Source organism: Roseateles albus (assembly GCF_028595345.1).
Classification (GTDB): Bacteria; Pseudomonadota; Gammaproteobacteria; order Burkholderiales; family Burkholderiaceae_C; genus Paucibacter_A; species Paucibacter_A albus.
Genome location: NZ_JAQQXT010000009.1, coordinates 114,720 through 171,426 on the forward strand (window position 1 = coordinate 114,720; position 56,707 = coordinate 171,426).

Here is a 56,707-nt window from a genome sequence, read left to right on the forward strand (position 1 = left end):
CACCGCCGACGCAGTCTCTCAAACCATGCAGCTGCGCTTGGACCTGCCGGCCAAACCGAGCGGCGTCGTGCCCGGCATGTTTGCCCGTGTCAGCCTGCCAGCCGCCTTAACCACGGTTGCAGGCGGCGTGCCAGCCGCGAACATCTGGGTGCCGCGCACGGCCTTGGTGAGACGCGCCGAGCTGGACGGGCTCTACGTCATTGCCGCCAGCGGCAAGCCGCTGTTGCGCCAGATTCGCCTGGGTGCGGTCAGAGGTGATCAGGTCGAGGTGCTGAGCGGCCTGAGTGCGGGTGAGCGCATCGCCTTGGAGCCGCAGGTCGCGGCGCAAGTCCGCTGAGCAGGGGGCAGGCTATGACGACATCCAACTCCTTGAGTGTTTCGGGGCGCATTGCGGCCTTCTTTCTGAGCGCGCAAATCACGCCCTTGCTGGCTTTGCTGGCTCTGTTGCTGGGCATCTTTGCCGTCCTGGTGACGCCGCGCGAGGAAGAGCCGCAGATCAATGTGACCATGGCCAATGTGCTGATCCCCTTTCCGGGCGCCAGCGCCCGCGATGTAGAGCAGATGGTCGCCACACCGGCCGAGCAGGTCTTGAGCCAGATCGCGGGCATCGAGCATGTGATGTCGGCCTCCAGCCCTGGGATGGCGGTGCTGACGGTGCAGTTCAAGGTCGGCGTTAGCCGCACCGAGGCCTTGGTGCGCCTGCATGACACTGTTCAATCCAACGCGGACTGGTTGCCGCAGCGCCTGGGTGTGCTGCCGCCCATCATCAAGCCCAAGGGCATTGACGATGTGCCCATCGTCACCTTGACGCTGTTCAGCAAGCAAGCGGACATTGGCGCCTTCGAGCTGGAGCGGGTCGCGCACAGCATGGAGATTGAACTCAAGCGAGTGCCCGGCACACGCGAGGTGACGACCAATGGCGGCCCCGGCCGCGGCGTGCGGATCGATATCGACCCGGCCCGCCTGGCGAGTTCAGGCGTGACCGTGGCGGAACTGCAGCAGACCCTGCAATCGGCCAATCTGGGTCTGCCGCTGGGTGAACTGCTGCAGGGCAACCGGGCGGTGACGCTGGAAGCCGGGCCGTTCTTGAGCAGCGCGCGCGATGTGGCCGAGCTGATCGTCGGCGTACATGCCGGCAAACCTGTGTTCCTGCGCGATGTGGCCGAGGTTCAAGACGGCGCGCTGCGACCACGTCACTATGTCTGGCATGGCGAGAAGGGCCAAGACTACCCGGCCGTGACGGTGGCCATCACCAAGAAGGCGGGCGAGAACGCCATCGACGTGGCCAACGCCGTGATGGCCCGCGTGGGCACGCTGCGCAATACCGTGATTCCGGCCGAGGTCGAGGTCAGCGAGACCCGCAACTACGGCGCCTCAGCGAATGACAAGGCCGCCAAGCTGATCCAGAAGCTGATGTTTGCCACCGCCTCGGTGGTGGCGCTGGTGTTCATTGCGCTGGGCCGGCGCGAGGCGGCCATCGTCGGCACAGCGGTCGTCTTGACCCTGACGGTGACGCTGTTCGCGTCCTGGGCTTGGGGCTTCACGCTGAACCGGGTCTCGCTGTTCGCCTTGATTTTCTCGATCGGCATCTTGGTTGATGACGCCATCGTGGTGGTCGAGAACATCCATAGGCATCAGCAGTTATTCCCCGGCAAGACTTTGCGCGAACTGATTCCCGGCGCCGTGGATGAGGTTGGCGGGCCGACCATTCTGGCCACGCTGACCGTCATCGCCGCGCTGCTGCCTATGGCTTTTGTGTCCGGCCTGATGGGCCCGTATATGAGCCCCATCCCCATCAATGCCAGCATGGGCATGTTGCTGTCGCTGGCGATTGCTTTTGTGGTGACGCCATGGTTGGCGCGTTTGTGGATGAAAGCCATTCCGTTTGATGCCACCGCCAACGCACAAATTGACCCGCATGCGCTGCACGGCCTGTCGGCCAAGCTGGCACCGTTGTTCGAACGCGTGTTCAAGCCGCTGCTGGACCCGCAGCGCGGCGGTCGCAATCGCGGCTTGCTGGGCGCAGGCATTGCTGTGCTGATCGCCATCTCGCTGGCCTTGCCGGCCACCGGCCTGGTGCTGTTGAAGATGCTGCCTTCCGACAATAAGAGCGAGTTCCAGTTGGTGCTGGACATGCCGGCCGGCACGCCGCTGGAGCAGACCGCCGCCGTGCTGCGTGAACTCGGCGCCTACCTGGCCACCGTGCCCGAAGTGACCCATTACCAAGCCTATGCCGGCGGCGCGGCGCCAATCAACTTCAATGGCCTGGTGCGCCAGTACTATCTGCGCGCGCAGCCCGAGCAGGGCGATATCCAGGTCAATCTGGTCGACAAGCACCAGCGCAGCGAGAAGAGCCATGCGATTGCTACCCGCCTGCGCCCCGAGCTGCAGCAGATTGCCAAGCGCTTCAACGCCAATCTCAAGGTCGTCGAGGTGCCGCCCGGGCCGCCGGTGTTGGCGCCCATCGTGGCCGAGATTTACGGACCGGAAGCGCAAGGGCGGGCAGCGGTTGCCAAGCAGGTACGCGCCTTGTTCGAAGCCACGCCCGGCGTGGTGGATGTCGATGACTCGGGTGCTAGCGCCGCGCCGCGCAAGCTGCTGCTGGTGGACAGGCGCAAGGCCGCGCTCTTGGGCGTGTCTCAACAAGCCATTGTCAGCACCTTGCACACGGCACAGGCCGGCGAGGACGTCACTTATCTGCATGACGGCAGCAAATACCCGGCGGCCACCCGCCTGCAGCTAGCGCCTCAAAGCCAAGGCGATCTGAATGCGCTGCTGGCACTGACCGTGCGCGCCGCTGGTGGTCAGCTGGTGCCGATCCGTGAGCTGGTGACGATCAGCGACGGCTTGCGCGAGCAGACCGTTTATCACAAGGATCTGGCGCCGGTGCACTTCGTCGTGGCCGAGATGGCCGGCAAGGTGGACAGCCCGCTGTACGGCATGTTCGCGATGCGAGGCAAGCTGGCCGATATCAAAACGCCCGATGGCCAAGGCCTGAGTGAATATTTCATCCGCCAGCCGCTCGACGCTTACCGTGGTTACGCGCTCAAATGGGACGGCGAATGGCAGATCACTTATGAGACCTTCCGCGATATGGGCCTGGCCTATGCGGTAGGCCTGGTGCTGATCTATTTGCTGGTGGTGGCGCAATTCGGCTCCTACCTGACTCCGCTGATCATCATGGCGCCGATTCCGCTCACCATCATCGGCGTGATGCCGGGTCACGCGCTGCTGGGCGCGCAATACACGGCCACCTCGATGATTGGCATGATTGCGTTGGCCGGCATCATTGTGCGCAACTCGATTTTGTTGGTGGACTTCATCAATTTACAGGTGCGCACCGGCATGCCTTTCGAGCGCGCCATCGTCAGCTCGGCGGTGACGCGCGCGCAACCCATCATCCTGACCGGCCTGGCGGCCATGATGGGGGCCTTCTTCATCCTCGATGACCCGATCTTCAATGGTCTGGCGATTTCGCTGATCTTCGGTATCGCGGTCTCGACCCTGCTGACCTTGATCGTTATCCCGACGCTCTATTACATGGCTTACCGCAAGCGCCTGCATTTGCTGACGGGGCCAGCTCCGATGGGGAGTCAAGCATGAAGCACCGCATCTTCAAGCCGCGTCTCTGGTTGGCGACGCTGGTTGTAGGGCTAGCCTCAGCGACCGCGGCCCAGGCTGCCGAGCTGATGGATGTCTGGCAGAGCGCGCAGACCAGCGACCGTGAGTACGCGGTCGCCCGCCCCAGTCACGCTGCAGCCCAGACGCAGCGCGAGCAAGCGAAATCCTTGTGGCGCCCCAGCGTGGGCCTGAGCGCCAGCGCCGGCTTGGCCACGGCGGCGCAAAGCATGCAGGGTGCGCAGTTCAGCGCGCCCGGCCTGGGTCAGCAAACCGGGGTTGATTTCAACACCTCGGTCAAGCAGGGCACGGTCGGCAATGTCGCGCTGCAGGCCAGCCAGCCGCTCTACAACCCGGAACGCAGCGCCCAGGCCCAGCAGCTCAATCTGGCCGCAGATATGGCCGACCTGGAACTGCTGGCCGCTCAGCAGGGCTTGGGTCTGCGCATGGCCGAGCGCTATTTCGATCTCGCCTTGGCGCAGCAGCAGTTGCGCTTGGTGGAGCAGCAGCAACTGGCCGTGGCGGCCGCGCATGAAGAAGCCGTGGCGCAGGCTCATGTGGCCTTGCTGATGGACCGCCTGCGTCTTGCCGCCTTGAGCGGCAATCTGGACGAAGCCGCGATGGCCGGCATCAATGCCGCACTCAGATAAATCACCCTAACCAATTTTTCAAACGGAGCATTTCATGAACACTTGGCAAATCGTCCGCGTCGTCGCCGGCATCTTCATTCTTTTGTCCTTGGCCCTGGGCAGCCCCGCCAGCCCCTTCTTCCATTCGAGCTGGTGGCTGGCCTTCACCGCCTTTGTCGGCGTCAACCTATTGCAAAGCGGCTTCACCCGCTGGTGTTTGATGGAGAGCATGCTGGCCAAGCTGGGCGTGCGTCGCAGCGCCTGATGTTTAGGCGACAACCTTGACACCAACACTCTTCCCGTAAGGACATCGCCACGGGGGAAGGCATCTTCACCGTCACCCTGCGTCAGCAGCAGGACGACCAATTCAATGTCGAGTTTGGTGCCGAGGTTCCGGCGCTGATATGCAACGAGCCGGCGCCGCTCACCAAGGCGGGTAGGGGCTGGCGGCGCTACTCAATAAGCAGCGATGAGATGGCTCGATCAAAGGCCGGCAGTAAAGTGTCCGTGTCGGCCTGTAGCGTAAGGGACAGTCCGGTGAAGTTCTCGTGTTGGTAGACCGTTAGCTTGAAGCCCGCGGGGACGCGGATGGAGCGGATGGCGTCGTTGCTGATGTCAGCCCAGAGCAAGTCTTTGAGGTCGTAGCGACCTTTTCCCAGTTTCACCTCGGGCCCCTGGTAGTTTTGCTCGGTATAGAAGGAAACACCGACGCTGGGCGCTGGCATATAGGGCTGGCCGCTGTAGGCCGACCACAACTCGGCCAAGGTCTTTCCCGTCAGCGTCACCCATACGCTCGAGTTGTAGTTCACGCCCTGCAAGGCATTGAGGTGCAGGGCTACGGCTACGGGGTCTCGGCCTTGTCGGTGGGTCTTGTCCACCCAATTGAAGAATTGCGCCGCCGTGCCGTAGCCGTCGATGTAGCGGGCGGTGGGCGCGACCGAGTCGGAGAGTGCCCAACCGATCTCCTGGTTGTAGCGCCCAAAGAGATTTCGCATCCAGTCTGCCGTGCCTTCGATGATCCAGCCGGGCATCGCCCCAGTCAGTTTGCCTTGGATGACGTGGGTCAGCTCATGTACCGCCACATCGACGTCCTTGGGGACCTGGGCCAAGTACCGGGTTGAGTAATAGACAGTGGCGCCCCCTGCTACCCAGGCCGGCGGTTGATTCGGCGCGTCGTCGAAGCTGTAGGTCACCTCCTTGGGGGCATCTGTCTTCAGCGTAGCGCTCATGGCCGGGTAGGTCTCGTAGAAGGTGCAGACCAACTTCTCGAGCTGTACTGGATCGACTCGCGCTGTGTTGATTACAAACAGCGTCAGCGGGCTGTTATTGCCGCAAGCAGGACGAGCCAGCCGCGGGCTCATGTCCACGACCGGCACGGGTGCTGGTCGCGGGGGTGCGTCTTCGCCGCCGCCGCAGGCGCTCAAGAGAAGGGCATTCGTCAGCCCGACAAGCCAATAATGAAGGCGTCTGATGCCGGCGCTGCGGCGCTTGTTGATGGGCCTATCCATGCCGTTCTCCCTCGAATTCGATGCGAGGGAGGATTCTGTTCGAACTACCTCGTGGCCTGTGTAAATTAGGGTAAGGCATCGACAAAGCCTCCTTAATCGCACCATCCGGGTGCTTTTAGGGAGACTTTGCCGATCACGAATAGAAACAAAATGGGGTCAGGTCCATTCAATAGCCTTGAGTCAGCTGAGTGACCGCAGCGCTTCTGGATGCCCGGTGTGGGCACTGAATTGCCAAGCAGGCAGTGCCGTAGAAACATCCCGGCCGGAGCCTGGCCAAGAGTTCGAACGTGCGCCGCATAGCTGACGTTCGGCTCACCAACCGTTTTTATAAACGGCGGCGTACTGGCGATATTGCAGCCACACGCTCCCGATCAGTTCCTATTGTTCGGATGAGCAGCGGGGGCGGCATGCGGGCTTGCCATTGTGGGTCGACCGTTTGGAGAGCGGCTCCGCTGCCCTTTGCGCCAGCTTGGCGCCCCACTCACGCCCTGGCCGGCCAGACCTCGGTGACCTTGGCGAGCCAGAAGGCTTGCTTGTCAGCCGAGAAATCCCACTGCTCGATCCGGCAGCACCCAGACGCCGAGTCTGCGCCCCAGCGCAGCAAGTTCACCGAGTTGGGCACGCCCATGCGAAGCCGAGACGAGACAGCCGTGCCCGCCTGCACGGCCCACATCGGACGCGCCAGGCCTTGCAGCGGCATCACGTAAGGCAGGTGGATGTGCCCACCCATGACAAGGTCGGCCCCGGCCCTTGCCCAGCGCTCGAGCGCGGCCGCATGCCCGCGGAGCACGTTGGACAGTTCCTCGTCACGCGTCACGGCCACGGGCTGATGCACAACCACCACCCGCAGTTGGCTAGCTTCAGCGCCTTCCAAAAGTTGCGCCACACGTTCGACCTGCCGCCCGGATATCTCCCCATGCTTGTGGCGCCAGGGCCGCGTGGTGTTGACGCACAGCAGCATCAGCTCGGGCGAGCGGTGCACGGGCTCGAGTTCCGCGCCGAAGGCCGCGCTGTAGCGGGCATAGGGGCGGCGCAGCCGAGCCCACAGGTCGAACAGCGCGATGTCGTGGTTGCCTGGAACAGCCAGCACCGGTGCTCCGAGGCGGTCCACAAACGCACGTGCGGCCCGGAACTGCGCCGGGCGAGCGCGCTGAGTGATGTCGCCCGACAGCACGATCAGCTCGGGCCGCAGCTGCCTGGCCAGCGCGGCCAATGCTTCGACAACCGGCGCCTGCTCGGTGCCGAAGTGCGTGTCGGAGATCTGCAGCAGGATGCTCATCCGCCTGCCTCCTCGGTAGGGGATGCGGCGCCAATGGCGGCAGCCTGAGCTTGCGCTTTTGGCTGCGGCCTCAGCAGGTACAAGGGTTTGGCGAGCACGCGGAAGTCTAGTGGTGCGCGCATCATCGTCACCTCACCGTCGAAGGCCACCTTCACCCCACGACGACCCTGCGGCAGCGTGGGCTTGACCAACAAATGCTCGAACTCGAAGCGCTCCACGCCGGCCGCCTCACCCAGCCGGCCCATCGCGCCATGCAGCATCAGCCCCATCATCGACAGCGTGCCAATGGGTCGCAACACCAGCGCGGCCATGCTGCCGTCGCCGGGCGTACCGGCCAAGGTATCTTCCGGTTCCGCGCCGAACTGCTGCAGTTGCAGCCGGTTATTGCCCACAAAAAGCGTCAAGGTTTGCACGTCGCGAACCGTACCACCTGTTTCGATATGCAGTCGCAGCCGACGCTGTGCGCGCAGCAGCGTCGAGCAGGCCGCCACGAAGGCCACCCAGCGGCTGCGGCCGAAGCGGGCCTTGTAGGCTTCGCGGTCTTCCAGCAGATCGGGATAGAGCCCCAGGCTGGCGTTGACCAGGAACACGCGCTCGTTGATGCCGGCCACCTGAACCGGCACCGGCCTTGCATGCAGCAGCAGGCGGACCGCTTCGGCCGGGTCGGCGGGAATGCCGTGGGTGCGGGCAAAGTAGTTGAACGTGCCCTGCGGCACCACCCCCATGGCGCAGCCCACCGCATGTGCGGCCTGCGCCACCGTGTTGAGCGTGCCGTCGCCCCCGACGGCGACTACGGCCGCGCGCGTCAACAAGGCCCGCTGCGCCGATTCACGCGCCAAGCCGGTCAATTGGACGGGCGTGCAGAAGTGCAAGTCACCGCACCTGCCTTGTGCCCGCAGCACAGACTCAATGACATCACGCTTCGTGTCCGCATCGCTGCTGCCCGCAGCCGCATTGATCACGAACTGGATAGTCGCGGCAGGATCGAGTTCGGCGGCACCTGCCATGACTGATTGGGGCAAAGCGAGGTGAAATGCCTTCAATCGTGGCGCAGCAGGTCGCCGAAGACGGCATGCTCCCCCTCCCTGCGATCGGCGCCCGGCGCGTCGTACAGGACGAGCCACTGGGGCTTGCCATCGGACAAGGCCGGCGGCAAATCGCAAATCGCTTCGGCCCGATTGCTGCCGCGACCGTGCGGCAGGGGCACCGACTCGGTCAATGCCGCCTCGAAACGCACGGGCTCGCGGTTGGCGGCCAGCAAAGGTCGTGCAGCAGGCCACTTGAACACGCGGATATCACCGTTCAGCACCATCGTCGGGCCGGCCAGAATGTAGAGGTCCTCGCCCGAAAAGTGCAGGTCGCGAACACCCAAGCCGTCGAGCTGTAGGAAATGCTTGCGGATCAGCGTGCCACGCTCGTCCAGCGGCAGCAGTCGAAGATCATCAGCGCGGGCCTCGACCTCGATCTCGAGCAGTGCCGACCAGCCGCGCAGCACCGGCCCGCGCAGCCCCAGCAGCAGGCGGCGGCCGTCGACGGCCAGGCCTTCGATGTCAAAGCCGTTGTCCTTGCCCGGGATCGCCATATAGGGACCAAAGTGGGGGTCATCCGCCAGCGCGCGAGTGAGCAGGTTCGACTGGGCATCGCCCTTCAGGCGCAGCGCCTTGCGGCCATCCTTGGCCTGGCGCACCAGGCAGGGTTCGCCCTGGGCATCGGCCTCGATCGGCAAACAGGCCAGCAAGCGCCGGTTGCCGTCAAGTGCGAGCTTGGCCAACCGCTTGGCGTTGTCGGCGTGGCTCCGCTCCGGCTTGGCGTTCTTGCGCTTCAGGCCATGCGAGCCGACCACCCAGAGGTAGCCATCGGCCACGGCCATGCCTTCCAGGTCGGCTTCTTCCTCGGCCGTGCCGGGCAGATCCAGCAGATCTGCGAGTGGGAAATCGCGCGCCTCGCCAAAGCGCAGGGCCTCGCGCCCCACGGGCTCGAGCCGGCGCAGGCGGTCCAGGCCACAGGCTTCGTCGCCCGCCACCCAAAGCCAGTCGCCAGTGAAGGCTGCCCCCGATAAGTTGGATTGAACCAGGGAGTCAGCAGCGAACTCCAGCCGGACGGCATTGCCAGTTCTCGTGTTGGGCATCGCTTGTTTCTCCAGAGGGTGAGGTGCCAAGAAGGTTTGGGTGCCGCAACGCCTGCTCGCTGCGTTCACCAAAAGCCGAAGTGTGAGGTCAAAGCCTCGCTTCGTGTTCAGGTTTATCCGATGTTCGCGTTCCCGAAAAGCTGCTTTTTCGGAAGCACCAGCGGCCCCACATTGCAGCTGTGACGCAAGCCCATCAACCATCAAGTAGGACTCATCATGCGCAACTATCTCGTCAACAGCCCGCAGGCCGCAGCCCGCATCATCGCGCTGACGGTGGTCGCCGACGGCGACATCGCAGACGCTGAAATCGAGTGCCTCGACCGTCTCGCCGTGCATGAACAACTCGGCCTGGAACGGCTTGAACTGCTTGCGCTGCTGGACACTTTCTGCGAAGACTTGCTTTCGAGCGGCCAGTTGAACTGGGCCGATGTCTGCCCGGTGGACGAGCGCACGCTGGCGGACCTGATGGGTGAAATCCAGGATCCCGAGCTGCGGCTGAAGGTGCTGCGCTTATGTGTTGAACTGGCAGAAGTCGATGCCCAGGTCGACGACGGCGAATCGGCTGTGATTGTCGCTGCCGTCGAGCACTGGGGCCTGCACCGTGAAATGTTTCGGTCGTCGGCTCGGAACTGATAGTCTCGATTCGCCCGGCCCTTCCGTGCTGCGGGTCGGTGGGGTGGCGGACCAGCAGGCGGGGTACAACTCCCAATGCGAACACATTGCTGTCGTGTAGCTGTGGCACCGGCTGTCCGCTGCGGAGACAAAGACGCTTTGATGCAATAGAGCCGGGAGCGTGAGGCTGCAACACTGCCAGTAAGCCGCCCTTGACCGAAATGGAATGTCGAGTCGGCGCCGGCGGCATCTTGCCGTTTTTTCTGCGGCCGCTACTGGCGTGAAGGTGCTGCGCACTGCTGGCATCATGAAGCCCGGCGCCTTGCCGCCGCTTTGATGATTTGATGATTTGATGATTTGACAAGCCTGATGCCCATATTCGAACGACTCGCCGCCTTGATTCCCGGACAGTGGGAAAAAGTCATCCTTACTGCCTTGCTGATCGGTGCGGCCTTGCTCGCATCGCACCTTTGGGCACGCTATCTCTCACGCGGCGCGATTTCGGCGGAGAAACGCCGCATCCACTTGGTCTGGGCACGCAACATCATCTGGTTTGCAGCATTGCTGATCATCGTGTCGGTCTGGGCCTCCACGATCGCTGGTTTTGCCTTGTCGGTTGCGGCGGTGGCGGGTGCCATTTTGATCGTCAGCAAAGAGCTGGTGATGTGTGTTCTCGGCTACTTGTATGTCACCGTGGTGCAGCCCTACAAGATTGGCGATGTGATCGAGTTCAAGGAGTTGCATGGCCGCGTGGTGGATATCGATATGTTCTCCACCACCCTGGTTGAGCTTGACAAGGCCGGTCAACGGACCGGCAAAGTGGCCGAATTCCCGAATGGGCTGCTGCTTACCCGCGCGCTCGTCAACTCTTCCCCCAACGGCGAATATGCGCTGCACGCCATACAGATCCCCATCCCGGAACGCCTCTCGCATGACTTGGATCACATCGAAGCAGCCGCCCTTGCCGCCGCTGACCGCGCGACCGCCGGCTGGCGTGAAGAAGCCATAGTCCACTTCCAGAGAGCTTCTGCCGAGAACTTCATCGCGCTCCCTTCTGGCAGAACCAAGGTTTCATGGGACTTTTCAAACCCCGAACACCTGGTGCTGATTGTTCGTGTGGCCTGCCCGGTCGATCAGCGCGCCAAAGTGGAGCAGGAGGTTTTCCGCCACACCTGGCGTGCGCTCTCACCGGCACCGCAGGCCTGAGCGCCTGGGCGCTAACTTGGAGTGAGCGCCATGTATTCCAACGCCAGTGGCACCGCAAAATTCCTGGCGCTGCTGTCGCATGAACTCTCGCCCTGCCACCCGCGATGGACAAGCACTCCGGCATCACGCGCCGCCCACAGCCCGGATCCGCTGGAGCCTAGGGGGGACGAGGCGCAAGCCGTAGAGCGTGCTGCCGCGCGAGGGTTTGTCGGATAGCATGGCCGCTCAGGCCGAACGGATGTCGGCGCGGACTAGCGGTTTGAGTGCGACCCCGACGGGCGAGGGCCGTGCGAATGTTTCACAGCGAGAAGACTTCAATGAGCGCGATCGGCAATGTGTTGTGGTTCCTGATGGGTGGGTTTTTCATGGGCTTGGGCTGGTGCTTGGCCGGGCTGATTGCTTTTGTCTCCATCGTTGGTATTCCCTGGGGCAAAGCCTGCTTTGTGATCGGTCAATTCGCGTTCCTACCTTTTGGCAAGGAGGCAATCAACCGTAAGGAGTTGACCAATCAGGACGACATCGGCACCGGCGGCCTGGGCCTGCTTGGCAATGTCGTCTGGTTCATCTTTGCGGGATTCTGGCTGGCGCTCGGCCATGTCGGATCTGCGGTGTTGTGCTTCATCACGGTCATCGGGATTCCATTCGGCATCCAGCATCTGAAGTTGGCCGGCCTTGCCCTGGCGCCGATCGGCCAGGTCATCGTGACAAAAGAAGTCGCGCAGGCCTCTCGGCAGCAATCGGCTAAGGCCGTGGTCGCCAATCTCCGATCTGGTGGGTAACACCGCACGGGATCATGCGCAGCTGCGCGAAGCGATCAATGATGTCGCGATCGAGGCCACCCGCGACATTTGACCGCGCGGCGCGGTATAGGACCGAACGCTACGAGTAGAGCTCGCCAACGAGAACACTCCGTGGCAGCACGGAAATTGCCATGTGCTCGGACACACCGTAGAGGCGCCGCAGTTTGTCGAGCATCTCGATCTGGATGCGATATTTCGTCAGGCGATTTGGGTCGTCTTGGGCCAGGCGCGCGGCCTGCTGTCTTTGCAGTTCCTCCGAGAGATCCAGTATCGCGGCGCGCTTCGCGACAACCGACTGCGCTGCTTGCTCGTCCCGCTCTACCAAGGCACGCAGCGCAGCTTGAGCGGTCTCCAGAACAATTTGCACTAAACGCTCCAGCAGTTCTTTCGTCTCCTTAGACGGCGCGATCTGCGCTGCCTCGAGGGCCTGGGCCAGCGGCACCAATTCGCGGCTGATCGCGGCGCTCATGCTCTCAATCTCGCCCGTGGCGGCAACCAAGCGCGCATGCTCCTCGGCTTCTACGTCGCTGAGCGCACTACGCCCGATGTGCTGCAGATAGTTCAGCACTGCTTCTCGCAACACGACGATCTGGTCGAACTGCTGCGCAAGTTCACCGAGATCCCTGGCGACGAAGGCCGATTGGACCTTTGCGAGCATGCTGTTGGTGAGCTGGCTCATGTGCCCAAGTTCCATCCGCGCCCGTTCCAGCGCCATCGATGGCACGGCGATCATTGCGTCATCGAGATACTTCGGACGAATGATCTCCTTCTGCACAAGGACGCGATCCGGAACGATCCTGGTGGCCAACTTCGCAAACAAGGCAGCGAAGGGCAGGAAGATCACCGTGTTGGCGACAGCCCAGATCGTTGCGGCGTTGGCGATCTGGCGCGGCACCTCCTCGGCAAGTCGCGCCACGCCCTCCAAATGAGCGGCGAGCGGCGAAACCGCCTGAGCAATCATCGCGAGCTGCGGGATGAACGGTAACCAGATCAAAGCGCCCAAAACATTGAACAGAACATGCACGACTGCCGCGCGCTTTGCATCCTGCGGCTTGCCAATTCCGGCAAGGATGGCTGTGATCCCAGTGCCGATCTTCGCGCCAAAAAGAATCGCGATCCCGGCGGGCAGAGAAAGCAAGCCTTGAGTGGCCATCACAACGGCAAGGCCAATGGTTGCCGAAGACGATTGCACCAGCGCAGTGAAGAGTGCGCCGGCAAGCATCCCAAGCACGGGGTTCTGCAAGGATTGCAGCAGCTCCGCGAAACTCTGGTTGGTGCGCAGCGGCGCCATCGCCGCGCCCATTGTTGCCATGCCGTAGAAGAGCAGGCCAAGGCCCATCAACATGGCGCCATAGTGGCGCGCGACACCCTGCTTCCAAACGAAGCTCATGACGAACCCGATCGCGATGAACGGGAACGCGAGCGCGGTCGTGTTGAACGCGACGATCTGCGCCGTCACCGTGGTGCCCACATTCGCGCCAAAGATCACGCCGACCGACTGCACCAATGTCAGAAGTCCGGCACTGACGAAGCCGACGACGAGCACCGTTGTCACCGACGAGGACTGGATGACCGCCGTCACGATGGCACCGGTGATGGCGCCCAGAATTCGGTTGCCCGTCAGCCTCGCCAACAGCATATTCATTTGATTGCCGGCAGCCGCCTTCAGGCCATCGGTCATCTTCTCCATGCCGTAGAGGAAGAGCGCCAGCCCGCCAAGCAGCTGGATGGTCATTGCCACGGGTTCAAGTTCATTCATTTTCTGACTCGTAATGGATGAGGTCGTTAAGCAAAGGGCGCATGCCGAGGCTCACGCGATTGGGAGCGGTATTCCGAAGATCGAGCTTCGACGCGCACCCATTGACCTCATCTTCTCACGCCAAGCCGCTTAAGCTCGATAATCACTTCCTGAGCGTAAGTGATTGATTTCATTGGGGTATAGCTTGAAACCGCAAACTACCAATCGGGCTTTGCGAGGTCGCAGGGGCTTGGCGGGCTTACATCCGGAGCTGCAAACAGCAACTCTTGGATCGCTGTAATTTCGCTCAATCCGGTCAGCGTTTTGCCGTAGCCGGTCTAAGCGCTTTGATGGTGCATGCGTTTGAATTGCTCCAGCAGCGTGGCGGGACTCTGCGCGCTTGGCAGCCTTCAGCGGCGCCGGCCAGGGGCGTGTTGCCCCCTGCGGCGGCGCTGTTCTCCCTTGGTCTTGAAATTCGGAATTAGGCATCTGCCGGCCGCCCCCCACTGCGAGTCCGAAAGACAGCGGCTGGCCGCGACTGCAGCGTCAGCAGTCATGCGTGGCCGAGAGCCGGACTAACGGAGTCGGCCATAGAGCGGTCACTGACGCGTACTAGCCTTGGTGGCGTCGATGTCGGGCACCGAGTATGCAGTGGCTATTGAGGCGAAGGGCTCGCGAAATCGCCGATTTGCCGGCAGTCGAAGGGCTGTTGCTTATACCGACGAATTGCCCCTGCCTCAGCATCAGAAATTGTCGGAAATCGTGCACAGCTTGTCATTCAAACGCCAACCGGCCAGGGCTGGCGGGCGATACTGCCCTGGCGCATTTTCCTGCCCTGCTATGGGGCAGGGGGACCTTGCGGAAAAGCTTTCAAATTTCTAAAAACGGGGTGGCATTGATGCATATCGGACTGGCCGAAGACGATCCCGAACAACTGGCGCTGCTGAGCTTGTGGCTGACGGATGCAAAGCATACGGTGCAGGGCTATGGCACTCGCGCTGATTTCATTACGGCTTTGGGCAAAGAGCGCTTTGACTTGCTGCTGGTCGACTGGATGCTGCCGGATGGCACCGGCGCCGATGTCTTGCAGTGGACGCGCAGCAATCTGGGCTGGGAGCTGCCCATCCTGGTGCTGACTATTCGGGATGACGAGCAAACCGTGGTCACCGCATTGCAAGCCGGCGCGGATGACTATGTGGTCAAGCCCGCCAAGCCGCTGGAGTTGTTGGCCCGTGTGGCTGCCCTTGGCCGCCGCATGCAGCGCGGCGCCTTGCCGGTGCTGCGCTTGGGCGCATTTGAGATCGACATTCAGCGCCAACGACTCGCCTTGGACGGCGAGGCGATGGCGATGACGCAAAAAGAGTTCGATCTGTCGGTTTATCTATTTCAAAACCCCGGCAAATTGCTCTCGCGTGACCATTTGCTGAACAAGATCTGGGGGCTCAACACCGAGGTCGATACCCGCACCGTCGACACCCATATCAGCCGCTTGCGCAAGAAGCTCGGCCTGGACGGCAGCAAGGGCTGGAAGCTGGTGCCGGTGTACGGGGTCGGCTATCGCTTCGAGCGGGTGGGCGATTGATCGCTTGATTGCTGGATTGATTGATTGAGGACAGCGTTCAACTTTGATCCGCCAGATCGAGCTGCGGCAGGCACATTTCGGCCTGTGTGGCGATCAGCCAGCGCCGCAATGAACGGATATGTTCTGGCTTGATGCCGATCAGCCGCGCGCCAATGGTGCTGTAGGGGGCTGCCGATGCAAGCAGCGGTCGCTCGTGCACGACTTGCAGCAAGGGCACCGGTAGCGCGTCTTGACCGAGCACAAGCGTGACCTGCTTGAGCTGCGAGGCTCCCTTCCATTCACGGGCCATAAGCACCAGGCCCGCTCCCTCTTCACTGAGATCTTGCAGCGCTAAAGGACGGGGTGATCCCGGCCAACTTATGCTCGCGTTCTGCAGCTGGCCGGCGCGGCCGCTGAGGCGGAAATGGCGGCGCGACTGCATCCGGATCAGCTCGGTCGGCAGTTGCGCCGCAACCAACCAATTGCCGAGCAGCCTGGCCCCGTGCAGCGAGAACATCAGCACACCGCTTTCACTGGCGGCGCTGATGTTGACCATGCCCCGGCCCGCCAAGGCGCAGGACAGCGGCGAGTCCCGTGTCTGGCCCGATGGTGACATCAGACAGTCTTCGTGAATGCGCACGGCCAGGCCCTGCTCGCCATAGGTTTGCAGGTCGCCGGTGGCCATCAGGCTGCCGTCGGGTGCCTGCAGCACGACGCCTCGCCGGGAGCGCGCCAGCCCGTTCAGCAGTTGCCGAATCTGCCCGCCGTCGCGCAGCAGCAACTCCTCCGCCGGGATCGGCGGGCTTGAGTCTTGCTGCGACTGCCAGAGTTGCCGTAAACAGCGGATGGTGTTGCTGAGTTTCATGCGGCCTCCTGCAGGGTGGGGTGACGATGTTTCTTGATGCGCGCCGGCACGCCGACGGCCAAGGCGCCTGCGGGGACATCGCAGAGCACCACGGCATTGGCGCCGATGACCGCGCCGGCGCCTATGCGCACCGGGCCGAGAATCTTGGCGCCGGCGCCGATATCGACCCGGTCGCCTATCACCGGCGCGCCCGCCACGCCGGTGCGGCGCAGCCCCAGCGTAACGCCGTGACGCAGCGTCACGTCATCGCCGATCACCGTGTCGCCGCTGATGACGATGCCGCCGAAATGCTCGATCCTCAAGCGCCTGCCGACCTGAGTTTCGCAAGGTAGGTCGATGCCGGCGGCGATCTGCACGCCAATCTTCAGAAATTTATAGAGCAGCGAGAGCGGCCGGCGCAAAAAGGCGGGCCGGATCTTGTAGCGCCACCGGCCGAAGCGATACACCGCCATCACCCAGACGCCCTGGCGCCAAGGGTCGCGTTGGTGGGTGTTGAAGTCTTCGCGCAGGTTCTCGAACATGATGTGGCCTCTGTCTCTAAGCGTTGGCCCTCACCAAGGGCGCGGCGGCGCCACCCGTCCGCCCAAGGTGTCGCGCCAGGCGCGCGCCAGCAGCCCGCCGTGGGCTTGTGACTCGGCCGCCTTGCCGGCTTGACCGCGTCGCTCGGCCCGCCAGGCACGCAGCGCATGCCAGCCGCGCTCGAGCCGATTGACACACCAGGCCGCCAGCCAACCATGGTTCTTGCGGTAGTACAGCAGGCCGCTGCGGGCCCGCCATAGCGTCAGTTGGGCGCCCGCCTTGGCGACGGTTTCACCCTGCACGGTGCGCGCCGAGGCGCCGCCGATATGGCGCACGCGGATCTGCGGCCAATACATCACGCCATAGCCGGCGGCCTGGATGCGGCGGCACAGATCGACCTCCTCGTAATAAAGAAAGAAGCGCTCATCGAAACCGCCGAGCTGGTCAAAAAGCTCGTGCCGCAGCAGCGCGAAGGCGCCCGGCACCCAGTCGACCTTGGCACTCTGCGCCGGGTCGGCCCAGCTGCGGTCGAGCCGGCCGAACCAGGGCGAGCGCGGGAATCGCGCCGCCAAGCCGCTCAACACAATCGCTTCCTGGGGCAGGCTGGGGAACATCCGGCCCGAGGGCTGGGCGCGCCCTTGCTCATCCAGCAGCAGGCCACCGGCCAGCCCGACCGAGGCCTGGCTGTCCATCAGCGCCAGGCCGCAGGCAATCGCGCCCGGCTCGGGGATGGCGTCGGGATTCAGCAGCAGCAGGGTGCGCCCGCATGCCGCGTGGGCCGCCCGGTTGTTGGCGGCGGCAAAGCCGAGGTTCTGATCGCTGCGCAACAAGCGCACCGCCGGAAACTGCTGCGCGACCAAGGCCGCGCTGCCGTCATGCGAGGCGTTGTCCAGCACCAGCACTTCGGCGTCGATGCCGCTCAGTTCTTGCGTCAGCAGGCTCAGCAAGGCGGGCAGCAGCGGAGCCGAGTTGTAGCTGACGATCAAGACAGACAGGTCTTTGGTGTACATGATGGAACTCCGTTCAGTGATCGCGGCGGGCGCTGCGCACCCAGGCGGCATGGCGGCCGGCGCTGCGCCAGATGGCGCCGGCCAGGCCGAGCTTCCAGCAGATATAGCGCGGCAAACCCAGCAGCGCGCGCAGGTGGGCGCGGCCGGCCTTGATCAGATGCAGGGCCAGGCCAATGTGCAGGGCGACGATCAGCAGTCCCGCCGCGGCCAGCCCTTGCACGCTGCCAGCGCCCAGCAACAAAGCGAGCAGAAACGTGAGCAGCAAGAGACTGACATGCCAGGCCAGTGGCAGCAGGCATAGATCGAGCAGCGGGTCGAGCAGGCGCCAGTTGCCGCGCATCACCGCGCGGCACAGCGGCCATCCTTGCTCGATCAGCAAGCGCAGCCGCCCACCCTCCCAGCGGGCGCGCTGTTGGGCGGCCGGAGCGGCGCCGTCGGGCATGTCGCCGCGCACCTGCGTGTTGTCCACCCATTGCACGCGCAGGCCTTGGGCGACCAGCATCTGGTGATATTCCACATCCTCGACGATGGAGCCGGCGCTATAGGGCAAGGCCTGCAAGGTGCGGCGCGACAGCGCAAAGCCATTGCCCAGAATGCCGACCGACAGACCCAGCGCTTGGCGGCCACGCGGGCGCAATACATTCCAGGCCCCGAGCGCCACATCGGCCAGCGTCGAGCGCGTGCTGCTCAAGGGTTCGCGCACACCGTAGCGGCATTGCAGCGCATCCGCACCCGTGGCCATCGCCTGGCGCATCTTGCTCAAGAAGCCGCGCTCCACGTCGGTGTCGGCGTCGATGATGATGAACCAATCGGCGTCATCGATTTGCTCAAAGGCGAATTGCAGCGCGTGCCCCTTGCCGCGCAATTGGGCGTTATGTCGCTCCAACACGCTGATGCCGGCGGCCCGCGCAATCGCGGCCGTGTCGTCATCGCAGTTGTCCGCCACCACGACGATGCGCGCCTCGGCGTCCCACAGCAGCTCGGCCTGCAGGCTGCGCAAGCAGCGCAAAAGACCGCCGGCCTCGTTGTGGGCCGGGACCAGCAGCACCACGCGGGCGGGCCTTGCCGGCGCCGGGCCAGCGCATCGGATGGGTCGGGTGGGCATTGCAGCGGCCAGCGTCAAGCCCGCCAGGTAAAGGCTGCCCGGCAGGCTCAAGCTAAGGGCGATCGCGGGAAGGGAATGAAGCGCGATAACCGCGAGAGGGGCATCCATCACCGTGCTCCTTGCAGCGTGAGGCCCTGGGGCGCCTCGCTGCCGACGGACGGCAGCGAGGCGAAGATCGCGGCCAGCGCCGCAATGTTTTTGCGCTGCTGAAAGCGCCGCCCGACCTGCAGCCTGCCCTCGGCGCCCAGGCTTTGCCGCAGCCAGCCGTCCTCGATCAGCTGCCGCAGTTGTTCAGTCAGCGCCATAACGTCACCTGGAGTGGCCAGCAGGCCGCTGCGGGCATGCTCGATCAATTCCGGGATGCCGTTGACCGGGCAGCTGATGCAGGGCAGACCGCAGGCCATTGCTTCCATCAGCACCACCGGAATGCCTTCCGCCAGGCTGGGCAGGACAAAGATGTCGGCACGCGCCAGTTCCTCCCGCACTTGCAGTTGATTCAAGGGCCCGGTGAAGCGGACATGGTCTTGCAGGCCGAACCGGCGAACGCCGTCTTTCAAACGGGCCAGGTCCGGTCCATCGCCGACCAGCGTCAGCGCGAACGCGATGTCCAGGTGGCGCAACTCGGCGCATGCCTGCAGCAGCAAGACCTGACCCTTGGCGGGCGTCAGCCGGCCGACGCAGAGCAGGCGGATCGGGCCCGCCGCGCGCGGATCTGTCCGGGGCCTGAATTGCGCCGGGTCGACGCCAAGTCGGCATAGCTGCAGCTTGTGCCAATGCGCCGGTGGGCTGATGCGCATCAGCTGGCTGCGCGCGAATTGGCTGATGCAGACCACCCGGTCCGCGCAGGCCACCTTCTCGCGCAGCAGCTGACCGGGCACATCGTCGAACTCATCGGGCCCGTGAATCGTCACCGACAAGCCGACCCCGCTGAGGGTCTTGACCAGCATGCCGACCGTGGCGGCCGCATTGCCGAAATGCACATGCAGATGGCGCAGCTTGCGTCGCTCCATCCAGCGCACCACCATCAGCGCTTCCACCGCGTAGGCCAGCGCGTACAGGCGCTTGAAGCCCCGGCCCATCCCGATGGCCTGCAGTAAGGTGCGTACCAGCCCGATAGGCCGCGTCAGCAGCATCCAGAGCAGCGCTGTCGTGGCCCCGATCAAGCCATGCTGCTTGATGCCGTAGGTGCGCCGGGCCTCATCGCGTTCATCCGGGCTCATTTGCGCGTTGCTGCGGTCGGGGGCGTTGATGGAGGCCACCTCGACCCGCATGCCGAGTTCGCGCAAGCCCATCACTTCGCGCAGGATGAAGGTGTGCGATACCGCTGGATAGCGGCTGACCAGATAGGCCAGCGCGCCGCCATCGTCCTCGCGAACGGCCGCGTCAAGGCGGCTGGCTGCGGGGTAGCGAGACTTTTCCATGGGGGCTTCCTTGCTTGAGGCGCCAGCAGGGTGTTGGCATGACTCGATTACAAGGGCAGCGGGCTTTGGAGTTGTGGCAAGACTGCAAACCCTGCCTCTGCAGCTGTGGTTCAGCCCTTCATCAGGGCCTCGATGGCCCGCGCGCAACGTTCCAGGATCTTCTGCTCCTCACGGCTGAACTCGCGCACCCGGCGGTCCAGTACGCACAGCGTGCCCAGCGGTTGGCCTTGCTCGCCAAAGATCGGCGCCCCCAGATAGGCACGGATATGAGGTTCGCCGGTGACCAGCGGATTGCCACCAAAGCGCGGGTCAACCCATGTGTCCACCACCCGCAGCACATGGCCTTGCGCCACCACATGGCCGCAAAAGGAAATGTCGCGCGGTGTCTCGGTGGCCGTTATGCCAAAACGCGCCAGAAACCATTGCCTATGCTCGTCCACCAAAGACACCAAGGCCATCGGTGCGCCCAGCAATTGGGCGACCGAGGCGGTCACTCGGTCGAATGAGGCCTTGGGCGCTTGATCGAGCCAGCCGCCGCGCCTCAGAACCTCCAAACGATCCAGCTCATCCTCGGGCAACGGCGCGGACTGCATGCTCAAGCGTCGCTCGGTGGGTGGCTTTTCGGTCATGGCCTAGTCTCACATGCAAGCTGGGGATGGGACACGGTCTGCTCATTCAAAATGCTGCGGTACAGCGACTCTGCGGTGTCCAGTTTGGCGGCCCAGCTGTGCTGGGTCAAGACTCGCTGGCGGCCGCGTTCGCCCTTGGCTTGTGCCAGCTGTGGCGAGGCATGGGCCTCTTTCAATGCGGCCATCAAACCGGTGACGGCTTGCGCCGCGTCGCCCATCGCGACGCGCCAGCCGACCTCGGCATCGACGATTTCGGCCGGGCCACCAAAGTTCATGCCGATGACGGGGCGTGCGCAGGCCATCGCCTCCAGCAGCACCGCGCCGCCAGACTCGCGCACCGAAGGCAGGCAAAAAACCTGGCAGCGGCGCATCGCGGCGGCCACTTCGGCGGCCGCCTGCGCGCCGCGCCATTTGACCTGGGCCTTGATGCCCAGCGCTTCGGCTTCGGCCTGCCATGGTGCCCGCATCGGCCCGTCCCCGACTACTTCCAGCTCGACCACGGTGCCGGCCGTGCGCAGCCTTGCCATCGCTTGCAACAACAAGGGCAAGGCCTTGACGGCGACCAGGCGGCCGACAAAGCAGACCCGCAGCGGGCCAGAAGCATCCGGCCGCTCTGATCGCTCTGATCGCTCTGATCGTTCTGATTGGCCTTGGGGTTCGGCCGTGAAGCATTGGGGATCGACACCGTTTTCCAGCATCTTGATGGCGCGAGCTTGAAGACCTGCGGGCAGCGCCGCCCGAGTCGCCGCAGTGGCCACCAACAGCGTCCGGCTGTTGCGCAAGGACCCCCATAGAGCCTCCAGCAAGCGCGGAAACAGGCGCAGCCGGCTCAAGCCCATCGCATCGTCTTTGAGTACCGTCTCGAAGCCGGCCGGCATCGGCAGACCGCAATTGAGCGGCCCGCGCACCAGCGGCAAGCCCAGCCGGTGCAAGCGGGTGGGCGCCGATACCGTCACCGGCGTCACCAGATGCAGCAATTGCCACGCTTGGCCGGCTTGGCCGGCGGCCTGCGTCCGCATGAGCTTCTTGAGTTGGCGCAGCGCCAGCGCATCGAACAGGAACCAGTCCAGCTGCGAGAGCATGAAGACCGCATGTTCGCTGCGTGGGAATAATCGCTTAGCCATTTGGTACAAGGGGCCGGCGAACCATTCGGTGTCGATATAGATGATGCTCGCTTGCGTCGGCAAGGGCGGCGCGGCCTCGATGGCGGCGCGGTTGCGCACATGGGTGACCAAGGTGGCCGGGCGGCGTTTGGCCATGCCGCTGAACCATTGCCAGCCGATCTGCGACACCGAGCCCAAGCCGGGGCCGCATTGGTAGGCCACCATCAGCAAGGGGGCAGCGGCGGCGTTCATGCCACCTCCACCTGGCGAAGCGGCAAGGGCCGGGCCGGCACGCCGCCGACGCGCTCGCCGGCCGCCACGTCTCGGTTGACCACCGCGTTGGCGGCGACCACCGCGCCGTCGCCAATGCTGACGCCGGCCAGCACCACCGCACCGCGACCGATCCAGACCTCGCGCCCGATGGTGATTGGCGCCGCGAGGTGGCCGCTGTCGCGGAGCGGCCCTTGGCCGCGCGAGTGGTTGGCATCCCGCAGGCTGGCGTATTCGCCAATCATGCTGCCGGTGCCGATGCTGAGCCCGGCATAGGCAACTAGATGCACGCCGCGTGACAGCACCACGCGGTCGCCGATGCTGATGTGGCCGGCGTCGCGGGTCTCCCAATATTGGCCCGGGTAGAGATAGAGCTGCCGGCCCAGCTTGATGCGGCGCGTGCCGTGCAGCTCCACCGCCCCCAAGCTGACCACCGAGGGGTCGACTGCGGGCCCCAAGGCGGCGCGCAGGCGCGCATAAGACCACAGCCGCAGGCAGGCCGGCCCGAGCAGATTGAACAGCCGCGCCAAGGGCAAGAGCAGCCCGCTCAACAGCGCCTTCATCACATCACCTGCTTGTATTCGATCAGGCTGGGCGCTTGCCGCCTGCGCTGCAAACGCCACCAGCGCCATTGCCCCAGCAAGATGGGCAATTGCTGCAAATGGGAATGCGCGGCATAACACCAAGCCAGCATGGCGCTCTGTGGGCATTTCCAGCGGCAGCGCTGGGCGGAGCGGCGCAGCAGCAGCAGGCTGACGAAGATCCAGGCCAGGCCCAGCCAAGGCAGCGTTGCCAGGCTCAGGGCAAGCAGCAGCGGCCAGACCAGCAAGGCCGCCGCGTGGCGCTGGTTGCGCCGCACCTCGGCCGCCCAGAGCGGGTCGGCCGTGCGCCGATAGCGCGCCGCGACCTGCGCGTAGGCGAGGCCGGCGCGTTCGGCCCGCAGCCACCAGGCGCGCAGCGTGGTGATGGCCAGATCATGCCGGGTCATCGGCGTGTCGAGATGCTCGATCTGCCAGCCGAGTTCGCGCAGGCGCCGGCATAGCTCGGGCTCCTCGCCGGCGATCAGCTGGTCGTCGAAGCCGCCAACGGCGGCCAGCGCGTCGCGCCGTACCAGTGCATCACCGCCGAAATAGGGCACGCGCCCGGCGGCAAAAATCCAGTCCAGGTCAAGCACCCGGGTGTAGATCGACTGCTGCGGTTCAATCTCCCGCCGGTGGCCCCAGACGGCCGCCACGCAGGGGTCGCTCAGCGAGGGCAAAGCCTGTGCAAGAAAGCCGGGCTCTAGCAAGGTGTCTCCGTCGAGGAACAGCACCAAGCGGCCCTTGGCAGCGCGCCAGCCGATATTGCGGCCGGCCGCTGCGCAGGGTTTGGCGTCGCCCAGCCCATAGACCTCGGCGCCCATGCTGCGCGCCTTGGCCGGGCTGCCGTCGCGGGAGTGCGAGTCCACATAGATCAGCTCGCGGCGCAGTCCTAACCAGTCGGCTGCGTGAATAGAGCCCAGGCAGGCTTGCAGGCGGGCGCCCTCGTTGCGGCCAATCACGACCACGGAGATATCAATCGACCGGTCATCGGCGTTCATGCGGCACCTCGCAAAAGTTGCACATAGCGTGGCAGCAAGCGCTGCGGGTTGAAGTCCTGTTCCAGCGAGCGGCGGCCTGCGCTGGCGCGCCGATTCAACTCAGTCGCGCTGACTCGGCTCAGCTGCAGCAGGCGCTGCCCGAGCGCGACGGCATCGTTGGCGTTGAAATGCCAGCCGTTGTCGGCATGCCGCACGATCTCGGCGGCGCCGCCGCTATTGGGCACGAGCACCGGCACGCCTGCCTCGAAGGCTTCCAGCAGAACCAGGCCGAAAGGCTCCTCCGGGCAGGTGTGCAGCAGCAAGTCGGCAGCGGCCAGGGCCTGCGCAGCGTCGGCCACGAAGCCGTGCAGATGGACATTGGGGTGCTTGCGGGCGCGCTGGCGCAGCAGCTCGGCCTCTTCGCCGGAACCATAGATATCGAAGCGAAGACCAGCGAGTTCGGGCGTTCGGTCGAGCGCGTCCAGCAGCAGCCCGACCCGCTTGATGCGGTCAAGCCGCGTCAGCATCAGCACGCGGCGCAAGCCGTCTTGTTCAAAGCGAGCCCGTCTGATGGGCGCGCCCTGGGCCGCCACCGGCGGCGGCAAGAAGTTGTGAATCACCTGGATGCGCGCGGCCGGCACGCCATGCGCGAGCAGGCGCTGGCGCACAAAGTCCGACACCGCCACCTGCTGAACTTGCAGACCGGCGAGTAGCCGCTTGCGCCCGTAACTCAGCAACTCGTCGGTGCCGCCATGGACCATGTGCAGATGCGCGCCGCGGCCGCCGCACAAGCGCTGCAGCGAGCGGCCGGCGATGGCCTGCCAGACGCCCGTCGTCAACAAGGCGCTGTCCGGGTGCTTGAGCAAATGCCGCAGCAAGATGATCAGCATCGCCCAGCGACTCTGGGCCAACTGGCTGGGCAGGCCGGCGGCGCGGGCGGCTTGATGCACGGGGCCCGGCGGGGCGATCAGCAGGCCGTCAAATTGCCCGCGCAGCGCCTCCAGCGTGGCCAGTGCCATGCGCTCGGTGCCGAACAATTGCCCGCTGTGCAGGATGTAGGCCAGTTTGGGCAGCATGGGAAGCCTCTTCGCGTGATGTGCAGGCCTTCATTTGAGCGCTGTCGCCCCGCGCAGTTGTCACAGCATTGCAAACAGTCGGGTTTCAGATTCCCGTCTCAGGCCTGCAGGCACTAATGCAGGCACTAATGCAAGCGCTTGTGCAGACGCAAGGTGTTGACGCCGTCGACATGCAGGTACTCAACCCGGTCACTGGCGCCGCGAATGATGGACAGACCGAAGCCCCCCTCGGGGAATTCTCCAAAATCGGTCTCGGGCAACTCCTCTGGTGGCTCAAAGCAGTCCCCCAGATAGACCAGGTCCAGCAGCAACTCGCCGCTTTCTTGGCTGACCATGATTTCCGCCCTGGCCTCGGGCAACAGGCCGCGCGCATGGCGCACGACATTGGTGAAGGCCTCGACGCAGGCGACTTCCAACAAGCCCGCCGCGACTTCTTCGATGCCGCTGGACAAGGCCTGCGCCAGCACGAACTCCCTCAGCGGGCGCAGCGAAGCCAGCGCCAAGGGCAGCTCGATCCGTGCGCAAGCGAGAGCCCCGCTTTGCGGCTGGTTCTTCACCACCACCATCGTCACATCGTCTTGCATTTGCACCGAGGGGCCCAGCAAGTCGCGACGCAGCGTGTTCAAGACCGCAGCGGGGGTCTGATGCAGGGCGACTTGACGCAGCAGCGCGGCATGCATGCGCTGATGCCCGACCCGCTCACCATCGGCGCGCATGGCGTCGGTGACCCCATCCGAATACATGAAGAGCACATCACCCGGGCCGAGCGGGCGCTCGTCTTGCACATAGTCGGCAGCATCCAACACGCCCAGCGGCGGATGTTGATTGGGCAACGCATGCGAGCCCCCATCACGGCCTACGAGTAGGGTTTCCTCATGCCCGCAACCCACCCAGGTCACGGTCTGGCGCTCGGTATCGATGCGCAAATAGCACAGCGTGACGAAAGCATCCAGGCTTTGCAGCGCCGGGGTCATGGCACGGTGCACGGCCGCCACCACAGCGGCAGGGCGGGGCAGATCACCCGGCGTGCGGGCATGTGTGAGTAACTCGGCAATCGAGCGGCTGAACTGCAGCTTGGCGCCGGCCCCCATCATGGCCGCGGCCAGGCCCTTGCCCATCACATCGCCGGCGATCAGATCGACGCAATGCTCGCCCATCTGTATCACTTCGACGAAGTCGCCATCTATGCCTTGCGAGGCCTGGCTGAAACTACTGATTTGCAGGCCCTGCAATTGCGCGGGCGTCGGCGTCATCAGCAGGGTTTGCTGAATGCGGGCTCCAACCTGCAGCTCGCGTTGACGCGCCGCCGCCAGCTCGGCCTCGACGCGCCGCCTGGCCGTGATGTCCTGGATGGCGCCGCTCAGTCGCACCGGTCTGCCGTCTTGCATATCGGCGCGGCTCACCGCGCGCACCCATAGCTTGCGACCTTTGGCGGTGATCAGCGGCAGCTCCAGATCGAAACCTTCTCCGCGCGCAATGCTCAGTTGCATCGCCTGGCGCAGCTGCGCCTGCGCCTCGGGCGCAAAGAACTCGATCGCTTCTTGCAGCGTTGGTTGCTGGCCGGGCTCCAGGTCATGGATGCGCAGCGTCTCCTCGGTCCAGCGCAAGTCATGTGACTGCACATCGAACTCCCAGCCGCCTACGCCGCCGATGCGCCCGGTCTTGTCGAGCAAGTCGCGGCTGGCTCGCAATGCTTGCTCGCTCTTGATCCGCTCGCTGATATCGCGCAATGTGGCGGTGAAAATTTCGCCCGCCTCGGTCTTCACCGGCACGATGGTCAACTCGACCGGGATGTGACGCCCGTCCGCGCACAAGGCCTCGACTTCGATGCGCCGGTTCAGCAGCGTGGAAACGCCGCTTAGGCGATAGCGATGCAAACCGGCTTGGTGCGCTGCGCGGTGTTGCGCGGGGATCAGGAAATCATGCATCGGTCGGCCCAGCACCTCGGATTCGGCATAACCGAACATGCGCTCGGCGGCCGCATTGAAGTCCAGCAGCAGGCCGTTTGCGTCGATGCTGACGATGCCGTCGAGCGAGCTCTGCATCAGCGCCAGCTTGCGACCAGCGCTGGTACGGGTGGCGGTTTCGGCCCGTAAGAGCTCGCCCCGCATCTTCTCCTTGCTGAGCAGGGCGCGGCGCAGTGCGATGGTGCCGGCCGCCAAGGCCAGGCAGGTCATGGACATGAAGGCCAGCAGCTGCGGGCCGATGCGCTGCACCTCTTGAACGCTCTGCTGAACGCTCAACGCATAGATTTCATAGGCCATGAAGGCGGCGGTCAAGGCGCCGACCAAGCCCGTGATCAGCCAGGCCAATAGCAGCAGTTGCCGCAGGCGCGGTAGGCTCGGCTTCTTGGTCTGGGCGCTGCGGTTTTCCATGCTCAGGGTGACAAAGCGAGGGTCGAATGATCTTGCACAAACTCTGACGACATCAGTTGGCGAGGGCCAGGCCCAGGGTCAGGAAGGACAAACCGGCCGAGAGCTGACGCGTAACATAACCGAACTCTGCGATGCCGCTCTTGGGAACAAAGATGACATCGCCTTCCTCGAGCGAGTAATTGACCCTGCTGCTGCCGTCGATCAGCGTTTGCAGATTGATGACTTCGACCTCCTTGCGGGCCGGGCGGTAGATGCCGATTTGCTTGGGTTGCGCATCTTCGTTGGGGCCGCCGGCCGTGGCCAAGGCATCCAGGACCGACATATCGGGGGTCAAGCGATAGGCACCGGGGCGATGGACGGCACCCAGCACATAGACCATGGTGTCGGCGGAGTCGGGGATGTAGATCAGGTCGCCTGGTTTCATGCGGAGATTCAAGCGCACATCGCCGCCGTTGAGCAGGCGCTTCAAGTCGATCCAGATCAGCTTGTCGCGGCCCCGGATGATGGCGCAACGGGTCAGCGTGGCCTGCTTGTCGATGACGGGCAAGGAGCCGGCTTTGGCCAAGGCCTCGAGCAGCGTGGGCATTTGGTCAAAACTGAGCAAGCCCGGGTTGGCCACCCGGCCCAGCACGGTCAAGCGATTCGAGGTGTATTGCTCGACGGTGAACTGAACCTGCGGCGCCATGTAGAAGCGGTCGAGCTGGCGGCCCGCCAGCAGGGCCGCCTCTTCACGCGTCAGCAGGCCGACCTTGGCCGGGCCTGCCAGGGGCAGGGTGATGACCCCGTCCGGTCCGACCACATGGCGCCCCGTCAACTCGGGTCGACCCCAGACCTGCATGGACAAGATGTCGCCCGAACCGAGTCGGTAAACCGGATCTATCGGGCCCTCCAACTCGGCCAGCGATTCGGGCGCGGGAAAGTCCACCGACTTGTCGACCGCTTTGAACGGCGGGCTGCGCTCCAGCGTTGATGGCGCTTGCGTGCTGGAACAAGCTTGCAGCAAGAGGGTGGCTGCCAGGCAGAGCAAGGCGGTGAGGGGCGTTTTCATGCGGGTCTCCAGAGGCGTTTTGGCAGGCAGCGCCGGGCCATTGCGCGGCGCTCTGTCGCATTGAGCAAGAGCGTGCTCAGCAGCATGAGTACGGCCAAGGTCCAAAGCAAGAAGGCCATGACCAGGCCTAGCAGCAGCTGCAGGCGCTGGGCTTGCGCGGCCAGGCCTTGGCTCAAGAGCTGTTCGAGCATGTAGGCCAAGGCATAAGCCAAGGCATAGGCCAGCAGCGTGGGCAGCAGTACTTGCCGCGCCAGGTCGACCCATCGGCCCTGCAAGTTGCGGTGCGCCCAGGCCAGAAAAACCAAGGCGGCCGCACATTGCGCCAGGCACAGGGCAAGGGCCAGCGGCATCAACTGGACTCCCGGCGCCGGCTGGTCAGTAAAAAAAAGGCAGCAGGCGATTGCGACGGCCAGCGCGGCCAGCCGCAAGCCGTGGTAGCGAAAGTCAGGGCCTAACTCGCCTCGCCCACGTGCCACGGCGGTGGCCGGGCCGGTCAGCATATGGGCATGCAGGCCGATGGTCAGCCACAACATCAGTGGGGCAACCAGGGCGGAAGCTTCGCCTTGGCCTAACCACGCATGCACCAGCGGCTGCGCGAACAGGGCCAAAAATGGCATCACCCAGGCCAGGCTCGCCACACTTAGGCGGCTGGCATCCTCATACACCCGGCGCAGACCTGCGCGAGCCTGCGCGGAGTCGCTCGCGTCATGCCGGGCGGCTGCGGACACCGCTACCCCGCTGACGCTGGCGGTGGCGGCCGAGGCCGTCACCGGCAGCTTGGATGCCAGGTCGAACAAGGCGGCGGCCTGCGGGCCAATCAGGCTGCCCGCCAGCAAGCGATCGATCGACTGCAGCCCGGTGGCCATCAAGCCCGACAACTGCATGCCTGCACCATAGGCGAAGAACTGCTTCAACAAGGCCGGCTCAAACAGCTGAGGCGACAGGCGCAGACCCGGCAAGGCCCGGCAGGCCAGCCAGGCATTGGCCAGGGCCGAGAACAGGTAGCGCCCCGCAAAGGCAGCCAGCAAGGCGCGCACTCCCCAGCCCAAGCGCAGGAACAAGACGATCAGCACCGCTTCGACGACAAATGCCGCCACCCAGACACGCTGTTCCTGGCGCAGCCGCCCCACCGCATGCAAGACATTGGCAAAGGCGCCCAAGCTCATATCGGCCAGGAAAACCGCCAGCGCGCCGAGCCAGAGATCCCGCGCCAGCTCGCGTTGCTCGGCGGCCACCTTGAACAAGTCCAGCAAATGCGGCAGGGCCAGATACAGGCCGAGCAAGAGCAGCAGCGCCAGGCTGCCCATCGCCAGCATGCCGGTCGACAGCAGGCGGCCGATGGCCGCCAGATCGCCACGCTGATGGTGCAGGGCGGTCTGGCGCAAATAGATCAAGGAGAAGCCCGAGGCGCACATACCGATATAGCTGACCAATACGAAGCAGGTGGACCACAGACCGTAGTCGGCCAGGCCCATGTGTTGCAAGGCCAAAGGGGGCAGAGCCACGCGGGTCGCCGCGTAGAGCAGCTTGGCGCCCATGCCGAAGCACATATCGCCGATGCTGCTGGCTTGAGGCTCTGCTGCCGATAGTGGCTCTGCTGGCGCTGATGGCGCGGAAGGCGTGGCGGTTTTCATGACTTGCATTGGGCACGCCGCACTGTGGCCAAGCTTGGCAGGACTGTGAACAATGGGCTCCGGCGACTAGGCAAGCCGGGTCAGCGCCGGGACACTGTCAGCATGAGCATGATTGTCTATCTCGCCTTGATCGCCTCCGCCGTGGTGGCCTTGCGTCTCGGGCCGGGGCAGGCGCTGTTGCGGGTCTATTTGCCGGTCTTGCTGCTCTTGCCCGATGCCTACCGCGCGATCACGCCGGGTCTGCCCGACCCAAGCTTCCCGCAGGCCGCCATCTTGCCCATCGTCTTGTTGGCCCTGCTGCGTTATGGGCGCGGCTGGCGCATGGTCTGGATGGACGGCTTGATGCTGGTGTTCGCCGTTTGGGTCGCCTACTCGGACTACATCGGGCGCGGCTATGCCGACGCGCAGAACCTGATGTTCGCGATGATCAGTTCGGTGTTTGCGCCCTATGTGGTGGGCCGCCTGGTGGTGGCGGCCGAGCAGTTGGACGTGGCTTTGGGCCGGCGCTTCGTGATCCTGGTTTTCGGCGTGGCTGTGGTGGGGCTGTGGGAGTTCCGTTTTGGCTTCAACCCCTTTCTGGCGATCTTGAATCCCTTCTTTCCCGGCCAGGCTGACGGGTGGGTGACGACGTTTCGGCATGGCGTGGCGCGCGTCGCCGGACCCTATTCCCATGCCATTCTGGCCGGCATCATGATGGCCATCGCCTATCGTTTGCAGCGCTGGCTGCATGAAGCGGGCTTGTGGGAGGCACGCTTTGCCGGCTTGCCTTGGCTCACTTGGCCGAAGGCGCGCGTGATCACCGGGGTGCTCTTGCTCGGCCTCTTGATGACGGTGGCGCGCGGCCCCTGGCTAGGCGCGCTGATTGGCGGCGGCCTCGCCATGGTCGGCCAGGCCAGCAACCGTCCGCGTGCGCTGTGGATCAGTGCGATGCTGGTCGCCGTCGGCGCGCTGGCGGGCGCGGTTTTCTTGGGCGACTATCTGGATATCAAGCCCGGGGCCACCATCACCGCCAGCCAAGAGTCGGCGCTCTACCGCAAGATCCTGTTTGAAAAATACCTGGACATTGCGCTCGACCACGCCTGGTTCGGCTGGGGGGTGACGACTTGGCCCAAGGTGCTGGGCATGGAGTCCATCGACAACTACTTCTTGCTGCTGTCCCTGATGCACGGTGTGCCGGCGATGCTGATGCTGGTGCTGATGCTCTTGGGCGCCAGCGTGCAGTGCGTGCGCCGCGGCCTTGCGGAGCCGCCCAATAGCGGCAGCCCGGCCTTCGCCTTCGCCGGCATCTTTGTCACGATTTTTGTCTCGCTGGGCACCGTCTTTCTTGGGGGGCAGGTCTTGCCGGTGCTGTTTTTGATGCTGGGCTGGTCACAGGGCTGGTTGCAGCAGGGCGCTGCGGTCTTGCCTCACCCTTTGGTCAGGGCTGCTGTCGAGCAGGCAGAGTTCCGCCGCATCATTCAGTGATGTTTGAGTCGGGCTGCGCTGTTCACGTTTCTGCCACAACTCCTTCGGACGGCCGCGTTTCAATCGAGTCATCCCCAATCAAGGATGAACGCCATGGAGCTTCGCACACCTCTCAAGTTCGTTGCAGCCGCCACCGCGGTCGGTCTGCTGAGCGCTTACACCAGCGTTGGCGGCCTGATCAACTGGGTCTACTTCGGCACGCCGCTGAGCAACCTGCACTACAACACCTCGACCGGCGGGCCGACCATTCAGGAGTATTCGCGCTTGTTGCCGGCGGAGCTGCCGCCCATGCCGGCCGACCTGCTGAGCAAGGTGCGCTACACCTTGCCCGAGGGCCGCGATATCCGGCTCAATGCGCAGGGTCTGATCCCCGACAGCGATGACAAGACCAATGTGCGTTTCACCGAGAACGCCGAGGTCTGGGTGACCTTCGTGACCGAGGGGGCGGGCTACCGCAACAGTGTCGGCTACTTTGTCTACGACCCGCTCAATCCGCCGACCCGGCCCTCACAGGTGCAGGAGAAGATCATCTTCGTCAACGCCTCGACCAGTACACCGCTGGACTCGGTCGGCACCTATCAAAACACGGTCAAGCTGGGCAGCTTCACTGCCGGCCAGGCGCTGGGCTTTGTGATCATCTCGGACGGCTTCTCGGCCAGCGGCCGGCTCTTGAACGGCGTGCGGACCAGTGGCGTCAAGGACAACGCCAACCCAGCCTGGATCTTCTACACCCTGCGCCAGCTGAATCCGGAAGCCTCGAGCGCGCAGAACCTGAATGTGCACACGGTGATGCTGAAGGATGCGTCCGATGCGAGTGAGGGCTATCAACGGCTGGTAATCGGCTTCGAAGATATCAACCGCGAGACCGGGGGTGACCATGATTTCAATGATGTGGTGCTGGCCGTGCATGTGACGCCGCGCCGCGCGATCCAGAATCTGACGACTTTGCAGCAGCTGGTCTCGGCCACCGATCTGGACAGCGACGGCGACGGAGTCAAGGATGCGCTGGATGAGTTCCCCAACGACGCGACGCGTGCCTTCAGCCGCTATTACCCCGGCGCCGACAGCTGGGGCACGCTGGCCTATGAGGACCAATGGCCGCAGCGCGGCGACTACGACATGAACGATGTGGTGCTGCGCTACCGCACGCGTGAAATCATGAACGCGGCACGCCAGGTGGTGGCGCTTGATGTCGACTACCGGCTGGAGGCACGCGGCGGCATCAATGCCAGCGGCTTTGGCCTGCATCTGCCTGGCATAGCCCGTGGCGCGGTGGCCTCGGCCACGCTCAGCAGCGGTGGCGGCGCAGCGCTTGCGCTGAGCCCGGAACAAGGGCAAACCGAGGCCAGCTTTATCGTGTTCGCGTCCAACCAGGCACCTATGCCTTTGCCGACCTTGGCCAACTGCGGCTTTGCCAATACCCAAAAGGGCTGCCCGGTGACGCCGGCGGTGCCCTTCAAACTGTCGGTGAATTTCGCTCAGCCCTTGGCCTCGACATTGTTCGCTTCGCCTTACAACCCCTTTATCTTCAGCGCGGCGGCGCGCGGCAAGGAGATCCACCTCCCCGGCAAGGCGCCGACGGCGCTGGCCGACGCGAGCTGGTTTGGCCAGGGGCTGGACCGCACGGTGCGCAATACCAGCTTCACCTATATGGACGCACAGCGGCGCCCCTGGGCGCTGGATCTGCCGGTCGCCTGGGTCTGGCCGGCGGAGTTGAACGATCTCCTGACCTGCTATCCACGCTTTGCCGACTGGGCTACGAGCGCCGGTGTCAATGCACGTGACTGGTACGTCAGTGGGCAGATTTCATCCTGCCTGTACTCGGCCAACTGAAACTAATTATTAACTTCTACGGTCTGGAGTTTGTCATGAGAAGTTCAATTTATTGCCCTTTCGCGGCTTTGTTGCTGACCTTGCAGGCCTGTGGAGGCGGGGGGGGCGGTGCTGCCGAGACGGTCGCCGCCGTGCCGGTCGCAGTCGCTCCGGCGTCCGCGCCCGACACAACGGTAAGGTCCAGCGGTATGGCCGGGCTGCTTCCGGCGGCCGGCATGACGTGGGCCACCGATCAAAACTTGAACTTGCGTCTGACGGTGCGCGATGCGGCTGGAAAGCCGGCAGCCGGCGCCGCAGTGCGGGTATTCACCTTGTCTCGCCTCAGCCCTCAGGACGGAAGCGCTCTGGAGGAACCGGTGCCCATGTCTTTGCTGGACAGTGGCGCAACGGACTCATTGGGCATACTTGATTGGGTCTTGCGTCTGCCCGCTCATCAGACGGACTTGCTCTTGGTGGCGACTGCGGGGCCTACCCTGGGCCAAGTGGTCATAAAGGCCAGTGCGGCGACCCTCAGCGCCGACTTGGCCTTGAGTCCGTGATGGCGCAATGGCTTGCTAGTGCAAGCACGAAATAGCGACGTCAAAGGACGTAAAGCGAGCGGTCGGCACTTGAAGGCGCAAGCGTGGTCAAGCGGCATCGGCCAAATGGCCACCGATTTAAATTTGGGCGCTCAGCCAGCCGTGGGCGGGCACGCTGAGTTCGAGTCGGCCCCGCTTGCATGCGCTTGTTTGGCCGCTGCCGGCGGCGCTGTTTACCCGCAGCGGCGCCAGGCAGGGTAGGATCAAGCGCAAGGGCCGCGCGGCCGAGTTGGTGATGATCCAGCGCCGCCCGTCGGCAAAGGCCAAAGCGGTGATTTCCGGGCAGGCCTGCCCCCGGCAAGCCACCGCATGAGCGCTGCCGCCGACCAGCTGGTTGATGGCCTGCAAGGCTTGGCCGGTGGGCCGCCATTGCGCGGCTTGACTCAAGTCGCGGGTGATGCCGAAGAGCTCGACCAGTCCGCGCTGCTGGCCTGTACCGGCCGTGCCAGCAAAATAGGTGTCAAAGCCGCTCAAAGAATAGACCGCCTGCCGCCGTACGCCGAGCAGGGCCGCCTGCAGCAAACGCCGCACTAGCGCCGTGCCCGCCGCCGGATCGGCCAGCACGGCGTTGCGCTGTGCGCCGCTGGCATTGCCGCCGGTGGTGTGGAAGTTGACTTCGTATACATCGACCGAGCGCTGGCGGGCCGCCGCTATTCTGAGCGCGGATTGCAAGGGCTCGGCGTCTTCATGCAGCAGCTGAGGCAAGATCTGTGCGAGGGTTTGGGCGCTGTCTTGTTCGTAGTGGAAATAGGGGGCCACCGCGACGCCCTCGCTGTGGCGGCTGAGCTTGAGCAAGTCGGCGGCCGTGGCCGGGTTGACGTATTGGCTGCCGATCACCCGGTGCAGCGCCACGGCCGGCCCGGCGCCTTGCTTGAGTGCCGCAAACACGCGGTCGGCGACCTCGGCCAGGGTCGCTGCCTTGGCAATGCCGGCCGGGAGAAAAATGCTGTTCCAGTGCTCGTTGCCATGTTCGACGACGATCTCGTCGAAGCCATATTGGCGCTGGCTTTCCGCCAGTAGGCGACCCAGACTAAGTGCCTCGTCCGGGCTGCTGGTGCTGGGCAAGACCAGCCAGGGCCGAGCGCCGATCAAGCCGCAAAGGCGCAGAAATTCGGGGATGGAATAGGCAAACAACTGCTCATTCGGCCCCGGCCTGTAGCGCGTCGGGTGGCGCGCCAAGGGCTCGGCCAGCCGGTTGCTCAGGCTGTCGCCCAACTGCCCCTGCCAGTCGCGCAGATAGCCGGGCCTGAGCTGCTGCAAGGTGTCGATCAGCTCGGCGCGAAAGGCGCTCTGAGCCAGGTGATTGACCTGGAGAGCAAGCTTGGGGGCAAGCTCGATGTCATCCAGCAAGACCTGACCCCGTGCTATCTGCAGCGTCAGTTGCAGTGGCCCGACCGGGCCCTTGTCGTCGCCGTCGAAGTCGAATTGATGCCGCTGCCACTGCGGGCCGGGGCTGAACTCCTGCTGCAGCCAGTTGCTCCGGCCTTGGCGACCAAAACTCAGCCGTAAATTGCTGGGCGAACTGCCTGGAGCGCGGGCCCAGAAACTCAGCGTCCAGCGGCCATTGATGGGCAGCAGCTTGCCCGCTCTGGCGCCCAGCGCGTCGAGGTGATGGAACAGCGCGGCAGGCTGACTGCTGCTGGCAATCAGATGCAGCGCGCGTTGGCCGGGGCTGCCGGGACGCGGCTCGGCCACCGAGCGGACCAGACCCAGGGTCCACCACAGCGGCGCAGGAAGGCGATCCTGCTGACCTTGCAGCGACAGCACATCGCCGGGCTTCAATCCCGCGGGTAGCGGCTCAAGTTGCAGCAAGTCGCCACGAACGCGATCGCTTGCGGCAGGGGGCTGATTGTCCAAAACCCGGCCGTGCTGGCCGGCCGCCGCGCCGCTGAGCACCTCGAAGTTCGCGCCGGCCCAGAAGCCGGCGGCCCGCGCCGTCCAGCGGCTCTCGTCTTGCACGCCGTCCGCCAACACCCGGCCGACGATCAGCAAGGCGCCGTCGTGGCCCAGCTCCAGCCCCGGGTTTTGCAAGACATTGCGGATCAGTTGATCGGCACCCCAGACATTGCGGGCACCCAGGTTGACGCCAAAGCGCGGCAGCTCGCCTAGCGCGTGGGCGACCGACAACTCCAGCAAGGGCGGCTCGGTTGCTGCGCCACTCGCCATCGTCGTGGCCAGGCACAGCAGACCTAGCAGCCCGAGCGGCCCTGAGCGGCGATTCATGGCAGGTATTCTTTGATCAACTCGCTGCGATGGCGAAACACCGCCTCATCCGAGAACGCCTGGCCGCAGCGCAAGGCGTCTTGACTCATTTGCTGCCGCTGCGTCGGCGCCAGCAACTGCTGGCCCAGCAAGACGGACAGCGCCTGAGCATCACCGAGGGGCACAAACCGCCCGCCGCCGGGGCAGCCCGCCACCAGGTCTTGTGCGTAGGGGCTGGCATAGCCGAGCAAGGGCAGGCCCGACATCAAGGCCTCGATCAGGCAACGGGGTGATTCCGGCGTCAGATGGCAGAACAAAAACACATCCAGCTCGCGCAGAAAGCCCAGCACCTTTTGCCGGTTAGCCTCATTGCCGGGGAAGTGGATATGGTCTTGCAGGCCCAACTCCGCCACGCGCTCGCGTGCGGCTTCCAGCAAGGGGCCGTCGCCCAGCCAGGTGGCATTGATTCGGTGGCCGCTGGGGGCGTTGCGAATCGCGCTGGCCACCGCGTCTATCCATTGCATGGGGCCCTTCATCGAATGCACCCGGCCGGCATAACCCACCTGCAAGGTCTTGTCGGCGCGGGCAAAGCGGCGCTGCAGCCGGGCGGGGTCGATGATGTCGCCGCGCTTGAGGTGGATGTCATGCACGATGTGGGCCTGGCGGCAAAAAGGCGCGTAGGCCTGGTGCACCGAATTGCCATGGAACAGACCGAGTGCTGCGTTGCGCACCGCGCGCAGGCTGTTGCGCTTGAGCATGCTCAGCTTGAGCCGCCCGAAGGCCTGGCGGGCCAGGCCACCCGGCTCGGCGTCGGGCATCTCGTGCAGCACCCAGTCTAGCCAGACGGCGTAAGCGCGTTGCGCGCGCAGGGCTTCATCGGCGGCGATATTGCCCCAGCTGCCCAGCCAGCCCAGGTTCGAGAAACACAGATAGCGGTGCTCCGGGATCAGCCGGCGGAACAACTTGACCACGGTGGCTTGGTGCTTGAAATGCTGTGCCGGGTGATAGCCCCAGGGCAGCGGATGCAGGGTCAGTCGCCCGCCGGCCAGCAAGTCGCTGACGGGCAGCCAAGTCATCGCCCCTTCGGCCGAATCGTTGGCCTCGTCTGGCAGCAAAGGCGCGCACAGGCTGATGCGATCAAAGTTTTCAAGCCATCGGGCAATCCCGTTATGGGCTTGCGCTTCGACATGAAGCGCACCGTTGATTTGCTTGAAGGGCACCGGCAATTCGAGCAAGAGGCTGGATTGGGTAGCTTTCATTTCAGACCTTTCGAGGTGACAGGCAAGCTTGGGGCAGGGCGCTGACAAGCAGCAGACACAGCAGGCACAGCAGGCACAGCAGCCCCGGCAGCTTGGCGAGGCGATTCATGGCAGATATTCCTTGATCAGCTGGCTGCGATGCTGGAACACCGCTTCGTCGGAAAAATGCTGGCCGCAGGTGCGCGCGTCCATGGCCATCTGGCGGCGCTGGTTCGGCCGAGCCAGAAGCCGGCCCAGCAGGTGAGCGAGGGCCGCGCTGTCGCCGATATCAACGAACTGAGCAGCGCTGGGGCAGTCGGCGACCAAGTCGCTGGCATAGGGGCTGGCGTAGCCCAGCAGCGGCGTGCCGGACATCAAGGCCTCGATCAGGCAACGCGGTGACTCCGGCGTCAGGTGGCAGAACAGGAAGATGTCGAGGCCGCGCAGAAATTCCAGCACCCGGCTGCGCTCGGTCTCGGCACCCGGAAAGTGGATTTGCTCTTGTCGGCCCAACTCGATCACCCGCTGGCGGGCTTGCTCCAGCAGCGGGCCGTCTCCGATCCAGGTGGCCTCGATGATTTGGCCGGGGACGGCCGCGCGGATGGCGCCGTCCACCGCAGCGATCCATTGCAGCGGGCCCTTCATCGGATGCAGGCGCCCGGCATAGCCGATGCGCAGCAGGCCGTCGGCGCGAGTCAGTCTTTGCTGCAGTTGCGTCGGGCTGATGATGTCGGTGCGTTTGAGATGGATGTTATGCACCAGCTCGGCTTGAACGCAATGCGGCGCATAGGCCTGGTGCACCGAGCGGCCGTGGAACAGACCCAGCGAGGCATTGCGCACCGCCCGCAGGCTGTTGCGCTTGAGCATGCCCAGCTTGATGCGCCCGAACGCCTGCTTGGCCGTGCCACCGGGCTTGCTGGCGGGCATTTCATGCAGCACCCAGTCGAGCCAGATGGCATAGGCGCGCCCCGCAGACTGGGCCAGATCGGCGGCGATATTGCCCCAGCTGCCCAGCCACCCGAGGTTGGCAAAGCACAGATAGCGATGCTGCGGAATCAGACGTTGAAACAGCTGGCGGACATGGCGTCTTTGCTTGAAGTGATCAAGCGGGTGATAACCCCAGGGCAGGGTTTGCAGGTTCAGCCGGCCGTCGCTCAACAGGTCGGTGACCGGCAACCAGCTGAGCGAACCGTCGATCAGGTCATGCTCGTCATCCGGCAGCAATGGTGCACACAGCGTGATGCGATCGAAATTATCGAGCCAGCGGCTGATGCCGTTGTGGGCCTGGGCCTCGACATGCAGAACCCCACCTATGCGCTTGAAGGGCACGGGCAATTCGAGCAGCAGGCTGTTGATGGCGGTGTTCATTTCAGACCTCTCAACAGGGTGAAGCCTTGCGAGCTCAATTTGGCCGGACGGTTGATGCGGTGGATCAGCCGGGCACCCAGCCCGATGCCGGGTCGCTCGATCGCCAGGCCCAGCAAGCGCGCCGCGCCATAGGACAAGAGCGTGACCAGGCCGAGTGCGAGCAAATAGGCGAGCTCGCCTTGCAATGGATGGACGGACTGCAGTGCATGCAAGCCATGCCAGGCGAACAGGATATGGATGATGTAGACGCCATAGGAGGCGCGGCCCAATGCAAGCAGCGCAGCCGGCAAGCGGCTCCACTTGCTGCAGAGCTGGCCGAGCGCCGCAAAGCCCAGCCCGGCCGTCATCGGCAACAGGGCAAAGGCCAAGGCCAAGCCGCTGCGCCAGAGCAACGCCGTTGCTGTGAAGGCCAGTCCTGCAATCAAGTATTCCAGCGCGGGATTAGGCATCAATTGGCTTGCGGCACCGCGCTGCCACTCGAACCAGCTCAGGCCGATCAGAAAGACCGCGATCTGATTGATCGGGTGAAAGTAGGCCGGGCTGTTGTTGCCAACGCTGCCGGCCTGCCAGAACAGATTCAGACCGCAGGCAATCGCCACCAGCAGCGGGCCGGTCCAGCGACCCAGCGTGGGAAGCAAGCGCCTGTGCAGGGCTAACAAGGCCGGGAAGAGCAGATAGAACACCATCTCGACGCCGATCGACCAGCCGCCCGGCACGACCGAGTTCTGCGCCGCCGGCACCAGGCCATGCACAAAGAAGACATTGGCCCCGATATTCGCCCAGCTGTAGGGCGAGCCCGTCTGTTGGTCGGCCAAGAGCAGGTCGAGAGCAAAGAACAAGGCAATGGCGAACCAGTAAAGCGGTGCGATGCGGAAGAAGCGGCGCAGCAAGAAGGACAGCAGGGGGCGTGGCTCGCTGCCCCGGCGCTGCTGCCACGACAAGCACAGCGTGTAGGCTGAGGCGACAAAAAACAGCTGCACCCCCATCTGCCCAAAACTGGCCAGCGCCCGTATGGGGCCGGACAAGCCCGGCACTTGCAAGGCGACATGATTGGCCAGCACCATCAGAATAGCGAGGCCGCGCATCGCATCGATCCAGGGCAGCATGGTGGGCTCCTTGTCTAGGCCTGAGCTGGGCTTGTCAGGCCGCGCTGCGGGTGCCGCGCAGCAGATGCTGGCTGATGAAGAGCGGCGCTAGCAGCCCGCCGGTGAACAGATTGCGCCAGAAGTCACGGTCCCCCCGGCGCAGGCCGGTGCTGGCCTCGGCCGTGACCCGAAAGCCAGCGTGCTCCAGCAACTCCAGCGCGCCCTGGCGGCTGAAGAAACGCAGATGGGTGCGGTCCATGATGCCGGCCTCCTGGTATTCGAAGCGCCCGGCCAGCAGCAGTGGCAGCACGACCCGGTGGTTTCGCACGTTAGGCAGGCTGACGATGACGGTGCCGCCGGGCCGCACCAGGCCGCGCAACTGCTGCATCACGACCCAGGGGTCGACCAGATGTTCGAGCACATCCAGGCACAGCACCAGATCAAAGCTCTCGGGCGGCAGCTGCGTCAACAAGGCCTCGGCCGGGCCTTCCAGCACCTGGTCGACGCGAGCGCGCGCCACGCTCGCGGCCTGCGCCATCGGCTCGATGCCTGTGGTGTGGTCGGCGCGGCCGCTTTCTTTCAGCCAGTTCAGTGTGGCGCCGGCCGCGCAGCCGATTTCCAGCACGCGCTCGGCGCGGCTCGGCAACAGCGCCTCGATGTCGCGCCGCACGAAGTTGAAATACCAGGGCTGTTTGTCTTCATACATGGCCGTCTCCTTTGGGGTGTCAGAAGCCGGCGGCAAGGCGCCGCCAGCCGTTGCGCATGGCCCTAGCCAGCGGGGCCAGATTGGGGATGGGGATGTTGTCCAGCCATGACGGGCCGATGATGTCGCTGCGCGAACTGCGCTGGCCGGCCAGCGAGCGGCTGGCCAGCAGGGTTCTGAGTTCGGGATGCTGGCGGCGCAACAGCGTCAAGGCGCCGTCGTAATGCATCGGACTGCCCAGTGGGTGGCCGCTGGGGCGCGACAGGCAGGCTTGCAAATGGGCAATCGCGAGCGGCAGCGCCTGTGCGTGCAGCGCGTAGCAATGGGCGCAGACCAGTGGCGCTTGCGTCAGCACCCAGCGCAGCGGCCCGCCTTCAGCCTCCTGCACATGGCCGGGGTAGGCGATATGCCAGGCATCGCCCTGCAGCGCCGGCAGCAGGGCGCTGCTGTCGCCCTTGTGCGGCATGAACATCACGTCATCCTCCAGCACCAGCAGGCGCTGCACACCGTCGGCCTGCGCCTCCACCAGAATCTGCAGATGGCTGAGAAAGCAGCCATGCGCGCCGATATTGGGGAAGCCGGCGGCGTGGCTGGGCCGGATGCCGTTGACGAAGCGCACGCGCTGACCGTCGACCTTGATGCCCAGCCTCGCGAACTCGTCGATGACCGCATCGCGGCGGTCACGTCGCTCGGGCAGGTTGATGATGCAGATGCGGTCAAAGACCTGCAGAAGATCGGCGTTCATACGGAGCTCCTTGCCTTCATGTTGTTGCGTGTGCCAAGCCACCAGGCTTGCAGCGTGAGCCGCCATTGCGGGGTGGAGAAAAAGGTGTCGGCGCGCCGCCCGGTGACCGACTCGATCATCAGATCGTGCAGATAGCCGCCGCCGGTGAAGGCCTCAACCCGGTTGACGACCCAGCCGACCGCTTGCGGGTCCAGCGTTTGCAGCAGCCGGCGAGCGCGTTGCACCTCGCCGGTGGTGACGGCCCCGGCTTCGATCACCAGCAGCACCTGGCCGACGCTGCGCACGAGTAACTCGGCATCGGCACTGACCAAGAGTGGCGGCATGTCGACCAGCACAAAGTCGGCGATCTCGCTCCAGTGCCGCAACTGCGCGCCGAGCTTGTCGAGACGCTCCAGCGCGATGCGGCCTTGGCCACCGACCGAAACGCGTGGCGGCAAATCGGCGCTGGCCGGCGCGATCACCTGGCCGCCCTTGGCCTCATCGCGCAGCAACTCCTGCAGGCCGGGCCGGCCGCTGGCAAAGCGGGCGTCGCGCGAGAACCCGTTGGCCTCGACCGTCAGCACCTTGAAGCCCAGCGTGCGCAAGGTGTTGGCCAGTTCCAGCACCAGGCTGCTGGTGCCGGCACCAGGCTTGCAGCCGGTCAGACCGAAAACTCCTTGGGCGCCCTGCTTGGCGGAACCCTCGCCACGCTCGCGATTGCGGATCAGCGCGGCGGCCAGGCGGCGCAGCTGTTCGTCGGCAAAGACCTGGCTGGCCAAGCCTTCTCGCTGCACCTGCCAGCCTGCAGGCGCCATGCCCATCAAGCGCTGCGCATCGTTGACGGTGCGCACGCGGCGGTCCAGCATATCGCGCAGTACCGGCGCCATCAGGCCAGCCGCGCAGGCGGCGAGCAGCACCATCAAGAACAATTTCTTGCGGCCCGGTCCGAAGGGCAGTTCGGGCAGCAGCGCCGGCGTCACTAGGCGCAAGAAGCCGAAGGAATTGCTCTCAATGCTGAGGAAGTTGATTCGCTCGCGTACCTTGTTCAGTTCCTCGCGCATTTGCCCGATGTCGGACGACAAGGTCTGCGCGTCCTGAAACAGCTTGGCGAAGCGGGTCGCTTGCGGCTCAAGCTCGCTCAGCTCGGCCCGCAAGCCCTGCTCCACGGCGGCGGCCTGTTCGGCAGTCCCTTGCAAGCGGGCTTGCATGTTGAGGCGCACCCCTCGATCAAGGCGGCCGCCCTGGCCCTGCAACTCGAGCTCGATTTCGGCCAGTTCACGCTCGGCGGCCACGGCGCCAGGGTGGTCGGCGCGCAGGCCGGATTTCTGCACCAGCAAGGTGGCTCGGCGCGCACTCAAGGCCGATTTCAGGCCATTCAGGCCTGGATCGCTGAGCACCGCCTCCTGCACGGAGCGGGCGGCCAGCGTGGTGTCCCCGCGCTGAGTAAAAGCATTTAAGGCCGCGTCGGCATCCATGCGGCGCTGGCGCGCGTCGGACAGCTTGTTTCGCAGGCTGGCCACCAATTGATCGTAGGGGTTGGGCGTGCCCTCGGCGAAGGTAGTCAGGCTCAACTCGCGTGCGATTTCGCCGCGCTGATCGACCTTGTTCGAGATGCTTTCGACCAGCTCCTTTTCGCGTGCGCGCAGCTGGCGGCTGCGTTCGTCGGCGCCGTAAATCTCTTCGCTCTTCATCCGCTCGATGAAGGTGGCCGCGACCGCATTGACCATCTCGGCCAAGCCTGCGGGCTGCTCGCCCTCGAGGCTGAGTCGAATCAGATAAGTGTCGGAGACGGCGCTGACCTGCAGTTGCTTGCGCAGCTTCTCGACCGCGGCGCGTTCACTGTCTTTGGGGCCCTGCCACAGCTTGCGCTGCTGCTCGTCCACGCGCAGCAGTGCATCGCGCAGCACATCGTGGCGGCCTATGCTTTGACGCTGATGCTCAACGAACTGGCGGTATTGGCTGTTGGATTGGAAGTCCAGCTCCTGGTCTTCGCGCAGATTGCGCATATAGCGCGGCGCGATCTGGATCGAGGCCTCGGCCAGGTAGTGGGCCTTGCCCTTGATCCAAGCCATAGGCAGGCCGGCCAGCAAGGTCAGGAGAAAGGCCGCCAGCGCCAAGCCGCTATGAGCCAGCAGGCTGCTCAAGGGCTTGATGCCCCTGCCGGCCAGCAAGGCTGGCAGGGGCAGGGTGGCGGCCGAAGTATTCATCAACGCGCTCCGAGGCCAGCGCCCTGCGCCACAGTGCGGGCGGCCGGCAGGCTGGCGTAAAGCCGTGCCGGCCATTTGGCCAAGGCGGCATCGGCGCAGCAGAGCCGGCTGGCTTGCCAGCCCAGCAGGCCCAGCCAATGCTTGGCGCGCAGCGCCGGGGCCGGGCCGAGATCAAGCCTTTGGGCCAGCATCCGGCGCAGCAGACCCAGCCCTAAACCCAGTGCGCGCACGCCGGCCGGTGGGCTGTCGCAATGCAGCCATAGCGGGCGGCGTGCCGAGCGTGCGTCCAGCAAGCCTTCGTCATGGGCCAGATAGAGCAGCTCCCAGGGCGCGCTCTCCAGCCCTTCGATCAAGGCATCATCAGGGCGCCCAAAGGCGGCAGCCGCCGGCAGATCCTCGCTGAGCAGCAGCAGGCCCGGCGCGCCCGCCAGCTCGGCCCGGGCGGCAGATTGGCCGAGCAACTGCAGCGCGCCCTCAGCGTCATTGGCATTGGCCCAGGCGGCTTGAAGGCCCAGACTGCTCAGGCCACTCAAGGCCGGGCCGGTCGCTAAGGGGCCGTTGCCTATGACCAGGGCTTCGCTCAGGTATTCGCAGATATTCATGGCGGCATCTCGGTAGCGTTTAGGTAGCGTTTCAGCGGCGTCATGGCTGTTCGGGCAATGCAGCGGCCTGACTCGGCGTGCTGCAGAGCGGTTCAATAAGCGCAGGTGAAGGGAGGCGGCCTGTCTGGCCTAGCCTTGCGATGGCTAACTGAAGCTGCCGACGGCGTCGGTGCGGGTGTCGTGGATATTGAAGACCCGGTGCATGCGCATCAACTCGAACAGCGCCCTCACCGTGCGCGACATTTCGCACAGGCGGAAGTCACCGCGCCGACCGTTGAGCTGACGCAGGCAGGAGATCAAGGCACCCAGGCCAGAGCTGTCGACGAACTTGACGCCCGACATATCCAGCACCACATGGCTGTGTTCCTGCATCAGCGATTGGGCGGCTTCACGGAATTCGCGCACATTGCTGGCGTCAAGATTGTCTTCGCGCAGTTCGATGACCAGCACATTGAGCCCTTCGATACGACCATTGAGTTCCATGCTGCACTCCTGTGAGGTGTTGATCCGATGCCTGCATTGAAACCCGATTGCCGTTCGCGAATGTCACGAAGTTGTGACGCTTGCGGCCGCGATCAATTGCGCAAGCTCGGCCAATGCCTCGGACAGATCGGCGGCAAGGCCTTGTTCCAGGCTCAGCTCGGCGCGCCGCGCGACCTGCCCCAACTCGGCCAGCCCGTAGCTGCCGGCTGCGCCCGCCAGTCGGTGCAAGGCGGTCAGCTGCGCGCTCGGGTCGCCGATGCTGGCGGTAATCTCCGCCCAGCGCTGCGGCAGGCCGGCGACAAAGCGCTCGCGCAGCAGGTCGAACGCGGCGGTTGCGGCGGGCGAGAGGCCTTGCGTCGGCGACTCCAGGGACTCCGGTGGCGATGTGGGCTCAGCCACGCCCATGCTCCCAATACGGCAGGATGTCGGCCGGCAAGCGCATCGGATCGAAGGGCTTGACGATCAAGCCGGTGGCCCCCAAACCGAGCAGGTGCTCCAGTTCCTCGGGCATCGACTTGGCCGTCAAGAAGACCACCGGGATGCCCTGCATCTCGGGCAACTCGCGCAAAGCGAGCAGGGTTTCTGGGCCGCTCAGCTCGGGCATCATCACGTCGAGAAGCAGTAGCTGGGGCCGAAACTCGGGCACGGCCGCCAGGGCCGCGCGGCCACTCGCGCAAGCCTTGACCTGGTAGCCGCCGACGTTGCCGAGGCTGAACTCAAGAATCATGCGGATGTCGGGGTCGTCATCGACACAAAGAATGCGCTGCAAAGTGTTCATGAATTGGGTGATTTCTTGGCCTGTTCTACCAGTTTTGGCGGCGTCGATTTGAGCAAGCGGGTGACCCATTCCTGGAGTTCCTGCGGGCCGCTGCGCGCGGGGCTCAACCAGGGCAGGCCGGCCTCGTCACAAAATGATTGATCGACCGAGTCGCCATAGAGCAGCACCGGCCGGCCGGCCGCATGCAGGCGCAGCTTGGCGCAAAAGTCCAGGGCTGAGCCTTGATCCTGCGGGCTGACTATGAACAGTCGGTAGGGCGCGTCGGCTATCTGTGAATTCTGGGCGATGAGTTCCGTGGCTTGACCCAGATGGGCGGCGCTGTCGACCCTTGCGATACCGGCCAAGCAGCGGCTCAGGCGCTCGCGGCTTTCCAGATCGGCATCGATGTGCAAGAGCAGGGGTAGCAACCGAGGGGAATGCTTGTCGGCCCCGACGAGCGGGAAGTCGATGCTGAAGACCGCGCCATGGCCGCCATCTGTGCTGTCTTCGGCGCTGATGCTGGCCCCCATGCGCTCCAGCAACATGCGGCTGATGTAGAGCCCCAATCCGGTGCCGCCTTGAGCCCGTTTGTCGCCGCCTTCGGCTTGAGAAAACTTCTCGAACATCCGGGCACGAAAGCCCGGCGCGATGCCCGGGCCACGATCGCGCACGCTGATGCGCACAGCTTGCGGGTCAACGGTCACGCTCAAGCGCACGGCCTCGCCGGCGGGGGAATGCTTGATGGCGTTGGAAAGCAGGTTGGCCATCACCTGCAAGAAGCGCTCGCTGTCTAGCGCCAGCAGCGGCCCATCGTCCTGCTCGGGCAGGCCGTGCAGCAGGCGGACTCCGGCGCGCTCGGCATAGCCTTGATTGGCGCTCAGCGCTTCGCGCAACAAGGGGTAGAGCGGCTGCGCGCGCAGGCAGAGCTGCAGGCGCTCACCCTCGAGTTTGGTCAGGTCCAGGATGTCATCGATCAGGCCATTCAAACGCTTGCCATTGCGCTCGGCCACCTGCGCCAGGCTCAGCGCCGGCGCGGGCAGGGGCCCGGCTGCGCCGCCGGCCAGCAAGCCCAAGGCGCCCAGGATCGAGGTTAGCGGCGTGCGCAGCTCATGGCTGACGGTGGCCAAGAATTCATCCTTCATGCGCTCGATCTGGCGCTGTTCAGTCAAATCATGCAGCACCAAGGTGTAATGCGCTTGCTGGCCCGCCTGCAGCAGCTCATGCCACTCGCTCAAGCCCAGCTCGAAGGGCACGAGCATGCCGCCGGCCCGCCGCAACAGGCATTCGCGCCGCAGCAGCAGCTCCGCCAAGGGCAGGCCGAAGACATCAAGACAGCTATCGCCCAGGCGTACCGGCGTGCCGTCCTGGCGCCACAGAGCCAGGGCCGAGCGGTTGCATTCCTCGATCTTGCCGCTAGCGTCGAGGGTCAAAACGGGGTCGAGGATATTGTCCAGAATGTCGCGTTCCCGCTGCGCTCTGCGAGCCAACCTGGATTGAAGCGCTAGCACCGCAGCATAGTGATTCAGCTTGGCTTCCAGCAGCTGAGGGTTGACGGGGCGGCTCAGGTAGTCATCCGCCCCGAACTTCAGCGCCTGAATCACATGCTCTTCGCCTTGCAGGCCAGAGGTTGCGATCACCGGCAGCCAATGCCGGCCGGTCAGTTTGCGCAAGCGCCGGGTCAGCTCGAAGCCGTCTATTTCTGGCATTAGCAGGTCAAGCAAGACCAAGTCTGGCAAGCGCTGCTGCAGCCGCGCCAGTGCGGCATGGCCGCTGTCGGCCTCGACCACCCGGTGGCCCAAGGCGCCGACCTGATCGGCGAGGCTGCGGCGGGATTCGAGAATGTCATCTACGACGAGGATTTCCAACGACATGAGGCGGCCCGCAGTCCAGTGCTTTCATTCTAGAACCCTGCCGGGCTTGGCTTAGAGGCTGAGAACTAATGCAACGCGCTCGCGCCGGGCCCCAAAAGGCGCTGGCGTAGGCGTACGGCACAGCCCAGGCGTGCGCCTGGGCAAGCTGGGCAACACCCGCCAGCGCCTTTTGGGGCCCGGCCCTGCGGGTAAGCCCCCAGAAAACGCCCACTCGTTGTTGCTCAATCTCGCCGGGCCACCAGCCCGGCTGCGCTTCGCGCCTAGATTGGACGCTTTCTGGGGGCTTACGCGGGCGTGTTGCATTGGTTCTCAGCCTCTTAGGGCCCGGCACTCATTTGACAAAGCTGCCACAACTTGCACGCTTGCCCGGCCTGTAATGGGCCTCATTGCAAGTAGAGGAGAGCACCATGCCCGTCGTTCCCACATTGTCCAGCCCATTTCTCAACCGCATGCGGGCCCGTCGGTCGCGCTTTGCCTGGCGTTTGCGCGAACAAGCTCGCGCGGCCGGCAAGCGCGGTCTCGATCTCGTCCTGGTCTTGCCCGCCTTGCTGCTGCTGTCACCTTTGCTGGCCTTGGTCGCCTTGGCGATCCGGATTGGCGACGGCGGGCCGGCGCTGTTCTGGCAGCGTCGGGTTGGTCGGCATGGGGTCGAATTCGACTTCCCCAAGTTCCGCTCGATGCGCGTCGATGCCGAGGCGGTGCGGGCGCAGTTGCTGGCGGCCAATCAACATGGCAGCGCCGGCGTGACCTTCAAGATCAAGCGCGATCCGCGCATCACGCCGATCGGACGTTGGCTCCGCCGTTTCAGCATTGATGAGCTGCCGCAGCTGTGGTGTGTGTTGCGCGGCGATATGAGCCTGGTCGGGCCGCGCCCGCCCTTGATCAACGAGGTGGCGCGCTACACGCTGCGCGAACGCCAGCGCCTCGCGGTCACGCCGGGCCTGACCTGCATCTGGCAAGTCAATGGGCGCTCCGAGGTGGCGTTTCCGCAGCAATTGCAAATGGACCTGGCCTATATCCAGCAGCCGTCCTTGTGGGCCGATGTCCGCTTGATTCTGCAGACCTTGCCGGCCGTCATTCGCGGCCGCGGCGCCTATTAGTTTGGCCACAACAGCCGCAATAGCAGATGCAAGCCAGGAGCACGATCATGAGCATCAGGATATCCAAGCGTAGCCAAGCATTGCAGGCCTCGCGAGTCGAGCCAAGCGCTCCGTCCACCATGCGCGGTTTCGATGTCGCGCTGGCCCTGCTGTTGTGCCTGCTACTGGCGCTGCCGCTGTGCCTGGCTTACGGCTTGGGGCGCTTGCGCTTCGAGCTGCGGCGCGGCTTGAATGGGCAGGTCTTCAAGCGACGCAGCTTGGTCATGCCGGCCCATCTGCTGGGGCGCTGCCTGGCGCGGCTGGGGGCCGAGCATTGGCCGGTGCTGACCCATATCTTGAAGGGCCAAATGGCCTGGGTCGGCCCGCGCCTGCGCGGCTTGAATGAGGACTTGCCGGCCGCGCTTGCTGCCGTGCGGCCCGGCCTGATCAACCCCTGGTTCATACGTCGCCACACAGCCGTGGACTTCGGCACCGAAGCCGATGCCGATGTGCAGTATTTGGCCGAACGCGGCTTGCGTCACGACCTGGGTTTGCTGCTGCGTGGGCTGTTGGTGGCGGGTTTGCCGGCGCGGGCTGGCGCGACGCCGATGCGGGTCCGGGTTGCCGATGTGGTGTTTGACAACCTCAATATGAATGAGGCGCTGTCGCGGCTGCGGGACATGCTGGAGGGCGAGCGGGCGCAGCAGGTCAGCTTCGTCAACCCGGCCTGCGTGAACATTGCCGCCACCAACCGGGGTTACCGTCGCACGCTGGCTCGGGTGAGCCTGGTCTTGCCCGACGGCATAGGGATCAAGATCGGCAGCGAACTGCTCGGCACGCCGCTGAAACAAAACGTTAACGGCACTGATCTGTACCCGCGTCTGTGCGCGATGCTGGAGGCGCGCGGATCGAGTGTTTTTCTGCTCGGCGGTCAGCCCGGCGTTGCCGAGGCGGTGGCGGCCGGCATCGCGCGTCAATGGCCGGGGCTGCGGGTGGCGGGCTTGAGGCATGGCTACTTTGAGGTCGGCGAGGAGGGGGATGTGGCGGCCCAGATTCGCGCCAGTGGCGCCGATCTGCTGCTGGTCGCGCGTGGCGTGCCGGCCCAGGACTTGTTCATCGATCGATTCTTGCCGCAGCTAGGCGTCAAGGTGGCGATGGGCGTGGGCGGCCTGTTTGACTTCGCCTCGGGGCGTATTTCCAGGGCACCGCAATGGATGCGCGAGACCGGGCTCGAATGGGTCTACCGCCTGATGCAAGAGCCCGGCCGCATGTGGCGTCGCTACCTGATCGGCAACTTCAGCTTCCTGGCCCGCGTGCTCTTGCAGCGTCTGGGTCTGCGGCGCCCGGCCGGCGATGTGTCCATGCCGGCAGCCGCCGCTTTGCCCAGCGAGTCCGCCGAAGCGGCGGCCCAGGGTGTGCGCGCAGTCTTGTTTGCCAACCGGCGCGTAGCGGGCGACTTGCCGCTGCCCTTCGACTATCCGGCCGCCGCGTTGCCCTTGGGCTGCCAGACCATCATCGAGCATCTGATGGAGCAACTGGCCATGGCCGCGGTCACCGATGTGGATCTGGTCGTCAGCGATCGGCCCGAGTTGCTGCGCAATTTGCTGGGCGATGGCGAACGCTGGGGTTTGCGCTTGCATTGGCATCTGGCCAAAGTGCCGAATCGGCCCTACGGCATCTTGGCTGCGCTGGCCGCCAAGCCCGCACGCCGTGTGCTGATAGGCCACGCCGATGTGTGCTTGTCAACGCGTGACCTGATGCGCTTGACCTGCTTGAACGCACTCAGCCTGCAAACCGATGAGTTGGAGGGTTCGCGCTGGGCTTCCTGGGCCTGCGTGACCCCGGCGCAGTTGCGCGGGCTAGCCAGCGATCTGGACGGGGACGGTTTGTATGAGGCGCTGCGGGCCGCCGGAGTGCCACCCTTGATGGGCGGAGAAGAACCGGTGGCCGATTTGCGCTCGGCAAAGGCCTTGCTGCAAGCGCAGTTCGGCGATGGCGAGCGGGCCCTGCAGCAGGTGCCGGCCGCCTGGTTGCGCCAGCGTTGGGGGGCGATGAGCCCGCTCGCTCGCGTGCATCCGCAGGCAATCCTGATTGGCCCCGTTCTGATTGGGCCGGGCTGTGTGATCGAGGCCGGCGCCCGGCTCGGGCCGCAGGCGGTCTTGAGCCGCGACGTGATTGTTTCCGCCGGGTCCAGCATTCAGCACAGCCTGCTGCTGCCGCAAACCTATGTGGGGGCCAATCTGGAGTTGAGTCACAGCGTCGTCAATGGCTCGCGGGCCCGCCATGTGCAATGGGATGTCGAGTCGGCGCCGGCGTCGACCGACGCACTGCTGTTGAGTTTGAATGCGCGCGGATTGCATGCCGGCGAGTTGCTCGGCCGCACATTGGCCGGGCTGGCGGTGCTGGCCTTGGCGCCGGCCCTGGCGCTCCATCTCGGGGTCGGGCGCTTGCGTGGCCGTTTGCCAAGCTGGGAGCTGCGGCCGGTTGTCAGCGGGCGGCATGGTTTGACCGGCGAGCCGCGGTTCAGTCTTTTGCATTGCCCGGTTCAGGATGGTGAGCAGGGGCCGCGGCGAGGAGCAAGGGGCCGTGGTTCGGCTTGGGCCTGGGCCTGGGCGGCTGGCTTGATCGACGTCGCGCGCGGCAGCCGCAGTTGGATAGGCATGCGCCCGCGCAGCCGTAGCCAGTGGTACGCGCTGCGCCCCGAGTGGCAGCAGATCCTTGCCGCCACGCCGGTAGGCCTGCTGCATGCACCGGCCTGGGCGGATGATGCGGCCTTGATCGATGAAGCTTGCGCGGCTGCGGATGTGTTCTGCGCGGTGCAGAAACCATGGAATCGACTGGGGTTGATTCTGCGTCGTGGTTGGTTCGTCAAGAACAGTTGACAGAGGTCCGCGCCGTTGGCTATGCACAAAAGCGGCGCTCGTGGCGAGACGCCATCTGGCTTTTGCGAGCGATTTGCTTGTTATCGGTGCTGGCACTGATAGCGCACCATCGCCACAAGTACCGGGTTTATCGACAATGTGTATTATGTAAAGTCAGGCAGAGCCAAACACTGCCTATAAGACATTTCGGTCGTCCATTTTCTAAAGAATGTTCCTATTTTTTTCTCATTAATGTTCTGGTCTGTGGCCGAACTGGTGGGACTACGTGATCTTCGTACCGATGCTATCAGCCAAGGTAGACAAAACATAGGAATTCCCCCTCGTGGGTGTGTCGCTCCACGTTCACTTACGACTGGCACGAGCTGGAGGCGATCTTTGGGCATGGACTTGCCGACCACGCGGCGAGGGTTCAGCCCCAAATTGCGCGCTTGCAGTCCAGGTTGATACCCCGGTCTACCAATAGAAGCCCAACTTAGCCGACCTCTAAATTACTACCTTCCTAACTTGACATCCGAAACTGTCAAGCGTGCAAGATGTAGAAGCAATCCGTCGAGCCAAACCACCGCAAGACGATGTCGACTGTCCTTGGTCTGTCGTGGTTCGGCTGTGCGCTCACCCCGCAGTCTTCCCCTTCTTCGGAGGCGCGGACTTCGGCATGGCGCTTCGAAGTCCCGGTGCCCTGTTTGTTGCACCTAGCTTGGCTACCAACTGCTCAACCAGGGCATCTTGCGCGCTCGATCTCGCCAGCGCCATGTTGGCCATCGAAAGGGCCGCTTCTAGTTCCTTGATCCGAGTGCCACATTGTTGCGTGACCGCCTGTAATTCCTGCTCTCGTTGATCAGCCTGGGTACGGAGCTGAGTGAACCTGAGTTGGGCGGCGCCAAGTTGTTCGTTAGCACTGACATGTGCCTTCAGCGCCTCTTCAAAGCGCTTGATGATGGACTCGTTAGACTTCTCAAACTTTATGCGAAGCATTCGTTCCCGTTCGATCTCCATGGCTGCCCGGCGTTCAGCTCCGGTCGCGCGTTCTTCAGCTGCCGCGACGACCTGTGCACCGCGTCCACGCTCTGCCTCAGTGGCCTGCCAGGCCTTCTCTAGGTCCGACTTCAAGTCTGTATGACGCTGCAGTGCTTCTTCCAAGCGTGCAGCCGCCACGACATGGGCCGATCGCTCGACGTCGAACTTCAGCCTCAACTCGTCTAGTTCTGCCTGCAGGTGGGCAGCCTTCAATGAGGCCGCAAAGGCGGCAGCGTCCGCGATCGTCGCCCTCTCTTTTTCCGCTTCAATGTTGGCCGTCGCATTTGCTAGGCCCTCGTTCAATTGGTCGGCCAGGTCGCGGCGGGCCTCTGCCTGGGCGGCCTCCCAGAGGTGTTTCGCAGCCTGATGGACGGGATCCGGCATGGACGCCGGCGCCGTGAATGCTCCGGGATCAGCGATGCGAGTTCCAAGGTGCTTGAACCAGGTTTCCAACATCGGGCTGACAGTGTTCGGCGAGCCGCGGCCGAGTTTTTGACGCACCCGTTCGATCGTCGGCCGTGCACCTTCGAGAAGCAGCGCATCGCAAGCTTTCCAGACCTCGTCTTCAGTGATTCCGCGCGCCATGGTCTATCTCCTTGATTTGCGCCCTACTCTGTCTATACTTTAGTCACGATAAGTGATGGTTATCGTCCCTAAAAGCAATTTTATGTTATATATCTTACGTTATACATATGAAAAATAACAAGTCGCCGCTGATGTTGATGGATCCAACAAACGCGCCCGCCGAATTGCCCATATTGAATCCAGAAATGCTGGGGGATATGGCGAGTGCCGCTGAAAGCGCCCTGCTCCGTCAAGGCGAGAGCGAGAACACGCTGCGGAGTTATGGTTCAGCTTTGCGCTACTGGGCCGCTTGGTTTGCGCTGCGATACCGCCAGCCAATGACCTTGCCCGTGCCTGAGGCCGCTGTTCTACAGTTCATCGTGGATCATGCCCAACGCTTAGGGCAGGATGGACAACTCACCATTGAACTGCCTGCAGCTCTGGATCAAGCTCTGGTTGCTGCTGGCTACAAGGGGAAACTTGGCGCGCCGGCACTAACGAGCCTCGTGCACCGGGTCGCTGTCCTGTCCAAAGCACATCAAATCGCTGCAGCAGACAACCCCTGTCAGCAACCGCGAGTGCGTGAGTTGCTTGCCAAATGCCGCCGTGCCTATGCCAAGCGTGGCGCCCTGCCCCACAAAAAACCCGCCCTCACCCGAGAGCCCCTGCAAGCCCTGCTCGACACCTGCGATGACTCGTTGTGCGGGTTGCGGGACAAGGCACTCTTGCTGTTTGCTTTCTCCAGCGGCGGCCGTCGGCGCTCCGAGGTCGTCAACGCGTCGATAGAAAACCTCAGGCGCGAGGGCGCCAGCTATGTTTACCTCCTTAGCCACTCGAAGACCAACCAATCGGGCATCGAGCGCATCGATAGCGAGAAACCCGTCGCCGGCCGCGCTGCAGATGCGCTGTCAGTGTGGATTGCAGCTGCGAAAATCAAGGATGGCGCTGTTTTCAGACGCGTGCGTCGCGGAAACGTGATCGGTGAGCGCCTGTCTGCCGCCGCTGTCCGGCAAATCGTCCAGAACCGCGGTCTCCTGGCCGGACTGCCTGGCGACTACTCTGCGCACTCTCTGCGATCCGGGTTTGTCACCGAAGCTGGCCGCCAACAAATTCCGTTGGGCGAGACAATGGCGCTCACAGGACACCGGTCGACAGCCTCGTTGGTGGGGTACTTTAGGGTCGACGTCGAGCATTCCCGAGCCGCTCGGCTACTTGACAAGTAGGTCAAGCGGAAGAGGCATGAACGGCGCCAGGGAGGCTGAAGTGCGTCGGACTTCAGCATTAGGCTGGCAGCAGTCGATCGATTTTGGCAAGCAAACAACCGCTGCGGTCGAAACCGGCCATTGAGCATTTCGTTGGACGAATGTCTGCAGCACCTCCCGAAGCTGCCGATCAGCGAAGTCGAGGGGCAAGACTAACTGGGAGCGAGAAGCTGACCGGGCCAACGACAGCTTTCACAAGCTGCGAAATAGCATCTGGTCCGGCTGTAGTAACCAGCGAACCTGCAGGCGATGGTCAGGTCGGTGCCCATAGCTGGCGTCCAAAGTGCCGACCGGTATGACAACGACGCTGCGGCTCCTCTCATCGGCATCCGAGAGCCGAGCTCACGGTGTCGGCCATCAGCAGTCACTGAGCCGCAGCAGAGTTTGCCTCGCTGATGTCGGGTCTTGGGTGTGCAGCGGTCATTCCACCAATAGGAGCGCGAAATACGCAATCAATGAGTACGTTTTGGGCCTTAGCTATTTTTTTGTCAATCAGGCTGCAGGCAAAGCTTTGCAGTACAGCCAATCCGCACAAAAAGCCCTGTGTCAACCTGCAAATGCTCACGATTCAAACCCAGAAGGAATGTTCGACGTTGGCCCACTATGTTCCTGAAGTGCCATTCCTTGAACCTGGTGGCCTCCCGGGGCCGTTTTCTATGCTGTCGGGGCAGAACACTTCAATGCCTGATCGGACGTTGCTCTTTAGGTTCCATTGATGCGCCGATCAACAGAGTTGCCCAATTTGGGCGACTTGGTCTTGCTAAGCGGCGGCGCCCCGGCAGACTGGAGGGCCGTGAACAGTGTGATCTAAGGTGAAGCGATGCGATCTTGGACTTTGGCGATTGGCGCCTGTCTGCTACCTGTGCTTGTGGCGGGATGCGGCTCAAATGAGGTGGTGCGCCCACGGCTTGAGGCGACGGTGGGCCAGCAGTTGATTGATTTGAAGAAGGCCCGCGACAGCGGCGCGCTCAGTGAGCGCGAGTACGAGCAGCAGCGCCGCAGCTTGGTCGACTCGGTGCATTGACGGAGGCTGCCATGACTCACTATCTACGACGTCTTGGGGCAAGCTCACGTCACGCAAGGCTTGCCATGGCTTTGCTGGCGGGCTCCGCGCTGGTTGGCTGCGGCAGCAGCCAGACAGTCACCGTCCATGATTCGACAACGATCACCAAGGGGCGCGAGCTGAGTGACTTGCAACTTGCGCTGCGGGAAGGCGCACTCACCGAGTCCGAGTATGAGCGCTTGCGGCTTGTGATCCTGCGGAGGAAAAATTGACCTATCTGGATCCGCGCCGTTGGGGTTCGCCTGGCCTGTGCGCCATGCTGACGATGAGCCTCGCCTTCGCCGCTGCGGCGCAGCCAGTAGACAAGGCGCCCGCCAGCCCACCCGCAGTTGCTTCTGCCGTGAGCGCCGTTGGCGCAAAAAAAGAAAATGTAGTTCGCCCGCGCATTGGCCTCGCATTGTCTGGCGGCGGTGCGCGCGGCTTCTCCCATGTCGGCGTACTGCGCGCTTTGGAGTCCATGCGCGTGCCGGTGGACTGCATTGCAGGGACCAGCGCCGGCTCGGCCGTTGGTGCGGCCTATGCTGTGGGCTTGTCGCCCGACGTGATTGAGGCGCGGCTCAGAGAAGCCGACTGGGACGGCGATATGTTTCGCGACCAGCCGCCTCGCCCGGAGCTACCCTACCGAAATAAGAGCAGGGTCGGCGGCGATCCCATCGGTGTGAGTTTTGGTGTCGGCGCCGACGGTGTCAAAGGCAGCAGCGGCATTTTTGCAGGCCAACAAACCGAGTTGTTCTTGCACCGCATGCTCGAAGTCAGCCAAGAGCTGAGCAGTTTTGATCAGTTGCCGGTACCTTTTCGTGCTGTCGCCACCGATCTCGTTGATGGTCGCATGGCAGTGCAGAGCAAAGGTAGCCTAGTGCACGCAGTGCGGGCCAGCATGGCAGTACCGAGTGCATTTGCGCCGGTGCGTGTCGGTGATCGCCTTTTGGTGGACGGCGCACTGAGCCAGAACTTACCGGTGCAGGCGGTGCGCGAGGCCTGTGCCGATGTTGTGATCGCCGTCAATATTGGCAGCCCCTTGCTGGGCGCTGATGAGCTGGGCGGTATCTTCAGTGTTGCGCTTCAGGTGATCAGCATTCTGATGGAGCGTAATGTGCAGGATTCCCTAGCGACGCTAGAGCCTCAGGACGTACTGATCGCGCCCGATCTCACGGGCTTCAGTGTTGTGGACTTTGCACGCGGCGTGGACGGTATCCCTGCCGGTGAGCGCGCCACGCTTGCGGCAGCTGAACGGCTGAAAGCGCTAGCGCTTACGCCGAAAGACTACCAAGCGTGGCAGGCCCAACGACAGGCCCGTGCGCTGCCGCAACCCCTGGTTGCCGGGGTAGATGTGAAGCCCACCCGCTTCGTCAACCCTGCGTACTTTGCCCTGACCACCCACTCCAAAGGAGAAACCGCTGGACCGGTGGACACGGCCGGCCTGCACCGCCGCATCAGGCAATGGACTGGCAGCGGTAGTTTCACCAGCATCGCCTACAGCGTCGGCCCCGCTGCCGACGGAGAGGGTTGGAGGCTTTTGATCGACGCGCAAGAGAAGCCCTGGGGCCCTGACTATTTGCAGGTCGGCTTTGCCGGCCAAGTGGATTCGCATGGCTATACCGATTTTTCGGCGCAGGCGGTGCTGCGCCGAACCTGGCTGAATGATTGGGGCGCCGAGTGGTTGACGGTAGTTCGTTTTGGGCGCACTCGCGATCTGGAGACGCGCTTGTTCCAACCAATGGGTGCCAACTCATCTTGGTTCCTCGAGCCACGACTCGGGCTTTCGACGACTCCGCAGCGCGTTTTCGTCGGTGACCGTGCCGTTGGCGAGTTCAGCATTGGCCGTAAAGATGTGGAACTGCGTGGTGGCGTTCAGGGGACAGCGGGGCAAGCCGTCATTGGTTTGGTCGCCGCGCGTATGCAGACTGAGCCGGAGATCGGGCTGTTGACGGTGCCAGCCACGCGCGCGTCCATTCATGGGCTGCGGCTATCGATGGCCTATGACCAACTCGATGACCTCGACTTCCCCCGTCACGGGCAAGCGGTGCGTGTTG

Annotated in this window: 48 protein-coding genes (2 of these 48 only partly in view); 17 read left to right on the forward strand and 31 right to left on the reverse strand. The window is 64.2% G+C overall.

Annotated elements, in window-relative coordinates:
* The 4 genes in view from PRZ03_RS15335 to PRZ03_RS15350 are tightly spaced (at most 34 nt apart) and all read left to right on the forward strand, a layout consistent with a single transcriptional unit that may run on beyond the window.
* Nucleotides 1-337: the 3' end of an efflux RND transporter periplasmic adaptor subunit gene (locus tag PRZ03_RS15335; protein ID WP_273601128.1), read on the forward strand. Its footprint begins 755 nt before the window's first position; only the last 337 of its 1,092 coding nucleotides appear in the window; its start codon lies off the left edge, out of view; the stop codon is at nt 335-337.
* A 14-nt stretch (nt 338-351) separates the two neighbouring features.
* Complete coding sequence (locus PRZ03_RS15340; RefSeq protein ID WP_273601129.1) at nt 352-3,603, forward strand: efflux RND transporter permease subunit; 3,252 nt, start codon at nt 352-354, stop codon at nt 3,601-3,603.
* Nucleotides 3,600-4,268, forward strand: a complete 669-nt coding sequence (locus PRZ03_RS15345; RefSeq protein WP_273601130.1) for a TolC family protein — start codon at nt 3,600-3,602, stop codon at nt 4,266-4,268. Before PRZ03_RS15340 ends, PRZ03_RS15345 begins: the two co-directional genes overlap by 4 nt.
* Nucleotides 4,269-4,302: 34 nt before the next feature.
* Nucleotides 4,303-4,512, forward strand: a complete 210-nt coding sequence (locus PRZ03_RS15350) for a YgaP family membrane protein (RefSeq protein ID WP_273601132.1) — start codon at nt 4,303-4,305, stop codon at nt 4,510-4,512.
* Nucleotides 4,513-4,699: 187 nt separating this feature from the next.
* Here PRZ03_RS15350 and PRZ03_RS15355 read toward each other — a convergent pair whose 3' ends face one another.
* The 4 genes from PRZ03_RS15355 to PRZ03_RS15370 form a co-directional block, all read right to left on the reverse strand.
* Entirely contained in the window at nt 4,700-5,755 is a 1,056-nt protein-coding gene (locus tag PRZ03_RS15355; RefSeq protein ID WP_273601134.1) for a basic secretory protein-like protein, read from the reverse strand.
* 481 nt (nt 5,756-6,236) lie between these two features.
* The gene (locus tag PRZ03_RS15360) at nt 6,237-7,034 is read right to left on the reverse strand and encodes a metallophosphoesterase family protein (RefSeq protein WP_273601135.1); all 798 of its coding nucleotides are present in this window, start codon (nt 7,032-7,034) and stop codon (nt 6,237-6,239) included.
* Nucleotides 7,031-8,041: a diacylglycerol/lipid kinase family protein gene (locus PRZ03_RS15365; RefSeq protein WP_273601136.1), complete on the reverse strand. Its 1,011-nt coding sequence runs from the start codon at nt 8,039-8,041 to the stop codon at nt 7,031-7,033. The genes PRZ03_RS15360 and PRZ03_RS15365 overlap by 4 nt, the downstream gene beginning before the upstream one ends.
* 32 nt (nt 8,042-8,073) lie before the next feature.
* Nucleotides 8,074-9,162, reverse strand: coding sequence for a DUF3616 domain-containing protein (locus PRZ03_RS15370; protein ID WP_273601138.1), 1,089 nt, complete (start codon nt 9,160-9,162; stop codon nt 8,074-8,076).
* A gap of 216 nt (nt 9,163-9,378) precedes the next feature.
* Here PRZ03_RS15370 and PRZ03_RS15375 point away from each other — a divergent pair, with 216 nt between their 5' ends.
* From PRZ03_RS15375 to PRZ03_RS15385, 3 genes are all read left to right on the forward strand, one after another.
* A complete protein-coding gene (locus PRZ03_RS15375; RefSeq protein WP_273601139.1) occupies nt 9,379-9,795 on the forward strand; it encodes a TerB family tellurite resistance protein in 417 nt (138 codons plus the stop codon).
* Nucleotides 9,796-10,131: 336 nt separating this feature from the next.
* A complete protein-coding gene (locus PRZ03_RS15380; RefSeq protein WP_273601140.1) occupies nt 10,132-10,980 on the forward strand; it encodes a mechanosensitive ion channel domain-containing protein in 849 nt (282 codons plus the stop codon).
* 317 nt (nt 10,981-11,297) lie between these two features.
* Nucleotides 11,298-11,759 carry a YccF domain-containing protein gene (locus PRZ03_RS15385; protein WP_273601141.1) on the forward strand — a complete coding sequence of 154 codons (462 nt, stop codon included), beginning with the start codon at nt 11,298-11,300 and terminating at the stop codon, nt 11,757-11,759.
* Between the two features lie 100 nt (nt 11,760-11,859).
* Here the strand turns inward: PRZ03_RS15385 and PRZ03_RS15390 are convergent, their stop codons facing one another.
* A complete protein-coding gene (locus tag PRZ03_RS15390) occupies nt 11,860-13,539 on the reverse strand; it encodes a Na/Pi cotransporter family protein (RefSeq protein WP_273601142.1) in 1,680 nt (559 codons plus the stop codon).
* Nucleotides 13,540-14,416: 877 nt separating this feature from the next.
* Here PRZ03_RS15390 and PRZ03_RS15395 point away from each other — a divergent pair.
* Complete coding sequence (locus PRZ03_RS15395; protein ID WP_273601144.1) at nt 14,417-15,100, forward strand: response regulator transcription factor; 684 nt, start codon at nt 14,417-14,419, stop codon at nt 15,098-15,100.
* A gap of 37 nt (nt 15,101-15,137) precedes the next feature.
* On the opposite strand, the gene PRZ03_RS15400 is transcribed toward PRZ03_RS15395, so the two are convergent.
* The 13 genes from PRZ03_RS15400 to PRZ03_RS15460 all read right to left on the reverse strand — a co-directional run bounded on the left by PRZ03_RS15400 (nt 15,138) and on the right by PRZ03_RS15460 (nt 29,701).
* Nucleotides 15,138-15,944, reverse strand: coding sequence for a PilZ domain-containing protein (locus PRZ03_RS15400; RefSeq protein WP_273601145.1), 807 nt, complete (start codon nt 15,942-15,944; stop codon nt 15,138-15,140).
* Nucleotides 15,941-16,465, reverse strand: a complete 525-nt coding sequence (locus tag PRZ03_RS15405) for a serine O-acetyltransferase (protein ID WP_273601147.1) — start codon at nt 16,463-16,465, stop codon at nt 15,941-15,943. Before PRZ03_RS15405 ends, PRZ03_RS15400 begins: the two co-directional genes overlap by 4 nt.
* 30 nt (nt 16,466-16,495) lie before the next feature.
* Nucleotides 16,496-17,473: a glycosyltransferase family 2 protein gene (locus tag PRZ03_RS15410; protein WP_273601148.1), complete on the reverse strand. Its 978-nt coding sequence runs from the start codon at nt 17,471-17,473 to the stop codon at nt 16,496-16,498.
* 13 nt (nt 17,474-17,486) lie between these two features.
* Nucleotides 17,487-18,686 carry a glycosyltransferase family 2 protein gene (locus PRZ03_RS15415; RefSeq protein ID WP_273601149.1) on the reverse strand — a complete coding sequence of 400 codons (1,200 nt, stop codon included), beginning with the start codon at nt 18,684-18,686 and terminating at the stop codon, nt 17,487-17,489.
* Nucleotides 18,686-19,999, reverse strand: a complete 1,314-nt coding sequence (locus PRZ03_RS15420; protein WP_273601150.1) for a glycosyltransferase — start codon at nt 19,997-19,999, stop codon at nt 18,686-18,688. Before PRZ03_RS15420 ends, PRZ03_RS15415 begins: the two co-directional genes overlap by 1 nt.
* A 110-nt stretch (nt 20,000-20,109) precedes the next feature.
* Nucleotides 20,110-20,628 carry a GAF domain-containing protein gene (locus tag PRZ03_RS15425; RefSeq protein WP_273601151.1) on the reverse strand — a complete coding sequence of 173 codons (519 nt, stop codon included), beginning with the start codon at nt 20,626-20,628 and terminating at the stop codon, nt 20,110-20,112.
* Nucleotides 20,625-21,983, reverse strand: a complete 1,359-nt coding sequence (locus tag PRZ03_RS15430) for a glycosyltransferase (RefSeq protein ID WP_273601153.1) — start codon at nt 21,981-21,983, stop codon at nt 20,625-20,627. Before PRZ03_RS15430 ends, PRZ03_RS15425 begins: the two co-directional genes overlap by 4 nt.
* A complete protein-coding gene (locus tag PRZ03_RS15435) occupies nt 21,980-22,564 on the reverse strand; it encodes an acyltransferase (protein ID WP_273601154.1) in 585 nt (194 codons plus the stop codon). The genes PRZ03_RS15430 and PRZ03_RS15435 overlap by 4 nt, the downstream gene beginning before the upstream one ends.
* Nucleotides 22,564-23,580, reverse strand: a complete 1,017-nt coding sequence (locus tag PRZ03_RS15440; protein WP_273601155.1) for a glycosyltransferase family 2 protein — start codon at nt 23,578-23,580, stop codon at nt 22,564-22,566. The genes PRZ03_RS15435 and PRZ03_RS15440 overlap by 1 nt, the downstream gene beginning before the upstream one ends.
* A complete protein-coding gene (locus PRZ03_RS15445; protein ID WP_273601156.1) occupies nt 23,577-24,635 on the reverse strand; it encodes a glycosyltransferase family 4 protein in 1,059 nt (352 codons plus the stop codon). Before PRZ03_RS15445 ends, PRZ03_RS15440 begins: the two co-directional genes overlap by 4 nt.
* 125 nt (nt 24,636-24,760) lie before the next feature.
* A complete protein-coding gene (locus PRZ03_RS15450; protein ID WP_273601157.1) occupies nt 24,761-27,010 on the reverse strand; it encodes a SpoIIE family protein phosphatase in 2,250 nt (749 codons plus the stop codon).
* A gap of 52 nt (nt 27,011-27,062) precedes the next feature.
* Nucleotides 27,063-28,058: an SLBB domain-containing protein gene (locus PRZ03_RS15455; RefSeq protein WP_273601158.1), complete on the reverse strand. Its 996-nt coding sequence runs from the start codon at nt 28,056-28,058 to the stop codon at nt 27,063-27,065.
* A complete protein-coding gene (locus PRZ03_RS15460) occupies nt 28,055-29,701 on the reverse strand; it encodes a lipopolysaccharide biosynthesis protein (RefSeq protein WP_273601159.1) in 1,647 nt (548 codons plus the stop codon). Before PRZ03_RS15460 ends, PRZ03_RS15455 begins: the two co-directional genes overlap by 4 nt.
* Nucleotides 29,702-29,794: 93 nt before the next feature.
* Between PRZ03_RS15460 and PRZ03_RS15465 the strand changes: the two genes are divergently transcribed.
* From PRZ03_RS15465 to PRZ03_RS15475, 3 genes are all read left to right on the forward strand, one after another.
* On the forward strand, nt 29,795-31,156 hold the full coding sequence (locus PRZ03_RS15465) for an O-antigen ligase family protein (RefSeq protein ID WP_273601160.1): 1,362 nt from the start codon (nt 29,795-29,797) through the stop codon (nt 31,154-31,156).
* A 93-nt stretch (nt 31,157-31,249) separates the two neighbouring features.
* The gene (locus PRZ03_RS15470; protein ID WP_273601161.1) at nt 31,250-32,989 is read left to right on the forward strand and encodes an LruC domain-containing protein; all 1,740 of its coding nucleotides are present in this window, start codon (nt 31,250-31,252) and stop codon (nt 32,987-32,989) included.
* A 35-nt stretch (nt 32,990-33,024) separates the two neighbouring features.
* Entirely contained in the window at nt 33,025-33,528 is a 504-nt protein-coding gene (locus PRZ03_RS15475) for a hypothetical protein (protein WP_273601162.1), read from the forward strand.
* A gap of 117 nt (nt 33,529-33,645) precedes the next feature.
* Here PRZ03_RS15475 and PRZ03_RS15480 read toward each other — a convergent pair whose 3' ends face one another.
* The 12 genes from PRZ03_RS15480 to PRZ03_RS15535 all read right to left on the reverse strand — a co-directional run bounded on the left by PRZ03_RS15480 (nt 33,646) and on the right by PRZ03_RS15535 (nt 46,807).
* Complete coding sequence (locus PRZ03_RS15480) at nt 33,646-35,790, reverse strand: hypothetical protein (protein ID WP_273601163.1); 2,145 nt, start codon at nt 35,788-35,790, stop codon at nt 33,646-33,648.
* Entirely contained in the window at nt 35,787-37,028 is a 1,242-nt protein-coding gene (locus tag PRZ03_RS15485) for a glycosyltransferase (RefSeq protein ID WP_273601164.1), read from the reverse strand. The genes PRZ03_RS15480 and PRZ03_RS15485 overlap by 4 nt, the downstream gene beginning before the upstream one ends.
* 105 nt (nt 37,029-37,133) lie before the next feature.
* The gene (locus tag PRZ03_RS15490; RefSeq protein WP_273601165.1) at nt 37,134-38,375 is read right to left on the reverse strand and encodes a glycosyltransferase; all 1,242 of its coding nucleotides are present in this window, start codon (nt 38,373-38,375) and stop codon (nt 37,134-37,136) included.
* Complete coding sequence (locus PRZ03_RS15495) at nt 38,372-39,481, reverse strand: acyltransferase family protein (protein WP_273601166.1); 1,110 nt, start codon at nt 39,479-39,481, stop codon at nt 38,372-38,374. The genes PRZ03_RS15490 and PRZ03_RS15495 overlap by 4 nt, the downstream gene beginning before the upstream one ends.
* A 34-nt stretch (nt 39,482-39,515) precedes the next feature.
* On the reverse strand, nt 39,516-40,166 hold the full coding sequence (locus PRZ03_RS15500; RefSeq protein ID WP_273601167.1) for a class I SAM-dependent methyltransferase: 651 nt from the start codon (nt 40,164-40,166) through the stop codon (nt 39,516-39,518).
* A gap of 19 nt (nt 40,167-40,185) precedes the next feature.
* Nucleotides 40,186-40,908, reverse strand: coding sequence for a glycosyltransferase family 25 protein (locus tag PRZ03_RS15505; RefSeq protein ID WP_273601168.1), 723 nt, complete (start codon nt 40,906-40,908; stop codon nt 40,186-40,188).
* Nucleotides 40,905-43,094, reverse strand: coding sequence for a GumC family protein (locus PRZ03_RS15510; RefSeq protein WP_273601169.1), 2,190 nt, complete (start codon nt 43,092-43,094; stop codon nt 40,905-40,907). Before PRZ03_RS15510 ends, PRZ03_RS15505 begins: the two co-directional genes overlap by 4 nt.
* Nucleotides 43,094-43,696, reverse strand: a complete 603-nt coding sequence (locus PRZ03_RS15515; RefSeq protein WP_273601170.1) for a hypothetical protein — start codon at nt 43,694-43,696, stop codon at nt 43,094-43,096. The genes PRZ03_RS15510 and PRZ03_RS15515 overlap by 1 nt, the downstream gene beginning before the upstream one ends.
* A gap of 144 nt (nt 43,697-43,840) precedes the next feature.
* A complete protein-coding gene (locus tag PRZ03_RS15520; protein WP_273601171.1) occupies nt 43,841-44,179 on the reverse strand; it encodes an STAS domain-containing protein in 339 nt (112 codons plus the stop codon).
* A gap of 63 nt (nt 44,180-44,242) precedes the next feature.
* Nucleotides 44,243-44,578: an Hpt domain-containing protein gene (locus PRZ03_RS15525; RefSeq protein ID WP_273601172.1), complete on the reverse strand. Its 336-nt coding sequence runs from the start codon at nt 44,576-44,578 to the stop codon at nt 44,243-44,245.
* Complete coding sequence (locus tag PRZ03_RS15530) at nt 44,571-44,957, reverse strand: response regulator (RefSeq protein WP_273601173.1); 387 nt, start codon at nt 44,955-44,957, stop codon at nt 44,571-44,573. Before PRZ03_RS15530 ends, PRZ03_RS15525 begins: the two co-directional genes overlap by 8 nt.
* Nucleotides 44,954-46,807, reverse strand: coding sequence for an ATP-binding response regulator (locus PRZ03_RS15535; RefSeq protein ID WP_273601174.1), 1,854 nt, complete (start codon nt 46,805-46,807; stop codon nt 44,954-44,956). The genes PRZ03_RS15530 and PRZ03_RS15535 overlap by 4 nt, the downstream gene beginning before the upstream one ends.
* 407 nt (nt 46,808-47,214) lie before the next feature.
* On the opposite strand from PRZ03_RS15535, the gene PRZ03_RS15540 reads away from it, so the two are divergent.
* Together PRZ03_RS15540 and PRZ03_RS15545 are read left to right on the forward strand one after the other, a co-directional pair.
* Nucleotides 47,215-47,907: a sugar transferase gene (locus tag PRZ03_RS15540; protein WP_273601175.1), complete on the forward strand. Its 693-nt coding sequence runs from the start codon at nt 47,215-47,217 to the stop codon at nt 47,905-47,907.
* A 47-nt stretch (nt 47,908-47,954) separates the two neighbouring features.
* Nucleotides 47,955-50,768, forward strand: coding sequence for a WecB/TagA/CpsF family glycosyltransferase (locus tag PRZ03_RS15545; RefSeq protein ID WP_273601176.1), 2,814 nt, complete (start codon nt 47,955-47,957; stop codon nt 50,766-50,768).
* 612 nt (nt 50,769-51,380) lie between these two features.
* Here PRZ03_RS15545 and PRZ03_RS15550 read toward each other — a convergent pair.
* Complete coding sequence (locus PRZ03_RS15550) at nt 51,381-52,370, reverse strand: DNA-binding protein (protein ID WP_273601177.1); 990 nt, start codon at nt 52,368-52,370, stop codon at nt 51,381-51,383.
* A 107-nt stretch (nt 52,371-52,477) separates the two neighbouring features.
* On the opposite strand from PRZ03_RS15550, the gene PRZ03_RS15555 reads away from it, so the two are divergent.
* The 4 genes from PRZ03_RS15555 to PRZ03_RS15570 form a co-directional block, all read left to right on the forward strand.
* Nucleotides 52,478-53,572 (forward strand): site-specific integrase, encoded by a 1,095-nt coding sequence (locus PRZ03_RS15555; RefSeq protein WP_273601178.1) that lies wholly within the window; start codon nt 52,478-52,480, stop codon nt 53,570-53,572.
* An 859-nt stretch (nt 53,573-54,431) separates the two neighbouring features.
* Nucleotides 54,432-54,635, forward strand: coding sequence for an SHOCT domain-containing protein (locus PRZ03_RS15560; protein ID WP_273601179.1), 204 nt, complete (start codon nt 54,432-54,434; stop codon nt 54,633-54,635).
* A gap of 65 nt (nt 54,636-54,700) precedes the next feature.
* Entirely contained in the window at nt 54,701-54,886 is a 186-nt protein-coding gene (locus PRZ03_RS15565; protein WP_273601180.1) for a hypothetical protein, read from the forward strand.
* Nucleotides 54,883-56,707, forward strand: the 5' portion of a protein-coding gene (locus PRZ03_RS15570; protein WP_273601181.1) for a patatin-like phospholipase family protein. Its footprint extends 476 nt past the window's final position; only the first 1,825 of its 2,301 coding nucleotides appear in the window; it begins with the start codon at nt 54,883-54,885; its stop codon lies beyond the right edge, outside the window. The genes PRZ03_RS15565 and PRZ03_RS15570 overlap by 4 nt, the downstream gene beginning before the upstream one ends.

Bases quoted from the DNA above. Each gene is read 5' to 3' on its own strand.
- PRZ03_RS15555 (WP_273601178.1), top strand. From the start codon at position 52,478: ATGAAAAATAACAAGTCGCCGCTGATGTTGATGGATCCAACAAACGCG.
- PRZ03_RS15350 (WP_273601132.1), top strand. From the start codon at position 4,303: ATGAACACTTGGCAAATCGTCCGCGTCGTCGCCGGCATCTTCATTCTT.
- PRZ03_RS15375 (WP_273601139.1), top strand. From the start codon at position 9,379: ATGCGCAACTATCTCGTCAACAGCCCGCAGGCCGCAGCCCGCATCATC.
- PRZ03_RS15410 (WP_273601148.1), bottom strand. From the start codon at position 17,473: ATGTACACCAAAGACCTGTCTGTCTTGATCGTCAGCTACAACTCGGCT.
- PRZ03_RS15505 (WP_273601168.1), bottom strand. From the start codon at position 40,908: ATGAACGCCGATCTTCTGCAGGTCTTTGACCGCATCTGCATCATCAAC.
- PRZ03_RS15470 (WP_273601161.1), top strand. From the start codon at position 31,250: ATGGAGCTTCGCACACCTCTCAAGTTCGTTGCAGCCGCCACCGCGGTC.
- PRZ03_RS15515 (WP_273601170.1), bottom strand. From the start codon at position 43,696: ATGAATATCTGCGAATACCTGAGCGAAGCCCTGGTCATAGGCAACGGC.
- PRZ03_RS15340 (WP_273601129.1), top strand. From the start codon at position 352: ATGACGACATCCAACTCCTTGAGTGTTTCGGGGCGCATTGCGGCCTTC.
- PRZ03_RS15395 (WP_273601144.1), top strand. From the start codon at position 14,417: ATGCATATCGGACTGGCCGAAGACGATCCCGAACAACTGGCGCTGCTG.
- PRZ03_RS15430 (WP_273601153.1), bottom strand. From the start codon at position 21,983: ATGAACGCCGCCGCTGCCCCCTTGCTGATGGTGGCCTACCAATGCGGC.
- PRZ03_RS15530 (WP_273601173.1), bottom strand. From the start codon at position 44,957: ATGAACACTTTGCAGCGCATTCTTTGTGTCGATGACGACCCCGACATC.
- PRZ03_RS15475 (WP_273601162.1), top strand. From the start codon at position 33,025: ATGAGAAGTTCAATTTATTGCCCTTTCGCGGCTTTGTTGCTGACCTTG.
- PRZ03_RS15540 (WP_273601175.1), top strand. From the start codon at position 47,215: ATGCCCGTCGTTCCCACATTGTCCAGCCCATTTCTCAACCGCATGCGG.
- PRZ03_RS15435 (WP_273601154.1), bottom strand. From the start codon at position 22,564: ATGAAGGCGCTGTTGAGCGGGCTGCTCTTGCCCTTGGCGCGGCTGTTC.
- PRZ03_RS15360 (WP_273601135.1), bottom strand. From the start codon at position 7,034: ATGAGCATCCTGCTGCAGATCTCCGACACGCACTTCGGCACCGAGCAG.
- PRZ03_RS15510 (WP_273601169.1), bottom strand. From the start codon at position 43,094: ATGAATACTTCGGCCGCCACCCTGCCCCTGCCAGCCTTGCTGGCCGGC.
- PRZ03_RS15495 (WP_273601166.1), bottom strand. From the start codon at position 39,481: ATGCTGCCCTGGATCGATGCGATGCGCGGCCTCGCTATTCTGATGGTG.
- PRZ03_RS15465 (WP_273601160.1), top strand. From the start codon at position 29,795: ATGAGCATGATTGTCTATCTCGCCTTGATCGCCTCCGCCGTGGTGGCC.
- PRZ03_RS15545 (WP_273601176.1), top strand. From the start codon at position 47,955: ATGAGCATCAGGATATCCAAGCGTAGCCAAGCATTGCAGGCCTCGCGA.
- PRZ03_RS15420 (WP_273601150.1), bottom strand. From the start codon at position 19,999: ATGGAAAAGTCTCGCTACCCCGCAGCCAGCCGCCTTGACGCGGCCGTT.
- PRZ03_RS15485 (WP_273601164.1), bottom strand. From the start codon at position 37,028: ATGAAAGCTACCCAATCCAGCCTCTTGCTCGAATTGCCGGTGCCCTTC.
- PRZ03_RS15425 (WP_273601151.1), bottom strand. From the start codon at position 20,628: ATGACCGAAAAGCCACCCACCGAGCGACGCTTGAGCATGCAGTCCGCG.
- PRZ03_RS15565 (WP_273601180.1), top strand. From the start codon at position 54,701: ATGGCTTTGCTGGCGGGCTCCGCGCTGGTTGGCTGCGGCAGCAGCCAG.
- PRZ03_RS15445 (WP_273601156.1), bottom strand. From the start codon at position 24,635: ATGCTGCCCAAACTGGCCTACATCCTGCACAGCGGGCAATTGTTCGGC.
- PRZ03_RS15355 (WP_273601134.1), bottom strand. From the start codon at position 5,755: ATGGATAGGCCCATCAACAAGCGCCGCAGCGCCGGCATCAGACGCCTT.
- PRZ03_RS15455 (WP_273601158.1), bottom strand. From the start codon at position 28,058: ATGAAAACGCCCCTCACCGCCTTGCTCTGCCTGGCAGCCACCCTCTTG.
- PRZ03_RS15345 (WP_273601130.1), top strand. From the start codon at position 3,600: ATGAAGCACCGCATCTTCAAGCCGCGTCTCTGGTTGGCGACGCTGGTT.
- PRZ03_RS15370 (WP_273601138.1), bottom strand. From the start codon at position 9,162: ATGCCCAACACGAGAACTGGCAATGCCGTCCGGCTGGAGTTCGCTGCT.
- PRZ03_RS15365 (WP_273601136.1), bottom strand. From the start codon at position 8,041: ATGGCAGGTGCCGCCGAACTCGATCCTGCCGCGACTATCCAGTTCGTG.
- PRZ03_RS15450 (WP_273601157.1), bottom strand. From the start codon at position 27,010: ATGGAAAACCGCAGCGCCCAGACCAAGAAGCCGAGCCTACCGCGCCTG.
- PRZ03_RS15480 (WP_273601163.1), bottom strand. From the start codon at position 35,790: ATGAATCGCCGCTCAGGGCCGCTCGGGCTGCTAGGTCTGCTGTGCCTG.
- PRZ03_RS15520 (WP_273601171.1), bottom strand. From the start codon at position 44,179: ATGGAACTCAATGGTCGTATCGAAGGGCTCAATGTGCTGGTCATCGAA.
- PRZ03_RS15390 (WP_273601142.1), bottom strand. From the start codon at position 13,539: ATGAATGAACTTGAACCCGTGGCAATGACCATCCAGCTGCTTGGCGGG.
- PRZ03_RS15535 (WP_273601174.1), bottom strand. From the start codon at position 46,807: ATGTCGTTGGAAATCCTCGTCGTAGATGACATTCTCGAATCCCGCCGC.
- PRZ03_RS15500 (WP_273601167.1), bottom strand. From the start codon at position 40,166: ATGTATGAAGACAAACAGCCCTGGTATTTCAACTTCGTGCGGCGCGAC.
- PRZ03_RS15405 (WP_273601147.1), bottom strand. From the start codon at position 16,465: ATGTTCGAGAACCTGCGCGAAGACTTCAACACCCACCAACGCGACCCT.
- PRZ03_RS15415 (WP_273601149.1), bottom strand. From the start codon at position 18,686: ATGGATGCCCCTCTCGCGGTTATCGCGCTTCATTCCCTTCCCGCGATC.
- PRZ03_RS15440 (WP_273601155.1), bottom strand. From the start codon at position 23,580: ATGAACGCCGATGACCGGTCGATTGATATCTCCGTGGTCGTGATTGGC.
- PRZ03_RS15550 (WP_273601177.1), bottom strand. From the start codon at position 52,370: ATGGCGCGCGGAATCACTGAAGACGAGGTCTGGAAAGCTTGCGATGCG.
- PRZ03_RS15385 (WP_273601141.1), top strand. From the start codon at position 11,298: ATGAGCGCGATCGGCAATGTGTTGTGGTTCCTGATGGGTGGGTTTTTC.
- PRZ03_RS15460 (WP_273601159.1), bottom strand. From the start codon at position 29,701: ATGCAAGTCATGAAAACCGCCACGCCTTCCGCGCCATCAGCGCCAGCA.
- PRZ03_RS15560 (WP_273601179.1), top strand. From the start codon at position 54,432: ATGCGATCTTGGACTTTGGCGATTGGCGCCTGTCTGCTACCTGTGCTT.
- PRZ03_RS15400 (WP_273601145.1), bottom strand. From the start codon at position 15,944: ATGAAACTCAGCAACACCATCCGCTGTTTACGGCAACTCTGGCAGTCG.
- PRZ03_RS15490 (WP_273601165.1), bottom strand. From the start codon at position 38,375: ATGAACACCGCCATCAACAGCCTGCTGCTCGAATTGCCCGTGCCCTTC.